Source organism: Ruegeria sp. HKCCD3925 (assembly GCF_057221175.1).
On sequence record NZ_JBWVBI010000003.1, the window covers coordinates 169,539 to 225,035 of the forward strand.

Annotated in this window: 60 protein-coding genes (2 of these 60 running past the window's edge); 11 read left to right on the forward strand and 49 right to left on the reverse strand. The window is 57.8% G+C overall.

Annotation, left to right across the window (positions count from 1 at the left end):
- The 3 genes from AC2TEM_RS08260 to AC2TEM_RS08270 all read right to left on the reverse strand — a co-directional run.
- Positions 1-405: the 5' portion of a trimethylamine methyltransferase family protein gene (locus AC2TEM_RS08260; RefSeq protein WP_170424085.1), read on the reverse strand. Its footprint begins 1,155 nt before the window's first position; only the first 405 of its 1,560 coding nucleotides appear in the window; the start codon lies at positions 403-405; the stop codon falls past the left edge of the window.
- 113 nt (positions 406-518) lie between these two features.
- Positions 519-1,214 (reverse strand): HAD family hydrolase, encoded by a 696-nt coding sequence (locus AC2TEM_RS08265; RefSeq protein ID WP_170424087.1) that lies wholly within the window; start codon positions 1,212-1,214, stop codon positions 519-521.
- A gap of 19 nt (positions 1,215-1,233) precedes the next feature.
- Positions 1,234-1,518, reverse strand: a complete 285-nt coding sequence (locus tag AC2TEM_RS08270; protein ID WP_170424089.1) for a DUF3572 domain-containing protein — start codon at positions 1,516-1,518, stop codon at positions 1,234-1,236.
- Between the two features lie 83 nt (positions 1,519-1,601).
- Here AC2TEM_RS08270 and AC2TEM_RS08275 point away from each other — a divergent pair, with 83 nt between their 5' ends.
- On the forward strand, positions 1,602-3,008 hold the full coding sequence (locus AC2TEM_RS08275) for a diguanylate cyclase (protein WP_480856133.1): 1,407 nt from the start codon (positions 1,602-1,604) through the stop codon (positions 3,006-3,008).
- Positions 3,009-3,012: 4 nt separating this feature from the next.
- On the opposite strand, the gene AC2TEM_RS08280 is transcribed toward AC2TEM_RS08275, so the two are convergent.
- From AC2TEM_RS08280 to AC2TEM_RS08295, 4 genes are read right to left on the reverse strand one after another with little or no spacing between them, the layout of a single operon-like run.
- Positions 3,013-3,486 carry a periplasmic heavy metal sensor gene (locus tag AC2TEM_RS08280; RefSeq protein ID WP_170397015.1) on the reverse strand — a complete coding sequence of 158 codons (474 nt, stop codon included), beginning with the start codon at positions 3,484-3,486 and terminating at the stop codon, positions 3,013-3,015.
- Entirely contained in the window at positions 3,483-3,827 is a 345-nt protein-coding gene (locus AC2TEM_RS08285) for a hypothetical protein (protein WP_170397018.1), read from the reverse strand. Before AC2TEM_RS08285 ends, AC2TEM_RS08280 begins: the two co-directional genes overlap by 4 nt.
- Complete coding sequence (locus AC2TEM_RS08290; protein ID WP_170403958.1) at positions 3,820-4,434, reverse strand: RNA polymerase sigma factor; 615 nt, start codon at positions 4,432-4,434, stop codon at positions 3,820-3,822. Before AC2TEM_RS08290 ends, AC2TEM_RS08285 begins: the two co-directional genes overlap by 8 nt.
- A gap of 6 nt (positions 4,435-4,440) precedes the next feature.
- Entirely contained in the window at positions 4,441-4,896 is a 456-nt protein-coding gene (locus AC2TEM_RS08295; protein WP_170403961.1) for an EF-hand domain-containing protein, read from the reverse strand.
- Positions 4,897-5,117: 221 nt separating this feature from the next.
- Here AC2TEM_RS08295 and AC2TEM_RS08300 point away from each other — a divergent pair, with 221 nt between their 5' ends.
- Both AC2TEM_RS08300 and AC2TEM_RS08305 read left to right on the forward strand, forming a co-directional pair.
- Complete coding sequence (locus tag AC2TEM_RS08300; RefSeq protein ID WP_170397024.1) at positions 5,118-5,516, forward strand: DUF983 domain-containing protein; 399 nt, start codon at positions 5,118-5,120, stop codon at positions 5,514-5,516.
- Positions 5,513-6,214, forward strand: coding sequence for an NUDIX hydrolase (locus AC2TEM_RS08305; protein ID WP_170424090.1), 702 nt, complete (start codon positions 5,513-5,515; stop codon positions 6,212-6,214). The genes AC2TEM_RS08300 and AC2TEM_RS08305 overlap by 4 nt, the downstream gene beginning before the upstream one ends.
- Here AC2TEM_RS08305 and AC2TEM_RS08310 read toward each other — a convergent pair.
- The 33 genes from AC2TEM_RS08310 to AC2TEM_RS08470 all read right to left on the reverse strand — a co-directional run bounded on the left by AC2TEM_RS08310 (position 6,211) and on the right by AC2TEM_RS08470 (position 35,094).
- Positions 6,211-7,878: a ribonuclease J gene (locus AC2TEM_RS08310; protein WP_170424091.1), complete on the reverse strand. Its 1,668-nt coding sequence runs from the start codon at positions 7,876-7,878 to the stop codon at positions 6,211-6,213. The two genes, AC2TEM_RS08305 and AC2TEM_RS08310, sit on opposite strands and share 4 nt — an antisense overlap.
- Entirely contained in the window at positions 7,875-8,654 is a 780-nt protein-coding gene (locus tag AC2TEM_RS08315) for a type III pantothenate kinase (protein WP_170397028.1), read from the reverse strand. The genes AC2TEM_RS08310 and AC2TEM_RS08315 overlap by 4 nt, the downstream gene beginning before the upstream one ends.
- A gap of 12 nt (positions 8,655-8,666) precedes the next feature.
- Positions 8,667-9,416: a biotin--[acetyl-CoA-carboxylase] ligase gene (locus tag AC2TEM_RS08320; RefSeq protein WP_170403973.1), complete on the reverse strand. Its 750-nt coding sequence runs from the start codon at positions 9,414-9,416 to the stop codon at positions 8,667-8,669.
- Positions 9,417-9,472: 56 nt separating this feature from the next.
- Entirely contained in the window at positions 9,473-10,915 is a 1,443-nt protein-coding gene (gene nuoN, locus AC2TEM_RS08325; RefSeq protein ID WP_170424093.1) for an NADH-quinone oxidoreductase subunit NuoN, read from the reverse strand.
- 15 nt (positions 10,916-10,930) lie between these two features.
- A complete protein-coding gene (locus tag AC2TEM_RS08330) occupies positions 10,931-12,475 on the reverse strand; it encodes an NADH-quinone oxidoreductase subunit M (protein ID WP_170424095.1) in 1,545 nt (514 codons plus the stop codon).
- Positions 12,475-14,604, reverse strand: coding sequence for an NADH-quinone oxidoreductase subunit L (nuoL, locus tag AC2TEM_RS08335; RefSeq protein WP_170424097.1), 2,130 nt, complete (start codon positions 14,602-14,604; stop codon positions 12,475-12,477). The genes AC2TEM_RS08330 and nuoL overlap by 1 nt, the downstream gene beginning before the upstream one ends.
- Positions 14,605-14,610: 6 nt before the next feature.
- A complete protein-coding gene (gene nuoK / locus AC2TEM_RS08340) occupies positions 14,611-14,916 on the reverse strand; it encodes an NADH-quinone oxidoreductase subunit NuoK (protein WP_005984024.1) in 306 nt (101 codons plus the stop codon).
- 4 nt (positions 14,917-14,920) lie between these two features.
- A complete protein-coding gene (locus tag AC2TEM_RS08345) occupies positions 14,921-15,523 on the reverse strand; it encodes an NADH-quinone oxidoreductase subunit J (RefSeq protein ID WP_170397038.1) in 603 nt (200 codons plus the stop codon).
- Positions 15,520-15,930 carry a carboxymuconolactone decarboxylase family protein gene (locus AC2TEM_RS08350; protein ID WP_010442761.1) on the reverse strand — a complete coding sequence of 137 codons (411 nt, stop codon included), beginning with the start codon at positions 15,928-15,930 and terminating at the stop codon, positions 15,520-15,522. The genes AC2TEM_RS08345 and AC2TEM_RS08350 overlap by 4 nt, the downstream gene beginning before the upstream one ends.
- Entirely contained in the window at positions 15,927-16,421 is a 495-nt protein-coding gene (gene nuoI / locus AC2TEM_RS08355) for an NADH-quinone oxidoreductase subunit NuoI (protein WP_170397042.1), read from the reverse strand. Before nuoI ends, AC2TEM_RS08350 begins: the two co-directional genes overlap by 4 nt.
- Position 16,422: 1 nt before the next feature.
- The gene (gene nuoH / locus AC2TEM_RS08360; RefSeq protein ID WP_039534288.1) at positions 16,423-17,460 is read right to left on the reverse strand and encodes an NADH-quinone oxidoreductase subunit NuoH; all 1,038 of its coding nucleotides are present in this window, start codon (positions 17,458-17,460) and stop codon (positions 16,423-16,425) included.
- Complete coding sequence (locus AC2TEM_RS08365) at positions 17,453-17,668, reverse strand: hypothetical protein (protein ID WP_170424099.1); 216 nt, start codon at positions 17,666-17,668, stop codon at positions 17,453-17,455. The genes nuoH and AC2TEM_RS08365 overlap by 8 nt, the downstream gene beginning before the upstream one ends.
- Positions 17,665-19,686 carry an NADH-quinone oxidoreductase subunit NuoG gene (gene nuoG, locus AC2TEM_RS08370; RefSeq protein ID WP_480856134.1) on the reverse strand — a complete coding sequence of 674 codons (2,022 nt, stop codon included), beginning with the start codon at positions 19,684-19,686 and terminating at the stop codon, positions 17,665-17,667. The genes AC2TEM_RS08365 and nuoG overlap by 4 nt, the downstream gene beginning before the upstream one ends.
- 2 nt (positions 19,687-19,688) lie before the next feature.
- Positions 19,689-20,093: a DUF5333 domain-containing protein gene (locus tag AC2TEM_RS08375; RefSeq protein WP_170424103.1), complete on the reverse strand. Its 405-nt coding sequence runs from the start codon at positions 20,091-20,093 to the stop codon at positions 19,689-19,691.
- A 97-nt stretch (positions 20,094-20,190) separates the two neighbouring features.
- Positions 20,191-20,547: a hypothetical protein gene (locus AC2TEM_RS08380; RefSeq protein WP_480438780.1), complete on the reverse strand. Its 357-nt coding sequence runs from the start codon at positions 20,545-20,547 to the stop codon at positions 20,191-20,193.
- Positions 20,548-20,626: 79 nt separating this feature from the next.
- Positions 20,627-21,130, reverse strand: coding sequence for a DUF3291 domain-containing protein (locus AC2TEM_RS08385; RefSeq protein ID WP_170403991.1), 504 nt, complete (start codon positions 21,128-21,130; stop codon positions 20,627-20,629).
- Complete coding sequence (locus AC2TEM_RS08390) at positions 21,127-21,543, reverse strand: MAPEG family protein (RefSeq protein ID WP_170424105.1); 417 nt, start codon at positions 21,541-21,543, stop codon at positions 21,127-21,129. Before AC2TEM_RS08390 ends, AC2TEM_RS08385 begins: the two co-directional genes overlap by 4 nt.
- Positions 21,544-21,548: 5 nt before the next feature.
- Positions 21,549-22,847 (reverse strand): NADH-quinone oxidoreductase subunit NuoF, encoded by a 1,299-nt coding sequence (gene nuoF / locus AC2TEM_RS08395; RefSeq protein ID WP_170424107.1) that lies wholly within the window; start codon positions 22,845-22,847, stop codon positions 21,549-21,551.
- A gap of 7 nt (positions 22,848-22,854) precedes the next feature.
- The gene (locus AC2TEM_RS08400) at positions 22,855-23,082 is read right to left on the reverse strand and encodes a DUF5337 domain-containing protein (protein ID WP_170424109.1); all 228 of its coding nucleotides are present in this window, start codon (positions 23,080-23,082) and stop codon (positions 22,855-22,857) included.
- A 30-nt stretch (positions 23,083-23,112) separates the two neighbouring features.
- On the reverse strand, positions 23,113-24,213 hold the full coding sequence (gene nuoE / locus AC2TEM_RS08405; protein WP_170424111.1) for an NADH-quinone oxidoreductase subunit NuoE: 1,101 nt from the start codon (positions 24,211-24,213) through the stop codon (positions 23,113-23,115).
- On the reverse strand, positions 24,213-25,436 hold the full coding sequence (locus AC2TEM_RS08410; RefSeq protein ID WP_010442773.1) for an NADH-quinone oxidoreductase subunit D: 1,224 nt from the start codon (positions 25,434-25,436) through the stop codon (positions 24,213-24,215). The genes nuoE and AC2TEM_RS08410 overlap by 1 nt, the downstream gene beginning before the upstream one ends.
- On the reverse strand, positions 25,436-25,561 hold the full coding sequence (locus AC2TEM_RS08415) for a hypothetical protein (protein WP_010442774.1): 126 nt from the start codon (positions 25,559-25,561) through the stop codon (positions 25,436-25,438). Before AC2TEM_RS08415 ends, AC2TEM_RS08410 begins: the two co-directional genes overlap by 1 nt.
- Positions 25,561-25,734, reverse strand: a complete 174-nt coding sequence (locus AC2TEM_RS08420) for a hypothetical protein (RefSeq protein WP_170397057.1) — start codon at positions 25,732-25,734, stop codon at positions 25,561-25,563. Before AC2TEM_RS08420 ends, AC2TEM_RS08415 begins: the two co-directional genes overlap by 1 nt.
- A 3-nt stretch (positions 25,735-25,737) precedes the next feature.
- Positions 25,738-26,340 (reverse strand): NADH-quinone oxidoreductase subunit C, encoded by a 603-nt coding sequence (locus AC2TEM_RS08425; protein ID WP_170424113.1) that lies wholly within the window; start codon positions 26,338-26,340, stop codon positions 25,738-25,740.
- Positions 26,341-26,351: 11 nt separating this feature from the next.
- On the reverse strand, positions 26,352-26,885 hold the full coding sequence (locus tag AC2TEM_RS08430) for a NuoB/complex I 20 kDa subunit family protein (protein ID WP_010442777.1): 534 nt from the start codon (positions 26,883-26,885) through the stop codon (positions 26,352-26,354).
- A complete protein-coding gene (locus tag AC2TEM_RS08435; RefSeq protein ID WP_010442778.1) occupies positions 26,876-27,241 on the reverse strand; it encodes an NADH-quinone oxidoreductase subunit A in 366 nt (121 codons plus the stop codon). Before AC2TEM_RS08435 ends, AC2TEM_RS08430 begins: the two co-directional genes overlap by 10 nt.
- Positions 27,242-27,423: 182 nt before the next feature.
- Positions 27,424-28,206, reverse strand: coding sequence for a crotonase/enoyl-CoA hydratase family protein (locus tag AC2TEM_RS08440; RefSeq protein WP_170424115.1), 783 nt, complete (start codon positions 28,204-28,206; stop codon positions 27,424-27,426).
- Between the two features lie 3 nt (positions 28,207-28,209).
- Entirely contained in the window at positions 28,210-29,064 is an 855-nt protein-coding gene (locus AC2TEM_RS08445) for a hydroxymethylglutaryl-CoA lyase (RefSeq protein WP_170424117.1), read from the reverse strand.
- Between the two features lie 79 nt (positions 29,065-29,143).
- Positions 29,144-31,072 (reverse strand): acetyl-CoA carboxylase biotin carboxylase subunit, encoded by a 1,929-nt coding sequence (locus tag AC2TEM_RS08450; RefSeq protein WP_170424119.1) that lies wholly within the window; start codon positions 31,070-31,072, stop codon positions 29,144-29,146.
- A 3-nt stretch (positions 31,073-31,075) separates the two neighbouring features.
- On the reverse strand, positions 31,076-31,501 hold the full coding sequence (locus AC2TEM_RS08455; protein WP_170424121.1) for an ASCH domain-containing protein: 426 nt from the start codon (positions 31,499-31,501) through the stop codon (positions 31,076-31,078).
- 1 nt (position 31,502) lies between these two features.
- Positions 31,503-33,110, reverse strand: coding sequence for a carboxyl transferase domain-containing protein (locus tag AC2TEM_RS08460; protein WP_170424123.1), 1,608 nt, complete (start codon positions 33,108-33,110; stop codon positions 31,503-31,505).
- Entirely contained in the window at positions 33,107-33,571 is a 465-nt protein-coding gene (locus tag AC2TEM_RS08465; RefSeq protein ID WP_170424125.1) for a lysozyme inhibitor LprI family protein, read from the reverse strand. The genes AC2TEM_RS08460 and AC2TEM_RS08465 overlap by 4 nt, the downstream gene beginning before the upstream one ends.
- The gene (locus AC2TEM_RS08470; RefSeq protein ID WP_170424127.1) at positions 33,568-35,094 is read right to left on the reverse strand and encodes an AMP-binding protein; all 1,527 of its coding nucleotides are present in this window, start codon (positions 35,092-35,094) and stop codon (positions 33,568-33,570) included. Before AC2TEM_RS08470 ends, AC2TEM_RS08465 begins: the two co-directional genes overlap by 4 nt.
- Positions 35,095-35,230: 136 nt before the next feature.
- Here AC2TEM_RS08470 and AC2TEM_RS08475 point away from each other — a divergent pair, with 136 nt between their 5' ends.
- Positions 35,231-35,836, forward strand: a complete 606-nt coding sequence (locus tag AC2TEM_RS08475; RefSeq protein ID WP_170404039.1) for an OmpW/AlkL family protein — start codon at positions 35,231-35,233, stop codon at positions 35,834-35,836.
- Positions 35,837-35,883: 47 nt separating this feature from the next.
- Here AC2TEM_RS08475 and AC2TEM_RS08480 read toward each other — a convergent pair whose 3' ends face one another.
- The 3 genes from AC2TEM_RS08480 to AC2TEM_RS08490 form a co-directional block, all read right to left on the reverse strand.
- Positions 35,884-37,047: an isovaleryl-CoA dehydrogenase gene (locus AC2TEM_RS08480; RefSeq protein ID WP_170424129.1), complete on the reverse strand. Its 1,164-nt coding sequence runs from the start codon at positions 37,045-37,047 to the stop codon at positions 35,884-35,886.
- Positions 37,048-37,210: 163 nt separating this feature from the next.
- Positions 37,211-38,401, reverse strand: a complete 1,191-nt coding sequence (locus tag AC2TEM_RS08485; RefSeq protein ID WP_170424131.1) for an aminotransferase class I/II-fold pyridoxal phosphate-dependent enzyme — start codon at positions 38,399-38,401, stop codon at positions 37,211-37,213.
- Positions 38,402-38,440: 39 nt separating this feature from the next.
- Complete coding sequence (locus AC2TEM_RS08490) at positions 38,441-39,112, reverse strand: HAD-IA family hydrolase (RefSeq protein ID WP_170424133.1); 672 nt, start codon at positions 39,110-39,112, stop codon at positions 38,441-38,443.
- 134 nt (positions 39,113-39,246) lie between these two features.
- On the opposite strand from AC2TEM_RS08490, the gene glmU reads away from it, so the two are divergent.
- From glmU to AC2TEM_RS08505, 3 genes are read left to right on the forward strand one after another with little or no spacing between them, the layout of a single operon-like run.
- A complete protein-coding gene (gene glmU / locus AC2TEM_RS08495) occupies positions 39,247-40,599 on the forward strand; it encodes a bifunctional UDP-N-acetylglucosamine diphosphorylase/glucosamine-1-phosphate N-acetyltransferase GlmU (protein WP_480856135.1) in 1,353 nt (450 codons plus the stop codon).
- A gap of 3 nt (positions 40,600-40,602) precedes the next feature.
- Positions 40,603-42,426 (forward strand): glutamine--fructose-6-phosphate transaminase (isomerizing), encoded by a 1,824-nt coding sequence (gene glmS / locus AC2TEM_RS08500; protein ID WP_170424137.1) that lies wholly within the window; start codon positions 40,603-40,605, stop codon positions 42,424-42,426.
- Positions 42,427-42,432: 6 nt separating this feature from the next.
- Positions 42,433-43,116 carry a DNA alkylation repair protein gene (locus AC2TEM_RS08505; protein WP_170397087.1) on the forward strand — a complete coding sequence of 228 codons (684 nt, stop codon included), beginning with the start codon at positions 42,433-42,435 and terminating at the stop codon, positions 43,114-43,116.
- Here the strand turns inward: AC2TEM_RS08505 and AC2TEM_RS08510 are convergent.
- Positions 43,104-43,517 carry a hypothetical protein gene (locus AC2TEM_RS08510; protein ID WP_170424139.1) on the reverse strand — a complete coding sequence of 138 codons (414 nt, stop codon included), beginning with the start codon at positions 43,515-43,517 and terminating at the stop codon, positions 43,104-43,106. The two genes, AC2TEM_RS08505 and AC2TEM_RS08510, sit on opposite strands and share 13 nt — an antisense overlap.
- Positions 43,518-43,608: 91 nt before the next feature.
- On the opposite strand from AC2TEM_RS08510, the gene moaA reads away from it, so the two are divergent.
- The gene (moaA, locus tag AC2TEM_RS08515; protein ID WP_170424141.1) at positions 43,609-44,616 is read left to right on the forward strand and encodes a GTP 3',8-cyclase MoaA; all 1,008 of its coding nucleotides are present in this window, start codon (positions 43,609-43,611) and stop codon (positions 44,614-44,616) included.
- Between the two features lies 1 nt (position 44,617).
- The gene (locus AC2TEM_RS08520) at positions 44,618-45,916 is read left to right on the forward strand and encodes a 3-deoxy-D-manno-octulosonic acid transferase (protein WP_170424143.1); all 1,299 of its coding nucleotides are present in this window, start codon (positions 44,618-44,620) and stop codon (positions 45,914-45,916) included.
- Between the two features lie 74 nt (positions 45,917-45,990).
- Here AC2TEM_RS08520 and AC2TEM_RS08525 read toward each other — a convergent pair whose 3' ends face one another.
- The 5 genes from AC2TEM_RS08525 to AC2TEM_RS08545 are packed head-to-tail and all read right to left on the reverse strand — an operon-like array spanning position 45,991 to position 52,531.
- Positions 45,991-47,154 carry a M20 aminoacylase family protein gene (locus AC2TEM_RS08525; RefSeq protein ID WP_170424145.1) on the reverse strand — a complete coding sequence of 388 codons (1,164 nt, stop codon included), beginning with the start codon at positions 47,152-47,154 and terminating at the stop codon, positions 45,991-45,993.
- A 17-nt stretch (positions 47,155-47,171) separates the two neighbouring features.
- Positions 47,172-48,335, reverse strand: coding sequence for a M20 aminoacylase family protein (locus AC2TEM_RS08530; protein WP_170424147.1), 1,164 nt, complete (start codon positions 48,333-48,335; stop codon positions 47,172-47,174).
- Positions 48,336-48,349: 14 nt separating this feature from the next.
- Complete coding sequence (locus AC2TEM_RS08535; protein ID WP_170424149.1) at positions 48,350-49,516, reverse strand: M20 aminoacylase family protein; 1,167 nt, start codon at positions 49,514-49,516, stop codon at positions 48,350-48,352.
- A gap of 22 nt (positions 49,517-49,538) precedes the next feature.
- Positions 49,539-50,705, reverse strand: coding sequence for an acetylornithine deacetylase (argE, locus tag AC2TEM_RS08540; RefSeq protein WP_170397101.1), 1,167 nt, complete (start codon positions 50,703-50,705; stop codon positions 49,539-49,541).
- Positions 50,706-50,710: 5 nt separating this feature from the next.
- Positions 50,711-52,531, reverse strand: a complete 1,821-nt coding sequence (locus tag AC2TEM_RS08545; protein WP_170397103.1) for an ABC transporter ATP-binding protein — start codon at positions 52,529-52,531, stop codon at positions 50,711-50,713.
- A gap of 285 nt (positions 52,532-52,816) precedes the next feature.
- Between AC2TEM_RS08545 and AC2TEM_RS08550 the strand changes: the two genes are divergently transcribed.
- Both AC2TEM_RS08550 and AC2TEM_RS08555 read left to right on the forward strand, forming a co-directional pair.
- Positions 52,817-54,523, forward strand: coding sequence for a peptide ABC transporter substrate-binding protein (locus AC2TEM_RS08550; RefSeq protein WP_170397105.1), 1,707 nt, complete (start codon positions 52,817-52,819; stop codon positions 54,521-54,523).
- A gap of 94 nt (positions 54,524-54,617) precedes the next feature.
- Positions 54,618-55,497: the 5' portion of an ABC transporter permease gene (locus AC2TEM_RS08555; RefSeq protein WP_170397107.1), read on the forward strand. 128 nt of this gene lie beyond the right edge of the window; 880 of the gene's 1,008 nt are visible here — the first part of the coding sequence; the start codon lies at positions 54,618-54,620; the stop codon falls past the right edge of the window.

Genomic DNA, 55,497 nt, shown 5'->3' on the forward strand with positions numbered 1-55,497 from the left:
ATAATTTGGTGGGGATGAAACATTGCCGAACAGAATGGTCTTGCCACCAATCTCGATCTGATGCTCCGGGTTGCGCGGCGTGATGGTAAATTTGCTGGGCGCCTTGCCCACCATTTCCATCACGAAATCCCGGTCCATGCGGACGTTGTCGCCGGAAATTGTACAGCCCGCCTTGCGCAGGATCCCGATGGCTTCCTGATTGTAGAACTCGATGCCGATCTCTTCGAGAATCCGCATGGCACCTTCGTGAACCGCTTCGATCCCCTCGGGTCCCAACGGCTCGATTGGCTTGTCGATGTTTGTGGGCGGGTTCCAGGGCATCTGCTCGATCACCGCCGCGCCGCGCCTTGCGGCTGCACCCGCGCGTCCACCACCGCGACGTTTGCGTGTCTTGCTCTCAGCCATCACCATCCTCCGCGCTTTCACTCCTATGAAAGCCCCGAAGATTCAGTATCGCCGTTCTGTCTGCGACAAGAGTTGTCGGTTTTATTATCCAACCCGGCGATTTGGAACCGAGATTATTCGGTTTTCGACAACCAGCCGGGAATGTGCCCGATGTTGGGCAAGACGACATCCGCCAGCGGTTCGAGTGTTTTGGCCGTCGCCATGCCGGTCAGAACCCCGATGGTGACCATCCCTGCGGCGCGTCCCGCCTCTAGATCGTGAAGACTGTCACCAACCATCGCAACACGAGATGGCGCGACCTCGACATGCTGAGCAAAGGCCAATAGCTGCCCCGGACCTGGCTTGTAACCATGTCCGCTGTCATATCCGGCTACAAAATCAAAATGGTCCCGCACACCAACGGACTGCAGGTGCTGCAGGGCCGGCATTTCAGCATCGTTCGTCGCAACGCCCAGTTTCAGCCCGGCGCGCCGCAGCTCGGCAAGGAATGGTGCCAAGGGAACGGCTTGGATCTGCTCTGCGTTCGCTGACGCCCGGTTGAGTGTTTCGATCAGGTGCCCCAGAGATACCTCAGGCAAATGCGGTGTCAGGGCTGCAGCAACTTCATCGACCGTTCCGGCGATGACTACGCTATTCGGGTCGTAGCTCTCTTGTTCAAAATCAAATCCGATGGCCTTCCCCAACTCGGTCGCGCGCTGCACATCTCCATCAGAGAGCTGCAGCATCGCGATACGCCCGAACGCACCCCAAGTGGCTGCAAAATCAAAAAGAGTACCGTCCTTGTCGAACACGAGGGCGTCGATTGCCATGAAACAAATTTCCTTTGGGTTAGGTCCAGTGCATATCCGAAACTCCGGACAACGCGGCACGGGCTTGACCCGGCTCTTCGTAGGGCACGGAATTGGCGTCACAAAAAGCGATCACCCATGAATCGTCAAGCAACAGAAAGTCCAACACAGACCCAAGAAATTCTGTCTCACCCGCACGGTCGCGCAAATCTTGTTCCGAGGCACCTGTCGCCCCCAGGAAAACGGGCAGCAACTCATCATTTCCCACCAGCCAGCCCAGCACATTCAGGGCCAGAGTTTCAGCGGAATTGGCGGAGATCGGCATAAACTGGCCTCGGACAATGTGTTGGAAAGGGTTTGTTAACCAGACTCATAAACACTTTAGCAACGCATGCAATCAAACGGTGAATGGCTATGTCTGTACAAGGCACCATACTCGTCCTCGACGGTGTTTCGACCAATCGCATAATGCTCAAGGTTCAGTTGACGGCCGCCTGGTACCATGTCGTGCAGGGTGAGAAACTGGCCGGGCTTGGTGCATTGCTGCGGCGGACACGGCCTGATCTGGTTCTTACAGCGCAAACTCTGCCCGACGGAAGCGCTGCGGATGTTAAGAAAGTGATGGCGGCAGATCCTGCTCTGATCGATGTGCCGATTGTTGCGATTGCACCGCAAAACGACAAAGCAGCGCGTTTGAAGGCACTGTCGGACGGGCTGGATGATGTGCTTGGCTATCCGTTCAAGGATACACTTCTATTGGCCCGCGTGCGCAGCTTGTTACGTACACGCGCCGAACGGCAGGAATTAAACATCGAAGGTTCGGCCCAAACCATTGGCTTTGGCGAGGCGCCACAGGTGTTGATCGCCCCGCCATCGACGGCAGAGATCGCGATCCTGACGCAAACAGTTCGAACCAGCGCGTTGTGGAGTAATGCTCTGACCCATCAAACCCGGCATCGTGTGACCGGCCATACTCTGCCTGATCTCAAAGGCATCCTGTCCGGGACGATCCCGGACGCGATTGTTGTTGAGCTTGCACCGAATAGCTCGGGGCGGAACCTACTGGCAGATCTTCGGTCGCGCGGTGCGACACGAAATACGGTGCTGATCGGTGTGTTGCCGGATGATAATCCCGCACTTGCGGCCGAGGCGCTGGACCGAGGCGCTGATGCGGTCTGCATGGGCGGGTTTCAGACAGATGAGATATGCTTGCGGCTTGAAACTTTGATCGCCCGCAAGACCCGAGACGACAGATTGCGAGCGACATTGCGCAGGGATTTGGCCGAATCCCTGATCGATCCGCTGACGGGACTGTTCAATCGCCGCTATGCGATGCGCGCGCTGGACCAGATCGCGCATCAGGCCCCAGAAACGGAACACGGATTCGCCGTGATGCTGGCCGATCTGGACCACTTCAAGGCAATCAATGACCGTTACGGTCACGCCGCGGGGGATTTGGTTCTGACCGAAACCGCGAAAAGGCTGCGAGTCGTGATAGGAAAAACCGGTTTTGTCGCGCGTATCGGCGGCGAAGAGTTCATGATCGGGCTACCGAATACCTCAACCGACCAAGCGCTGAAGCAAGCGAAACAGATTTGTGAAACAATTTGCGAAAAACCTTTTCAGCTGCCGGATCGTCCGGCCCCAGTACCCGTAACGATCAGCGTGGGGGTGAAATTATGTACCCCGCCCGAACTCTCTCATCCAGGCGAAGCAGACCCGGTCGGTCGATTGATCAGCTCGGCGGACAAAGCACTTTATGCCGCCAAAAAAGCGGGCCGCAACCAGGTACAGATTCGGCAAAGCGCAGCGTGACTAGTCAGTCCCGTTTTTTGTGTTTGCGCGGGCCGCGTTTAACCACGTCCTCCAGCCGGTCCGCGTAAGCGGCACGTTGGTCATCATTCATGGCCGAGATCTGGGCCAGCCATTGCTGATGAAGCGCAGTCTGCAGATCAGCAGTTGCCTTCGACTGCTGTGCCAAAAGACTCGCAACCGCTGCGGGATCGAAAGGCACGGCCCTAAGCACTTGACTAAGAGCAGTAAAATCCTGCTTGCGCCGATGTGATCCTTTTCCGCGCAGGTCCGACAACTCACCCCTCAGAGCCTTTCGATCCGACTTTGGCAGCGCATAATACAGCGCCGGGCCAAATCCCGGAGGCGCATCGGCATGAGCGCTTCCTTTAAAGCGCAATGCCGCACCCAAAATGACTCCGACAATCAGCAGATTCAAAGCAAGAGAGACAACCAGCAATATCGGCATCCATTTGCGTTTGGGTGCGGGATGATCGCTCATTCTGCGTCCTCCAGATAGTTTTCGTCTAAATTCAGATCGGCCATCAGATAGGTCGTCTCTTGTGAGATGAAATAATCAACAGGGTCCGGCAAGAAGGCCGGAGCGGAGAACCCGATCCAGACGCCAGCTGCGCTTGCGGCCACAAGACCGCTCAACCCTTGCCACCCCCCGATAACGCCTATCTTTTGCCGCCATGTCCGCCGCTGCGGTCTTGCAGTCCGGGCCAGACGTATGGCTTCGGCATCCGTTTCGATGCGAACCGCAAGATCGTCAGGAAACGTATCTCGCGCCGCACGCGCCCGTGCAAACAGATGGTCGAGTTCGTTATCTTGATCAGCCATGTTCGTACCCCAGTTCATCCCGACGCCCCGCCAGTATCGCGGTCAGAGATCGTTTGCCACGCGCGGTCAGGCTTTCAACCGCCTCGACCGAAATATCCATGATCCCCGCGATTTCGGGATTGGACAATTCTTCGATGTGCCGCAGAACCACAGCCTGCCGCTGCCGGTCCGGCAAATGCTCCAATGCAGCCTGCAACGCGTCCTTGCGGGCACTCTCCTGCATCTGGTCGACCACACTTGCAGTCTCATCTTCGGGTTCGGCCACATTGTCCAACGCTTGAGGCCGCTTTTTCCGGCGCAAGTCCACACATAGATTCAGTGTTACGCGATAGAGCCAGGTCGATAACTGCGCCTGCCCCGGCACCCAGTCAGGTGCCATCTTCCAAAGGCGCATCATCGCTTCTTGCGTCACGTCCTCTGCTTCTGCTGGGTTTCCCAGCATTCGCAAAGCCACGGAATAACTTCGCGGCCCCAACCGCCCGGTCAGCAGGCGGGCCGCCGTAGCATCGCCATCAGAAAACCGGCCCAGCAACTCTTCGTCGCTGGGCTCGGGCATGGCAGGTGTTCCGCCATGCTCGATGTCGGGATAAGAGGTCAGATCCTCCATCCCGTATCAGTTGTTGTCGGTGTCCGACTTCTGATGCCGCTTGTGTTTCCGGCCCATTTTGTCTTTTGCATCCGCGTATTCCTGCTCTGAGATCGAACCGTTGCCGTCGGCATCGATGCGCTCGAACATCTTGGAGGCGCGGCGCGGTTTCGGCAATTCATCTTCGCTAAGGAAACCATCCGCATTTGCGTCGTGCTTTTCGAACATCTTGGTAACACGCTCGTTGGCCTTGGTCTGCGCCGCAGCCTGCATTTCTTCGACGCTCAGTTGGCCGTCGCCATCTGTATCGGCAGCGGTGAATTTCTGGTTGCGATGTGTCTCGATCTCGGCCTGAGTCACCTGCCCGTCCCCGTCGGCATCCAGTTCCTGAAATGTCGCACGCGGGCCCTTGGCCAAAGCGGAAGTGCCGGTCACAGTAACTGCAGCTACGACGATTGCCGAAATGAAGCTTTTGGTTTTCATTACATAGTTCCCTGAATTTGGCGGCCATTTGCCGCTGTTGATACCTATTCAAACGCGGCTTGGGCGGGTTTCCGTCGCTTCCGGCACAACTTTTTTTGCTTTATTTGAAACGCCAATAGAAAATGATACGCTAAGCAGCAGCGCCACAAAGCGACGCACCCCCCTTTTCCGTTGGGTCTGATCCTGCCTATATGCCTTCAGGAAAGATGCGCGAGATACATATGATTGACCAAACAATTGACAGTTCGCTCGAAGAAGACCGCCCAACAAAACCCGCATTGATCCGAGGGTTCCGGTGCAAATGCCCGAATTGCGGTGAGGGTGCGCTGTTGCACAGCTATCTCAAGGTGAATGACACCTGTTCGGAATGCGGGCAGGAATTGTTCCATCATCGCGCTGATGACGGCCCGGCCTACCTGACGATCCTGCTGGTGGGGCACCTTCTGGCACCCGCCCTTCATGTCTCTTACGTGCAGTGGCGTCCCGATCCATGGACCATGGCGATTGCATTCTCGATCGGATGCGTCGCGCTGTCCCTGTTCCTTCTGCCCCGTCTCAAAGGGGCCGTGGTCGCCTATCAATGGGCACGGCGGATGCACGGGTTTGGCAAGGCCGGATGACGGCGGATAAAACCGCAATCCGGGATGCTGCTACCGTAATCGTATTGCGTGATCGGTTCACAGACCCGTCGATCCTGATGGGCCAACGCGGTGCCAAGGCTGCGTTCATGCCGAACAAATTCGTATTCCCGGGCGGCGCGGTTGATGCTTCCGATGCAGGCATCCCGCTTAGCGCGCCATTGCCCGATCTATGCACCGATCGCCTGTCACAACAATCAGCGCCAAACTTGCAGACCTCTCTGGCTGTCGCGGCGATCCGAGAGTTGTGGGAAGAAACCGGGCTTGTTCTGGGGCAACAAGGGGATTGGCAAGGCGCGATCCCGGCCGATTGGCAAAGCTTTGCGGCGATGGGCTACCTGCCGTCTGCAGAAGCACTGCAATTTGTCTTTCGCGCAGTCACACCACCGGGGCGACCCCGCCGGTTCGACGCCAGGTTCTTTCTGGTCGATGCGGACGCGATTCAGGGGGATCTTGACGACTTCACCCATGCCTCGGACGAGCTATCGCATTTGCAATGGGTCAAGATCAGCCAAGCGCGGGAGTACGACCTGCCCTTCATCACCGAAGTTGTTCTGGCCGAAGTCGCCGCCCGTGCAGAGGACCAGAACCCGCCTGAAACCGTTCCCTTCTTTCTCAACAACGAAGAGGCCAGCCTTTTCCTGCAGCTTCGGGGCTATCCGATGCCTTATGCAGATTAACGCATTCGGCTAACAACCACTGTTACCTCGGGTTTCTTGCCGATCTCGGCCTGCGCGGTCTGACGTGCGATCCGGCGCAACCCTTCTTCAAGTTTGTCGTCATCACGCAGCGTCTTTGCGCCCGCACGCATCAGGAACTGGTTCAGGTCCTCTTCCAGCACCTCAATCAGCCCCGCGCGGGATGATCCCATTTCGGGCAGGCCCATCGTATCGCACCACGGCTCACCCAGCGGTTCGTCTTCTTCGTCCAAAATCACGGTGATGGTGATATGGCCGTTCAGCGCCATGCGAATCCGGTCGCGTACCACGCCGTCCAAGGCGCCGATTTTGACTGTACCATCCAGATAGGTCCGGCCAGTCTCGATATAATCCGCCACTTTGGGCGCATTCCCAGTCAGATCCAGCATAGTGCCGTTAACAGCGAGAATCCCAGTACGTCCGCCCGTTTCGGCCAGTTTGGCATGCTCACGCAAGTGGCGGTGTTCGCCATGCATCGGGATGACCATCTGCGGATCGATCAGAGCGTGAACCTTCTCAAGATCAGGCCGGTTGGCGTGACCCGAGACGTGATACAGACCAGAGCTGTCATCGACTACATCCACTCCCTTCTCACTGAGCTGGTTCATGATGCGGATCACGCCACGTTCATTGCCGGGAATAGTCTTGGACGAGAACAGAAACAGATCGCCCTCTTTCGCTTCTAGTCCGCGATACTTACCGCGCGCCAGTTGGGCGCTGGCTGCGCGGCGTTCGCCTTGGCTGCCAGTCACAATCAACATCAGGTTCGCGCGCGGCACGTCGACGGCCTCTTCGGCGCTGATAACCTTTGGAAAATCGGTCAGGATGCCGGTCTCGGTCGCCGCCTCGATCATACGCCGCATCGCACGACCCAGCAGAACGACCGAACGGCCGGCTTTCTGTCCCGCCTCTGCCAGCGTTTTCACGCGTGCCACGTTCGAGGCAAACGTGGTTGCGATGACCATGCCGCTGGCCTCTTGAACCAGACGGGTGATCTCGGGGCCGACTTCGGATTCCGAACGCCCGGGATGGCTTGAGAACACATTAGTACTGTCACAGATCAACGCTTTGACGCCGGGCTTTGCCACCTCGGCCCACAGATCGGGATCGAATGGTTCGCCCACGACCGGGTTGGAATCGAGCTTGAAATCCCCCGTATGCACCACGCGTCCGGCAGGCGAGTCGATAACGAGCCCTGCACTTTCAGGGATGGAATGCGAAACCGGCAGGAAACCAACGGTAAACGGGCCAGCCTTGATCTGTTCGGGCCATGGAGACGCAGTTTGCACCGCCTCGGTCGGGTGGCCGCGTTCTTCCATCTTGCGACGCGCGATATTGGCGGTAAAAGCGCGCGCGTAGACCGGCGCGCCTAAAGCCTCATAACAGTGGGCCACCGCCCCGACATGATCTTCGTGCGCGTGAGTGACAAAAACTGCTTCCAGCTGATCGGCGCGCTCTTTCAACCAGGTGATGTCTGCAAAGATCAGATCCACGCCGGGCGAGGTGTCCATGTCCGGGAAGGCAACGCCAAGATCCACAAGGATCAACCGCTCTTGCCCCGGCTTACCGTAACCATAGACATAGGCATTCATGCCGATTTCGCCTGCACCGCCCAGCGGCAGATAGATCAGTCGTTCACTGCTCATGTTGAGCCATTTTCCTTGTTATAGCGATGTATCACGGTCAACCCGTGCATCGTCAGATCATCCTCGATAGCGTCAAAACCCACGTCAGCCTGGTCAAACAGAGGCGCCAGGCCCCCGGTACCGACGACTTTCATCGCCATTCCGTATTCAGCTTTCACGCGCGAGATCAGCCCTTCGATCAGGCCGGAATATCCCCAATACACGCCGGACTGGATACAGCCAACCGTGTTTGTTCCAATCACTTTTTCGGGCCTCGTGATGTCGATATGCGGCAACGCCGCGGCACCCTGATGCAGTGCCTCAAGGCTCAGGTTCACGCCAGGGGCGATGATACCACCGACGTAGGCGCCGTCGGCTGCGACCACGTCGAAATTCGTGGCCGTCCCAAAGTCAACCACAACCACATTGCCGCCATGGCGGTCGAACGCCGCCGCCGCGTTGGCCAACCGGTCCGGACCGGGCACGGTGCCTTCGTCCACGCGCGGATTGACCGGCAGCAGGCAATCTGGCTTGCCAACAACAATCGGCCGGCATCCAAAAAAGCGATCAGCAAAGACCCGCAGGTTGAACACCACGCGTGGCACGGTTGAGGCGATGATCACATCCGAGATATCAGCTTCGATACCGTAGTGTTTCACCAAGGTTGAATACCAGGTGAAATAGGCATCCGCTGTGCGGGCATGATGAGTTGAGGTGCGCAGGGTGCACAGAAACTTTTCGCCATCCCAGATCGAGAAAACGGTGTTGGTATTGCCGCAATCAATCGCCAGAAGCATCCCGCGCCCCTTTCAGAAGTACACATCCGCAGCCGGAATGCTGACCCGGCCCTTGGCGGTGTTTAGGACAAGGCTGCCACCCACGTCTACCGTTTCGAAGGTTCCAACCGTTTCGGACGTGGCTGTACGAGCGGTTATGACTTCGCCCAACCGCGCTGCTCGGGATAGCCAGGCGGTGCGGATCGGTTCGAACCCGTAGGTCATGAACTGGGTCTCATAATGCGCATAAGCTACCGCCAGTTCGGTCAGAAAATCCTCGGGGGTGGTGAGCGCGCCGGTTTCCGAGAGCAGAGAAACAGGTCGCACCGCTCCGGCTTCGACGCGATCAGTGCCCGGTGCCTCGGACAGGTTCACCCCAACCCCTATCGCCAGATGTGACACCCCCCGGCCCTGCCCCGTGCTTTCTAGCAGGATACCCGCTAGTTTTCCGCCGTTGAGCAGCACGTCATTGGGCCATTTCAGTGCCAAACCTACTGCGCGCCCTGTTACCGCCACACAGGCATCATACAGGGCGAGCGCTGCGACAAAACTTCGAAGGGCCGCCTGTTCCGGATCACCCGGCGGGCGCATCAGCAAAGTCGCTGCCAGATTACCTTTGGGGTTGGCCCAGGCTCGCCCGCGCCGACCACGCGCGGCGGTCTGATGATGTGCCATGATCCAGACCGGACCGGTCGCTGTTGGCGCAAGCCGCACCGCCTCATTCAGAGTACTGTCGACTTCTTTCAGTATATGCAGGCCATATCCCTGCGGCCATTCGCTCATGTCAAAAAGGCCCGGTCGCGCGAGACCGAGCCTCGGTTGTTCGAAACGCGGCAGTATCAGTTGACAAGCGTCGCCGCAGCAGCTGCAGCTGCCCCTTCCACACCGAACTGATAAAATACGCCAATCAACATCAGAGCCGCAGAGCCCATCAGCGCTGCCCACAAAACCGGGGTCGAGCGGATCTCGATCGGGTCTTCATTCTCCGCCCCGAAATACATGTAGAACACGATCCGCAGATAGTAGAACGCACCGATGACCGAGGCGATGGCCGAGACGATCACCAGCCCGAACAGGTCGGCATCGATACCCGCTTGCCAGACGCCGAACTTGGCGAAGAAGCCCAGCATCGGTGGCACGCCCGCCAGACTGAACATCAGGATCAGGACTGCCAGAGCTTTGCCCGGATCGCGCTTCGAGAACTGACGCAACGCATCGATATCGGTGACAGGTTTGCCATCACGCTCCATCATCAGGATGAATGCGAAGGTTCCGATATTCATCGTCACATAGATGGCCAGATACATCAGCATTGCCTTGATGCCCATCTCGGTCCCAGCGGCCAGTCCGATCAGAGCATATCCCATATGGGCAATCGACGAAAACGCCATCAGCCGCTTGATGTCCCGCTGCCCGATAGCCGCAACCGCGCCCAGCAGCATCGACAGGACCGAAAGCAGCACGACCACTTGCTGCCAATCCTTGATCACGCCTCCGAATGCGTCATGCATCAGGCGCGCGAACAAGGCCATCGCAGCCACTTTCGGAGCGGTGGCGAAGAACGCGGTAATCGGGGTCGGAGACCCTTCATACACATCCGGCGTCCACATGTGGAACGGCACGGCCGAGACCTTGAAGGCCAGACCCGAGATCATGAACACCAGGCCAAACAGGAGGCCAATCGAGACATCTCCATGATGCACCGTTTGGATGATGCCCGAGAACAGCGTGGTGCCGGTGAAGCCGTAAACCAGCGACGCACCATAGAGCAGCAAACCAGAACTTAACGCGCCCAGCACGAAGTATTTCAGACCGGCTTCGGTGGATTTGGCACTGTCGCGCCGCAAGGCGGCCACGACGTAAAGCGACAGCGACTGCAGCTCAAGCCCCATATAAAGCGACATCAGATCGCCTGCGCTAACCATCATCATCATGCCTACAGCCGCAAGTGCGACCAGCAGAGGATATTCAAAGCGCAGCAGATCGCGGCGCGCCATATATTCCTGGCTCATCAGCAATACCGCAGCGGCGGACAGCAGAATCGCAACCTTTGCAAATCGAGCAAAGCCGTCATCCACAAACATGCCGTTGAAGGCCACGTTGGTACCTTCGCCATTCATCGCAATCCAGATTGCCAACACCGCCATCAGACCTGAAGTGGCCCAGACCAGCATGGGAGCCAGAGCATCCTTGGTGGTGTAGACAGCCCCGATCAGCGCCGCCATCGCATAAATTGCCAGAACAATTTCCGGCAGGATGATTGTCAGATCAGCCTGGATCATGTCTCCAAAGCCCCCTTAATGCGAAGCGGCTGTCTGGGTTGCGGCTTCAGCCGCGGCCAGAGCCGTGTCATAGTTCGAGATTAGCGCTGCGGTGGATTGCCCGATCACATCGGTCACCAGCGAGGGATAAATCCCAAGCAGAATGGTCATCACGATCAGCGGCGCGAAGATCAGCCGCTCGCGCGAACTCATGTCTGTGATGGCCTTGAGGCTTTCCTTGATCAGATCTCCAAAGACTACCCGGCGATAGAGCCATAGCGCATAGCCCGCCGAGAAGATCACACCGGTTGCAGCCACAGCCGTCACCCAGGTGTTGACCTGGAATGCGCCCATCAGGGTCAGGAATTCCCCGATGAAGCCCGATGTACCAGGCAAGCCGACATTGGCCATGGTGAACAGCATGAAGACCAGAGCGTAAGCCGGCATCCGGATGACCAAACCGCCATACGCCTCGATATCGCGGGTGTGCATCCGGTCATAGATCACGCCAACACACAGGAAGAGCGCTGCGGAAATGAACCCATGACTGAGCATCTGGAAGATCGCGCCATCAATGCCCTGCTGGTTCGCTGCAAAGATACCCATGGTCACAAAGCCCATATGCGCGACCGAGGAATAGGCGATCAGCTTCTTCATATCCTCCTGCACCAGCGCGACCAGAGAGGTGTAGACAACAGCAATCGCCGACATCCACAGCACCACATCGGTCATCACCGCAGACCCCACCGGGAACATCGGCAGGCTGAAGCGCAGGAAGCCATAGCCGCCCATCTTCAACAGGATCGCCGCCAGCACGACCGAACCTGCCGTCGGCGCCTGAACGTGCGCATCCGGCAGCCAGGTATGCACCGGCCACATCGGCATCTTCACCGCGAACGACGCGAAGAAGGCCAGGAACATCAGCGTCTGCATGCCGCCGACGATATAGATGCCCAGCACGCTGAACCCTTCGGACGAGAACTGATGGCTCATCAGCGCCTCGATATCCGTGGTGCCCGCATCCGCATACATCGCAACCATCGCCACCAGCATCAGCACCGAGCCGAGGAAGGTGTATAAGAAGAACTTGAAGCTGGCATAAATGCGGTCTTTGCCGCCCCAGATACCGATGATCAGGAACATCGGGATCAGGCCCGCCTCGAAGAACAGGTAGAACAGCACGAGATCCAGCGCCATGAACACGCCCAGCATCAGCGTTTCCAGCAGCAGGAATGCGATCATGTATTCCTTGACCCGGTCCGTGACCTGCCAGCTGGCCAGAATGGTCAGCGGCATGATGAAGGTGGTCAGCAGCACGAAAAGAACGCTGATCCCATCGACACCCATCTTGTACTTCAGGCCCAGCAGCCACTCGCCCTCTTCCACCATCTGGAAGCCGGTGTTGGACGGATCAAAGCCGGTATAGATGCCGATTGAGACCAGAAAGGTCACGGTTGTGGCAACCAGCGCAACCCATTTGGCGTTGCGCTGCGCGGCTACGTCCTCGCCATGCAGAAACAGGGCCAGAATGCCTGCTGCGATGGCGGGGATGAAGGTGACAATAGATAGGATATTGTCCATTAGTTTGCGCCTCCGCCGATCGACATCCAGGTGACAAGAGCGGCGATGCCCAAAACCATCCAGAAGGCGTAAGTAAAGATGTAACCCGTCTGAGCTTTGCCTGCGAGGCGGGTAAAGAAGGGCACCACGCCCATCGAAACCCCGTTCAGGAAGCCATCAATCGTGTTGCCGTCACCGCGTTTCCACAGGAACCGACCCAGCGCAACGGTAGGTTTGACAAAGATCGCGTCGTAGATCTCGTCAAAGTACCACTTGTTCTTGAGAAACAGGTACAGCGGCCGCTGGTTCGCCGCCAGACGAGCGGGCAGCGACGTGTTCACGATGTAGAACCAATAGGCGACGACAAAACCCAGCAGCATAGCAACAAAAGGCGATACTTTGACCCATTTCGGAGCCTCATGCGCATCGTTCAGGACATTGTTGTCAGGTGCCATATACAGCGCGCCTTCACCCGGCTCACCGCCAAAGCTGGCATGCTTTTTGTCCGCCTTGTAGTCACCCTCGCCTTTATCAGCCTTCGCGTCGACTTGGTCGTCATCTGCCTTGGCCTCACCATGAGATGCGTCTGCGGCAACTTCGCCATGACCGCCGGTCTCTTCCGCCAGCGGAATACCGTAGAACTTGGCCACTTTGTCGGTGTAGCCGAAGAACTGATTGTACCACAGCATCCCCGAGAACACCGCGCCCAGAGACAGTACCCCCAACGGGATCAGCATGACCATCGGACTTTCGTGCGCGTGCTCATGCGTATGCTTGTCGCCACGCGGCTCGCCATAGAAGGTCAGGAATATCAGACGCCAGCTGTAGAATGAGGTGAACACCGCTGCGATTACCAACATCCAGAAGGCATAACCTGTGCCACCTACAAAGGCGCTTTCGATGATGGCATCCTTCGACAGGAACCCGGCGAATCCAAACGTGGTCAGCGGGATGCCCACACCGGTAATGGCCAGCGTGCCGATCATCATCGCCCAGTACGTATAGGGGATTTTCTTCCGCAGACCGCCGTACTCGGTCATCTCCTGCTCATGATGCATCGCATGGATCACTGAACCGGCACCAAGGAACAGCAGCGCCTTGAAGAACGCGTGCGTCAGCAGATGGAACATCGCGGCTGAGTACATGCCAACGCCGGCGGCGACAAACATGTAACCCAATTGCGAACAGGTCGAATACGCAATGACCCGCTTGATATCGGTCTGCACCAAGCCCACGGTTGCTGCGAAAAACGCAGTCGAAGCGCCAAGGAAGGCTATGAACCCGGTGGCCCCCGGTGCGAACTCCATCAGCGGCGACATACGGCAGACCAGGAACACACCTGCGGTAACCATGGTCGCAGCGTGGATCAGCGCGGACACAGGGGTCGGACCTTCCATCGCATCCGGCAGCCAGGTGTGTAGTATCAACTGCGCCGATTTACCCATCGCGCCAATGAACAGCAGAACACAGATCACCTCGATCGCAGTCCACTCACCCCAGAGGAAGCTCAGTTTTTCCTCCGCCAATGCTGGGGCCGACGCGAATATGTCTGAGAAATTGATGCTGTCGGTCAGGAAGAACAGCGCGAAGATCCCCAGCGCAAAGCCGAAATCGCCCACTCGGTTCACGATGAACGCTTTCATCGCCGCTGCATTGGCGCTGGGCTTGCGATAATAAAACCCGATCAGCAGGTACGAGGCGACACCCACGCCTTCCCAGCCAAAGAACATCTGAACCAGATTGTCCGCCGTCACCAGCATCAGCATGGCGAAGGTGAAGAACGACAGATAGGCAAAGAAACGCGGCTTATAGCTTTCGCCTTCACGCCATTGCGGGTCGTGATCCATGTAGCCGAACGAATACAAGTGAACCAGCGCCGAAACGGTCGTCACCACGATCAGCATGATCGCCGTCAGACGGTCCAGACGAATGGCCCAGCTTGTCGACAGCGAACCACTTTCGATCCAGCGCATGATCTCGATCTGCTGGGTGTGGCCGTCAAATGAGAGGAAGACGATCCAGCTGAGCAGGCAGGCCAGAAACAGCAGGCCCGTTGCGGTCCACATGGCGGCTTTCTCACCAATGAAGCGCCAGCCAAAACCGCAGATCAACGCACCCACGAGCGGGGCAAAGAGGATGGTGGTTTCCATATTCTCTTACCCCTTCATCATATTGACGTCTTCAACCGCGATGGTGCCACGGTTGCGGAAGAAGCAGACCAGAATGGCAAGACCAATCGCCGCCTCAGCCGCCGCAACTGTCAACACGAACAGCGTAAAGACCTGCCCGACCAGATCGCCGAGGAAACTAGAGAACGCCACGAGGTTGATATTCACCGCCAGCAGCATCAACTCGATGCTCATCAGCAGGATGATGACGTTCTTGCGGTTCAGGAAGAGACCGAAAATGCCGATGACGAACAGCGTCGCCGCGACCGTAAGATAGTGTTCAAGTCCGATCATCGTCTCAAAGTCCCTGCCCCGGTTTCACGTCCTTCAACTCCATCGCTTTGGCCGGGTCGCGCATCATCTGGCCGATGATGTCCTGACGCTTGATGTCCTGACGGTGGCGCAGTGTCAGCACAATGGCACCGATCATGGCCACCAGCAGGATCAGGCCCGCCAGTTGGAACAGAAGGAAGTATTGATCGTATAGAATGACGCCGAGCGCCTCAGTGTTGTGGCGGTCGCTCGGTACCGGCTGCGCCAGATTGGCGGCGGCACCCTGCGCGCTGTCCCATGCTCCGATGGCCATGACGAACTGCATCAGGATCACCAATCCGATCAACAGCGCCAGCGGCATGTAGCGCGCCATCTCGGCCTTCAGCTCGGCAAAGTCCACATCCAGCATCATCACCACGAAGAGGAACAGAACCGCGACCGCGCCGACGTAAACGATAATCAGCAGCATCGCCACGAACTCGGCCCCCAGCAGCACGAACAGGCCCGCCGAGGACAGAAAGGACAGGATCAGCCACAGCACCGAATGCACCGGCTGGCGGCTGATCACCGTGAACAGCCCGCCGGTGATGGCGCTGATGGCAAACAGATAGAAGGCAAAGACGGTCATTGATCCTCATCCTCGTTATCACCCATGACCTCTTGCGCCAGATCGAGCGCACGGGTCATGGCCGGGATGCCGGCAAAGACCGACATCTGACCGATCGTTTCCACGATCTCTTGTTTCTTCGCGCCAGCTTCCAGCGCGTGGCGCACGGTCTGACGCACCGCCGAGTCTGCCTGAGCGCCCTGACAGGTCAGCCCGGCCAGCGTAAGCAGCAGGCGTGTCTTGGCATCCAGCCCGTCCTTGTTGACGGTATTGCCGAACATCATCTCCATGACCTCTTTCGGCATGGTCGGCCACAACGCCTCAAACCCTTTGGGCGAGAAATTCTCCATCGCCGGGTTCATCGCCTTGGCCATGTCCTGAGCTTGCTTCATCATCAGCTCGAACGGATTTGTCGGACTGTCACTCATCTGTACGGCGCGTCCATTTCCAGATTGCGAGCAATTTCGGCTTCCCAGCGTTCGCCGTTATCCAGCAGTTTCTGCTTGTCGTAGAACAACTCTTCCCGGGTTTCGGTGGCGAATTCGAAATTCGGGCCCTCGACGATGGCATCAACCGGACATGCCTCCTGGCAGAAACCGCAATAGATGCATTTGGTCATGTCAATGTCATAGCGCGTCGTGCGGCGGCTTCCGTCTTCGCGCGGCTCGGCGTCGATGGTGATGGCTTGTGCAGGACAGATCGCTTCGCACAGTTTGCAGGCGATGCAGCGTTCCTCACCGTTCGGATAACGGCGCAGGGCATGTTCACCCCGGAACCGCGGGGACAAGGGCCCCTTTTCATGCGGGTAGTTCACGGTGGCTTTTGGGGCGAAGAAGTATTTCAAGCCCAATTTCATTCCGACCCAGAAGTCCTGCAGCAGGAAATATTTGGCGGCGCGGGTGTAGTCGATTTGAGTCATATCAGCCTCCTACGCTCCAACGGGCAAACGCGCCCCAGAACCAGTCGAATTTCGCCGCGAAGGCCACGAAGACGACCCAGACGAGGCTGAACGGCAAGAACACTTTCCAACCCAGGCGCATCAACTGGTCATAGCGGTAGCGGGGTGTGATCGCCTTGACCATCGCGAAGATGAAGAAGAAGAACGCCATCTTGGCAACCATCCACAATACGCCGTCAGGCAGGCCTGGGATCGGGGACAGCCAACCGCCAAAGAACAGCAGTGTGGTCAGAGCACACATCAGGAAGATGGCGATGTATTCACCGGCCATGAAAAGCAGGAAAGGCGTGGCCGAGTATTCGACCTGATAGCCTGCAACCAGTTCCGATTCCGCCTCGGGCAGATCGAAGGGTGGCCGGTTGGTTTCAGCCAATGCCGAGATGAAAAACAGGAACACCATCGGGAAATGCGGCAGCCAGTACCAGCTGAAGAACCCGAACGAGCCATCCTGTGCGCGCACGATATCACCGAAGTTCATCGAACCGGTCGAGATGATGATGCCGATGATGATCAGACCGATGGATACCTCGTATGAAATCATCTGCGCGGCAGAGCGCAGCGACCCAAGGAATGGATACTTTGAGTTCGACGCCCAACCACCCATAATCACGCCATAAACCTCAAGCGATGAGACTGCGAAGACATAGAGGATGGCGACGTTGATGTCCGACAGGACCCAGCCATCATTGAACGGGATCACCGCCCAGGCGATCATCGCGAGGACAAAACTGGTCAATGGTGCGAGGATAAACACTGTACGGTCGGCACCTGCGGGAATGACGACCTCTTTCACCACATATTTCAGTGCGTCCGCCACCGATTGCAGCAGGCCGTATACGCCGACAACGTTGGGGCCGCGACGCATCTGGACGGCGGCCCAGATCTTGCGGTCGCCGTAAACGAGGAACAACAGCGAGATCATCACGAACGCAACAACAGCAAGCACTTGCGCCAGAATGATGATGGCTATTCCGCCTGGGGTGTTAAAGAAGTCAGCCATTGGTCCTCACACCGTGGGTATTTTGGTTTCCGCGTGCGATGCAAAGGCCAGATGCCTGCGCAATCTGCGGCTGGGTCGGCGCGTTGGTGTAAACAGCATCTGCCGTCTGTACGCCACCCTTAATCTTCAATTTCACACGCAAATCCGGCGCGGCTATCTGCCACCCGGGCACCGCGTACGTCTGCGATATGAAACGTTTCTGGTTCATTCAGCCGCAATCTTCTCAGTCTTGCGGGTCTGCGCCTGTGCCGATAGTTCGGCCATCAATTGCGAGGCGCGGGCAATCGGGTTGGTCAGGTAGAAATCCTTGATTGCATTGCGGAAGCTGGCTTCACCCAATTTTCCGGCTTGTAGCGCCGCTGCTTCATTCTCAATCACCTCATCAATGCGCGCCAGATGCGGAACAGATTCGAGCAAGGAGGTGCGCAATTGAGCCAATGTATCGTAGGGCAGAGTAGCCCCCAGCTCAGCAGACAACGCCCTTAGGATTGCCCAGTTTTCCTTGGCCTCTCCCGGTGCAAAGCCTGCGCGCATGGCGAGTTGAGGACGCCCTTCGGTGTTCACGAACAGACCGTTTTCTTCTGTGTAAGCCGCCCCCGGCAGGATCACATCTGCGCGGTGCGCGCCACGATCGCCGTGACTACCCTGATAGATCACAAAAGCACCCTCGCCGATCTCGACCTCATCGGCACCGAGGTTATAGATCACATCGGCCGCGTTTACCGCCTCCATGCCACCTTCGTTGGTCGCATCCACATCCATCGCACCCACGCGCGATGCTGCGGTGTGCAGAACGATCAGCCCACTTTCGGTATTGCTTGCAATGGCTTGCGCGGCGGCCAGAACGGCAGAGCCATCGACCTCCTGCAGCGCGCCCTGCCCGACGATGACAAGAGAGCGCTTGCCCTTGATCTCATCATCACCACCCATATCAACGATGGTCTGCAGCGCGGCACGGTCGCTGCCTACATGGTGATACTCATAGGTCAGATCGACGGCAGGCCCGACCAGGGCCACCTCGGCGCCGTGTGCCCAGGCCTTGCGGATACGAGCATTCAAAACCGGAGCCTCGTCACGCGGGTTGGTCCCGATCAACAGGATACGTTCAGCCGCATCAATATCTTCGATTGCCGCGGTCCCGGCATATGCTGCTCGGTTACCCGCAGGCAGTTTGGCGCCGTCGGTGCGGCACTCAACGATACCGCCTTGCCCTTCGATCATCTGTTTGAGTGCGAATGTGGCCTCAACTGGAGCCAGATCACCGACAATCCCGGCTGGCTTCTCAGCCCCTTTCAGTGCCTCAGCGGCTTTGGTCAATGCCTCGGGCCAAGTGGCTGGTCGCAGCTTGCCGTTTTCCCGCACATACGGCTTGTCCAGCCGTTGGCGCCGCAACCCGTCCCAGACAAAGCGGGTCTTGTCGCTGATCCATTCCTCGTTCACACCGTCATGGTTGCGCGGCAGAAAGCGCATCACTTCACGCCCTTTGGTATCTACACGGATGCTTGAGCCCAAAGCGTCCATCACGTCGATACTCTCGGTTTTGGTCAGTTCCCAAGGGCGAGCGGTGAATGCATATGGCTTCGAGGTCAACGCCCCTACCGGGCACAGATCGATGATGTTGCCCTGCAGGTTCGAATCCAGCGTCTGGTTCAGGTACGAGGTGATCTCGGCATCTTCGCCGCGTCCGGTCTGACCCATCTGGGTGATCCCGGCGACCTCTGTGGTGAAGCGCACGCAACGAGTACAACTGATGCAGCGAGTCATCGCGGTGCCAACCAGCGGACCAAGGTCCAGATCATCCACGGCACGCTTGGCTTCTTTGAAGCGCGTCCCTGACAGACCATAGGCCATGGCCTGATCCTGCAGGTCACACTCACCGCCCTGATCGCAGATCGGGCAATCCAGCGGGTGGTTGATCAGCAGAAACTCCATCACCCCTTCGCGGGCCTTCTTGACCATGGGCGAGTTCGTCTTGACCACCGGTGCCTGCCCTTCCGGACCCGGACGCAGATCGCGCACCTGCATCGCGCAGGAGGCCGCCGGTTTCGGCGGGCCGCCCACGACCTCGACCAGACACATCCGGCAGTTCCCGGCAATCGACAGACGCTCGTGATAGCAAAAGCGCGGCACCTCGACCCCGGCCTGCTCGCAGGCCTGGATCAGTGTCATCGCGCCATCGACTTCGATTTCCTGCCCGTCGATATTGACTTTGCGGAGGTCAGACATCGCTAGTTCGCCCTCAAATACACGCCGATGGCGCTGTTTCTTTCAATCTCTTTCCGCCCCAACGTGCAGAAAGAATTGGGATTTTCATAAGACACGCCGTTTTGGGTCAGATATGCCTCACCCTTGGCACGCATCCTGTCTTTCTCGGCATCCGAGTCCACATAGGCGCGGATTTCCTTGTCCGAATATCCCAGTTTGTTCGCCTTGGACCGCAGATCCCACATCACCCCAATCGCCTTAAGTCGACGCCCGCTGATCGACGGACAGTACTCCGAAATCTCATTTGCGATCGCGATGTAGTAGAGTTCGTTGTCGATCTCTTTGACATCCCTCAAGGGTGGTTTGGCTTCGGCCATTACAGGCATCGAAATCGCGCAAATCGCGGCCAGAAGTCGTACAACAGTCATGACATTTCCTTTCGTCTTGGGATTCCCAAGACGGCGGTCAGCCGGCTGCTATGCAATAACAGCCCATGGGTTTTGCCGTGATATGCGATACGGTAGCTCATGGTCGCTGACAGCTTCCGGCATACGTCAGCTTATCGTTTTCGATCCGTAGATTTTGCGGCTCGGTCTCCGGCCCAACCTTCCATACAATTCTGGACGATCCAAAATTCTGAATGCAGAATTTTGTCGCCTCATAGCGGCCCGCTTCGCGTGCGCCTTCTAATGACTGCGAAACGCCATTCACAGTCACAGTGAAATCGGTAGGTGTCGTCTTCTTATCCACGTGTTTTGCGTTGGCGTTGAAGAAAATGCCGTCAAACGCCACGCGGGTCGCCCTCGATTTCGCTGTACCGCAGGCAGATACAAGTAAGCTTCCCACCAATACCATTGTCATTACGAATACGCGTTTCGCCATCATAACCACTCCTGTTTCGTGGCTGGCGCTTGTGGCATCCGCTGATGCGCAGGAGAAAGCGTATGAATCAACATCCCGTTCACTCCGCCGCGACCTGTACGCAACGATTGTCGCGCCACTTGCTGGCCTGTTTCAATTCTGCCCACCCAAAGGCATGCTCGCTGGGACCTTCCGAGCGCAGCTTTTCCAGACGATCCAACGCTTCGGCCAAACTGGGGCAATGCCCTTCCCGCACCCACCACATGACAAAATGTTGTTCGCCAAGGATTTCGAACCACTCTTGCCGACGTTCGTAGAACTGTTTGTGGATAGTCCCCCAAACAAATTTCTCAAGGCTGGCGACGTCTTCCCAAACCGTCAGGTTCGCGACGAATTGCGGATCATCCCCGATGCTGTTTTCGGTGTTGCCTGTTCCCGGCTCGCCCGAGCCTTCCATCATCCAGACAAAGCCAGACATCCGCTTGCCAAGCCCGTTGACGCGATCCAGGTTGGCCATGAATTCAGCCACACGCGGATCGTCTGTTGGCGCCAACAAACGGCCGACATTCAACTCGGCCAGATGATATCCTTCGGGCTGGATCAAAACGCGGCCACCAAAGCAATAAGGCCAAGAATGAACATGCAGGCCCATCCAACCACATAAGCAACAGACCGGACCCCGCTATGCGGCTTGCCGATCCCGCGCAGGTGAATCACCAACATAACAACCCGCGCCAGCAGCGCTACTGAGGCCAGCAGGTTCACCCAGAACGGGCTGGCCCCCAACAGGATCGCCGCGACTGTAACAGTCAAAAAGGCAGGCAGAGTTTCAGTGCCGTTCAGATAAGCGCGGTTCAAACGATAGGCCCTGTCCGAATAATCCTGATCCGGAGTGGCCCCCGGTGCCAGCCCCTTGCCCGCTTTTGCAAGCGCCGAGAACGGCGACATGAACAGAACGATCAGGGTAAAGATCACCAAAGCGGCGATCGCGTGGGAATATTCGGCATAGACTTCCATCGATTTTACTCCGCTGCCATCGCACCCATGCGGCCCGATTTCTGGGCCTTGATGCGGTCCTCTATTTCTTCTCGGAAATTGCGGATCAGACCTTGGATCGGCCAGGCCGCCGCATCGCCAAGGGCGCAGATCGTGTGGCCTTCAACCTGTTTGGTGACGTCAAACAGCATGTCGATCTCTTCCAGTTCGGCTTCACCGCGTACAAGACGATCCATCACGCGCATCATCCAACCAGTGCCTTCACGACATGGCGTACACTGGCCGCAACTTTCGTGCTTGTAGAACTTCGACAACCGCCAGATTGCCTTGATGATGTCGGTAGACCTGTCCATCACGATGACTGCCGCCGTGCCCAGACCCGAACCCAGTTCTCCGCGCAGATAGTCAAAATCCATGATGGCATCGCGCATGTTCTCACCACGCACACACGGTACCGAAGACCCGCCGGGGATCACCGCCAAGAGATTATCCCAACCGCCGCGAATACCGCCGCAATGGGTCTCGATCAGGTCTTCGAAGGAAATCGACATTGCCTCTTCGACAACGCAAGGGTTGTTCACATGACCCGAGATCGCAAACAGCTTGGTGCCTGCGTTGTTCTGACGACCAAAACCCGCAAACCAGTCAGCGCCACGCCGCAGGATGGTGGGCACAACGGCGATGGATTCCACGTTGTTCACCGTGGTCGGGCAGCCATAAAGCCCCGCGCCTGCCGGGAACGGAGGCTTCATGCGCGGCATGCCCTTTTTACCCTCTAGGCTTTCGATCAGGGCGGTTTCCTCACCGCAGATATAGGCCCCAGCGCCATGGTGCAGGAACAGGTCGAAATCCCAGCCCGAGCCAGCAGCGTTCTTGCCAAGAAGACCGGCGTCGTAGGCCTCGTCAATCGCGGCCTGCAGCGCTTCACGCTCGCGGATGTATTCGCCGCGCAGGTAGATGTAGCAAGTATGCGCATTCATCGCGAAGGACGCGATCAGGCACCCCTCGATCAGCGTGTGTGGATCATGACGCATAATCTCGCGGTCTTTGCAGGTGCCGGGCTCGGATTCATCCGCGTTCACCACCAGATAAGCCGGACGCCCATCGCTTTCCTTGGGCATGAACGACCATTTCAGACCGGTCGGGAAACCCGCACCACCACGGCCACGAAGCCCTGAGTCTTTCATGGTCTGAATGATCCAGTCGCGGCCTTTCTCAATCAGGCCAGCAGTGCCGTCCCAATGCCCGCGGGCCTGCGCACCTTTCAAAGTGCGCTCGTGCATCCCGTAGATGTTGGTAAAGATCCTGTCCTGATCCTTCAGCATCGCTCAGTTACCCTTGGCTATCCTGACGCATGCGCCAGAGTTGAAATATGTTGACGCCCGCATAGATGAATCCGGCCAGAGCGGCGAAATCAAACAGCAGCGCGTAGCGCCCCGGCAATCCGATTGCTGGGCCGATGAACAAGGTCATGCCAAGCCAAACCACCATCGTCACGGCGATGACGATGCCGATATGTCGGCCCTTGCGGGCTATGGCCAGTTCCTTATCCGTATCCATCTCATCCTGATGCCCCGAACGGGCACCCGTTTAGTCTTCGTATGTGCCGTCTTCCTTGGCACGTTTGGCGAAATCGGTCTCTTCACCTGCGGCCAGTTTCGCGGCTTGTTCGATCCACCCGTCCCGCTCGATCCGGCCTTTGAATTTCAGGCGCGCATCCACCCAGGCCACTTGCTCGGGTGTCCATGCAGCGATCTGGTCATAGTGGTAAAAGCCCAACTCGTTCAGGGTCTCTTCCAGCTTCGGACCCACACCCTTCAGCATCTTCAGATCATCGGGCTTGCCATCGCGCGCACTGCTCAGCGTTTCCGGTTGATCCTCTTTCGCCGCTTTCGCCTCAGCAGCCTGTTTCACCGCTGGCTTCGCCGGGGCCGGCGCTTTAGGCGGCTTCGGCGCGGCCTTGGCCGCCGTCGCTTTTCCATCCTCGCCCAGCCAAGGGGTCAGGATTGGAACCTCGGTCCCATCGATGCGCTTGACTGTATCGCCCAGATCGCTCGCAAGCTGCACGCTTGCGTTATACTGCGTTCTGCCGCTGTCATACTCCGTCAGGCTGGTCAGCCCCTTCAGAGGTTCCGCCGCATAGCGCCCGTTCTGAGGACCCGGAGTCGGCACTTTGCCCGCCACCAGATCATCGAGAATCTTGCCAAAGCTCTCGGTCGTCAGATCTTCGTAGTAATCCTTACCGATCTGCGCCATCGGGGCATTGGTGCAAGATCCGAGGCATTCCACCTCTTCCCAGCTCAGCTTACCGTCAGCAGACAGTTCATGCGGCTTGGTCGCGATCTTTTCCTTGCAGACCGCAATCAGATCCTCGGCCCCGCAGATCATGCAGGATGTCGTGCCGCACACCTGAATATGTGCCACCGATCCAACCGGCTGCAGCTGGAACATGAAGTAGAACGACGCGACCTCAAGCACGCGGATATAGGCCATACCCAGCATGTCGGCGACGGATTCAATCGCCGGACGGCTCAGCCAGCCCTCTTGTTCTTGCGCACGCCACAGCAGCGGGATCACCGCGCTGGCCTGACGGCCTTCGGGGTATTTGGTGATCTGCGCTTCGGCCCATTGCTGGTTGGCAGCGGTAAAGGCAAAGCTTTCGGGTTGTTCGGGGTGAAGACGGCGGAGCATTAGCGGTCAATCTCTCCAAATACGACGTCCATGGTGCCGATGATGGCGGCGACGTCGGCCAGTTGGTGTCCTCCGGCAACGTGGTCCATGGCTTGCAGGTGCAGGAAACCCGGCGCGCGGAGTTTGGCGCGGTAGGGCTTGTTGGTGCCGTCGGCGACCAAATAGACGCCGAACTCGCCCTTGGGGGCTTCGACAGCGGCATAGACCTCGCCTGCGGGGACGTGGAAGCCTTCGGTGTAGAGCTTGAAGTGATGGATCAGACTTTCCATCGAGGTCTTCATGTCCGAACGTTTCGGCGGGGTGATCTTTCCGCGCGCCAGAACGTCTCCGGGACAGTCGCGGATTTTGGCGATGGCCTGACGGATGATCAGCAGCGACTGGCGCATCTCTTCCATGCGCACCAGATAGCGGTCATAGCAATCGCCGTTCTTTCCGACGGGAATCTGGAACTCGAACTCGTCATAGCATTCATAGGGCTGCGCGCGGCGCAGGTCCCATGCCAGCCCCGATCCGCGCACCATTACGCCCGAGAAGCCGTATTTCTGAATGTCATCCTCGGTCACGACACCAATATCGGCGTTGCGCTGTTTGAAGATGCGGTTTTCGGTCAACAGGCCGTCAATGTCATCGAGAACGGCGGGAAACTCGTGGCTCCAAGCCTCGATATCGTCCAGCAGTTCCGGCGGCAGGTCCTGATGCACGCCTCCGGGGCGGAAATAGGCGGCGTGCAGGCGGGCACCACAGGCACGCTCATAGAACACCATCAGCTTTTCACGCTCTTCAAAACCCCACAGAGGCGGGGTCAGCGCGCCAACGTCCATGGCTTGAGTGGTCACGTTCAGCAGGTGGTTAAGAATACGACCGATCTCGGAATACAAAACGCGGATCAAAGAGCCGCGACGCGGTACTTCAACACCGGTCAGTTTTTCGATGGCCAGACACCAGGCATGTTCCTGGTTCATCGGTGCCACGTAATCAAGACGGTCGAAATACGGCAGATTCTGCAGATACGTCCGACTTTCCATCAGCTTTTCGGTACCACGGTGCAATAGGCCGATATGCGGGTCGCAACGTTCGACGATCTCGCCGTCCAGCTCAAGTACAAGTCGCAGAACTCCGTGCGCCGCAGGGTGTTGCGGGCCGAAGTTAATGTTGAAGTTGCGGATCTTCTGTTCTCCGCTCAGCGCGTCCGTGCTGCCGTCATCGTATCTTGAGCCGTCCATCAACGCCCTCGTTTCTTCTTCGCTTCGGCCCGTACCCGGACCTTTTCCGCCTCAGCTGCCTTGGCAGCGGCCCCAGCCAGCAGAACCCCAAGCGCCCCCAACGCAATCAGTTCCCCCAGACCCATCAGCGGCGCTCCATCTCTTGCAGTTTCATGGCCATGATCCAAATCAGGATCAGCGTTCCAATCGGGATGACGCAGGCTACGACCCAGTATTTCTCGATCCCGAAATGCGGTAGCAGCTTCAGCATCGGGATAATCGTGGCAACCGTGACGGCAATCCAGATCAGGAACTCCATGACTTACGACTCCTGTTTTTCATCCCCCGGAAGAATGTAGTTCGCACCTTCCCACGGGGACATGAAATCAAATTGACGGTATTCCTGAACCAATGAGACCGGTTCGTAGACCACGCGCTTTTGCGCTTCGTCATAGCGGACTTCAGTATAGCCAGTGGTCGGGAAATCCTTGCGCAGCGGATAGCCGCGGAAACCATAATCCGTAAGGATGCGTCGCAAGTCTGGATGACCTGAGAACAGGATGCCGAACATGTCGAACACCTCGCGCTCGAACCAATTGGCAGAGGGGTGCACGTCCACGATTGAAGGCACCATGTCATCTTCTCGGATCGAGACTCGTAAGCGAATGCGCTGGTTCTGATACATTGACAGGAAGTGGTAGACCACATCGAACCGCTTGGCCCGTTCGGGGTAGTCGACGCCGGTGATGTCAACCAGGGTCGAGAACTGGCAGGTCCGCTCACTTTTGAGAAACTCAATGAATTCCACCAGATTCGAAGGAGCCACATCGACGTTCAGCTCGCCATGGGTCACATCCCAGGCCAGAACGCAATCTGCACGTTTCAGCTCCAACTGAGTGCCGAGTTCTTTGAGTGCTTCGCTCATCTACCTCTCCCTCAGCGTACGATGGTGCCGGTTCGGCGGATTTTGCGTTGCAGCTGCATCAGTCCATACAACAACGCCTCAGCGGTTGGAGGGCAGCCGGGCACGTAGATGTCCACCGGAACAACCCGGTCACAGCCACGCACAACGGAATAGGAATAGTGGTAATACCCACCGCCATTCGCGCAGGACCCCATCGAGATCACATAGCGCGGCTCGGGCATCTGGTCATAAACCTTGCGCAGCGCCGGGGCCATCTTGTTGGTCAGCGTTCCAGCGACGATCATCACATCAGACTGGCGCGGAGACGCACGAGGCGCGATGCCGAACCGTTCCGCGTCATACCGTGGCATCGACGTGTGCATCATCTCTACCGCGCAGCAGGCCAGACCAAAGGTCATCCAGTGCAAGGATCCGGTCCGCGCCCAGTTGATGATGTCCTCGGTCGAGGTCAGCAGAAACCCCTTGTCCTGCAGTTCCGCGTTCAGGGCCTGGGTGGCGACTTCCTTGTCGACGCCGGCGGTGTTTGCGCCCGTCATCACTCCCATTCCAGGGCCCCTTTCTTCCATTCATAGGCAAAGCCGATGGTCAGCACCGCCAGAAACACCATCATCGACCAGAACCCAACATCGCTGATGTCTTTGAAGCCAACGGCCCAGGGGAACAGGAAGGCGATTTCCAGATCAAAGATGATGAAGAGAATCGCGACCAGATAGAATCGGACATCAAACTTCATTCGCGCATCGTCGAAGGCGTTGAAACCACATTCATAGGCGCTGACCTTTTCGGGGTCGGGATTGCGGACAGCCAGGACCACAGCAGCCAGAATCAGTACGATTCCAAGGCCTACGGCAACGGCCAGAAACACCAGAATCGGGAGGTACTCCCGCAGCAGGTCTTCCACGTATAGCTCCTTTCCTGCGCAAGTCCCGAAAGGGTGCGCCGTCAATTGGCGATTTGACTGGACATTCTCTATCCCTGTGGGGTCAGAGGGTCAACCGAACAGAAACGCGCAGGTCGGCATTGTTACAATCATCCAGCGGGCGATTGCGGAGAACACTTCTGGAACAAAGTGATCGGCTAAACCTAACTAATCCATGCAGGTTTTCGTTTGTCGAAAAAGGCGCCGATTCCCTCTTGCGCCTCATCAGTTTCCCAACGCGCGACAAGCTGTCGAATGGTGTGGTCAATCACCGCGTCATCAATTCGCGGCCCAAGTGACTGGATCAGCTGCTTGGCCGAAGACACCGCACCGGGTGCACAGGACAGATAGGGAAGCACTTCAGCTTCGACCGCCTCGGCCAACGCCACAGCGGGCACCGCGCGGGTCAACAGGCCCAGTTCGACCGCTTCCGCCGCTTCGAACAGGCGGGCAGACATAAAGACGCGCCGCGACCGTGCTTCGCCCATTCGGGCAATGACATAGGGTCCAATCGTCGCCGGGATCAGGCCAAGCCGCGTTTCGGTTAGACCCATCTTCAGGCTTTCCACACCGATCGCCACATCGCAGACCGAAGCCATCCCGACACCTCCACCAAACGCGTTTCCCTGCAACGCGCCGATCAAGGGTTTGGGCAGCGTATTTAAGGCATTCAGCATCTCAGCCAGCTTGCGCGCTTCGGCAAAACGCGTCTCGGGATCGGCAGCCATCTGCGCCTGCATCCAACCCAGATCTCCCCCGGCGCAAAAGCTCTTGCCCGCGGCGGCCAGAACCACCACCCGCACCGCATCATCATTTGCCAATTGCCCAGCGGCCTGGGTTAGCTCTGCAATCATCTGCGCCGACAGTGCGTTGTGCTTCTCGGGTCGATCCAGCGTCAGAGTAGCCACGCCACGCGCGTCTGTGTTCAGCGTAATGGTCTCGAACATATCTTATTCCGCCCGCATTGCCCGCGCCATGCGCGCCGCCTGTTCCAGAACCGGCACATCCAGACCGATCTCATATCCCAACCGTTCCAGATGTGCGGTCACGGCTTCGGTTGCGACATTACCGGCCGCACCCGGCGCATAAGGGCAACCACCCAGCCCGCCCACGGCGGTATCAAATACCCGCACACCCAAGGCAAGCGAAGCGTCTATGTTGTCGATTGCCCGCCCGTTGGTATCATGAAAATGTCCTGCAAGCCGGGTAACCGGCACTCGTTCGCGCACGGCCAGCAGCATATGAGCAATCTTGTCCGGCGTTCCCTGCCCAATCGTGTCCCCCAGCGAAATCTCATAGCAGCCATGGGCAAACAGCGCGTCCGCCACCTCGGCCACCTTCTCGGGCGGGGTCGGGCCGTCATAGGGACAGTCGGTCACGCACGAGACATAGCCCCGGACGGGCAGATCAATATGTCGTGCTGCTTCGAGAATGGGCACAAACCGTTCGATGGATTCGGCAATCGTTGCGTTTATGTTCGCTTTCGAGAACCCCTCGGACGCCGAAGTAAACACCGCGATCTCATCTGCCTTGGCTGCCAACGCGTCCTCATATCCGCGCATATTCGGCGTCAGCGCAGCGTACCGCACGCCTTCGGTCCGTGTGATTCCAGCCATAACTTCACCGCTGCCCGCCATTTGCGGGACCCATTTCGGTGAGACAAAACTGGCAACTTCGATCCGGTTGAAACCGGCCCGGCTGAGGCAATCGACCAAGGCGACCTTCTCGGCCACCGGGATCTCGCGCTGTTCGTTCTGCAGGCCGTCGCGTGGCCCGACCTCGAATATTTCGACCCGTTCTTTCATCAGCGCATCCCTTCCCGGTTTCTTATCGTTTCAATTGCGGATGGCCCGACTTTGCCACGCAATCCGCGGGCCGAACAGATCAATCCTCGGCCAACCGAACCAACGCTGCACCGGCCTCGACCTGTGCCCCCGCCTCGGCCAGCACTTCCGCGACCACCCCATCTCGGGCGGCCAACAAAGAATGCTCCATCTTCATGGCTTCCAGAATGGCCAGCCGGTCGCCCTCTTTCACCGCTTGCCCTGCTGCGGCAAAGACGGCCTTGACCAAACCGGGCATCGGCGCCTCGATCACGTTGGTGTCGCCCGCCGCACTTGCATCGCGATCCAGAGGATCGATAACGTCAAACACCTGCCCGTAATCGTCGAACACGGTGACCTGAGATCCTGCGATGGCGACGTTGGGCATTGGCTTTCCGTCAATAATCCAACCGCCATTTCGCTGCGCAATCACCTGCGCGCCGTTAACAGTCCAAACCTGCCGATGCGGGTTTTCAACCTGCACGTCCAAATCAATGACCTCTCCGTCGCGCATTAGCTGCACAGCCCGGTGCAATGCCCCCCAAAGGGTGAAGCCTGTCTCAGAGGCAGTCTCTATCAGGCCCAGCGCCGTCATCGCCGCAGCCACCGTTGACGCATGACCTGAATCAGCGACCTCTACCAGAGCCTCAAGATCCCGCCCGATCAGCCCGGTATCCACGTCGCCCGACGCAAACCCGCTGTGCCGCGTCAGAGCACCAAGGAAGGCGAGATTTGTGACAGTCCCGGCGACCTCGGTCTGGCGCAAGGTCCGGTGGAGATTTTCCAAAGCGACCGCGCGTATCGGGCCATGCACCACGACCTTGGCGATCATAGGGTCGTACCATGGGCTGATCGTATCCCCGGCGCGCACGCCACTGTCGGCACGGCAGCCTTCCGGGAACTGTAGATGAGTCAGCGTACCCGTCGCAGGCAGAAAGCCTTTGGGCACATCTTCGGCATAAAGCCTCGCCTCAAAGGAATGCCCGCGGATCGACAAATCGCCCTGCCGCTTCGGCAGGCTTTCACCCGCTGCTACGCGCAACTGCCATTCGACAAGATCGACGCCAGTAATGGCCTCGGTCACCGGGTGCTCGACTTGCAGGCGCGTGTTCATCTCCATGAACCAGAACCGATCCGGGCGCAGCCCGTCCGAGGCATCGACGATGAACTCAACCGTCCCTGCGCCCTTGTAGCCAATCGCCTCAGCCGCGCGCACGCCCGCCTGCCCCATCGCCTCACGCATCTCGGCAGTCATTCCAGGGGCTGGGGCCTCTTCGATCACTTTCTGATGCCGCCGCTGCAACGAGCAGTCGCGTTCAAACAGATGCACTGCGTGGGTGCCGTCACCGAATACCTGCACCTCGATATGGCGGGGCTTGGCGACGAATTTCTCGACAAGTACAGCATCATTACCGAACGCCGTCTTTGCCTCACCGCGCGCGCTGTCCAATGCAGCCGAGAACTCCTCGGGCGCCTCGACCAGCCGCATCCCCTTGCCACCACCACCTGCAACGGCCTTGATCAAAACGGGATACCCGATGGTATCTGCCGCGCCAGCCAGATGTTCGGGGTCCTGATTGTTGCCATGATAGCCGGGGACGACGGGAACTCCTGCGTCCTCCATCAATACCTTGGCCGCATCCTTAAGGCCCATCTTGCGGATCGCGTCCGCCGATGGCCCGATGAAGGTCAGACCTGCAGCCTCGACTGCATCCACAAAATCCGGGTTTTCGGACAAGAACCCATAACCAGGATGGATCGCCTGCGCTCCTGTATCCAGCGCCGCTTGAATGATCACATCACCCTTCAGATAGCTTTCGGCTGGGGCCGCGCCACCAATATGCACCGCTTCATCCGCCATCTGCGCATGCTTGGCCGATGCATCAGCATCCGAATACACAGCCACACAAGATACGCCCATCTTCTGAGCAGTTTCCATGACCCGGCAGGCGATCTCGCCGCGGTTGGCAATCAGGATTTTGTTAAACATAGCTTACCCCTTAACCGCCAGATCTTCGACAAGGCGGAAGCGTTCGCACAGCAATTCCATCTCGGGATAGAACCCGCCATTGCGTTCGAAATACCGGCGATGATCTTCGCGCCATCCCTCAAGCGTTTCATTCTCACCCTCGGCCAACGCAAAGTCTTCGGTCACATCGCAATATCGGCAGGTCGAGACCTCGATAGTTTCGATCACCAAAGCCGGGCGATCATCCCATTCCAGTGCAATATCCTGCCGCCCAACGACCGGAATATCAGCACTGCCTTCGGGGTAGTCTCGCAAAGCACCACATGTTGCCGTTTTTCGGCCTGATCTTACCAGCGCCAGCAGCTCGGCGCTTAGCGATGCGCTGTCTCCAAACTTGAAGGTCTGCGCGCCCGGGTAGCGGGCCATTACTTCATTCAATGAAACGCTCATCTTACATCCTGAACACGCCGAAACGTGTCTCCTCAATCGGGGCGTTCAGTGCGGCACTCAGCGACAATGCCAACACATCGCGCGATTTGCGCGGGTCGATGATGCCGTCATCCCACAACCGCGCCGACGCGTAGAGCGGGTGGGATTGTTCTTCGAACATGTCCAGCGTCGGGCGCTTGAATTCAGCTTCTTCTTCAGCCGACCATGTGCCGCCCTGTCGTTCGATCCCGTCGCGTTTGACAGTCGCTAGGACACCTGCAGCTTGCTCGCCCCCCATCACTGAGATACGCGAATTCGGCCAAGTCCACAGGAACCGAGGCTGATAGGCGCGTCCTGCCATGCCGTAGTTTCCAGCTCCGAAGGACCCTCCGACAAGCATTGTGATCTTTGGAACGCTCGTCGTCGCCACCGCCGTCACCATCTTGGCCCCGTGCCGCGCGATGCCTTCGTTTTCATATTTCCGACCAACCATGAAGCCTGTGATGTTCTGCAGGAATACCAGTGGTGTTTTGCGCTTCGAGCACAGTTCGACAAAATGCGCGCCCTTCTGCGCGGCCTCGGAGAACAGCACGCCATTGTTGGCAATGATCCCGACCGGGCAGCCTTTGACATGGGCAAAACCGGTCACTAGAGTTTCTCCAAAACGCGGCTTGAACTCATCGAAGCGCGAGCCATCGACCAGCCGCGCAATCACCTCGCGGATGTCATAGGGCGTCCGCAGATCGGCCGGAACTACGCCCAAAATTTCCTCGGGATTATAGGCAGGCTCTTCCGGTGTTTCGAACTGTAGGCCAGGCTTCAGCCCGGCACCCCCCAACGACCCGACGGCCCGCCGAGCCAAGGCCAACGCATGCGCATCATCCTCGGCCAGATAATCCGCCACACCGGACAGGCGCGTATGCACATCGCCGCCACCCAGATCTTCCGCTGTCACAACCTCCCCCGTCGCAGCCTTGACCAAAGGCGGTCCGGCCAGAAAGATCGTGCCCTGTTCTTTTACGATGATCGTGACATCGGACATCGCAGGCACATAGGCCCCGCCCGCCGTACACGACCCCATTACAACGGCGATCTGAGCAATCCCCTTCGCGCTCATCCGCGCCTGATTATAGAAGATGCGGCCAAAATGATCGCGGTCGGGGAAAACCTCATCCTGATTAGGCAGGTTCGCGCCGCCGCTATCGACCAGATAGATGCAGGGTAGATGGTTTTCCTCGGCAATCTCCTGCGCGCGGAGGTGTTTCTTGACCGTCAGCGGATAATATGTGCCGCCTTTCACAGTGGCGTCGTTGCACACCACCATGACCTCGCGCCCCTGCACCCGGCCAATCCCCGCGATCACCCCGGCACAGGGCGCGGCATCTCCATACATCCCATGTGCCGCCGTCGCGCCGATTTCCAAGAACGGAGAACCCGGATCGAGCAGGTTCGCCACCCGACGACGCGGCAGCATCTTGCCCCGCGATTCATGCCGCGCCCGCGATTTTTCACCGCCACCCATGCGGGCCGCTTCGGCGGCATCCGCAATATGTGCCAGCGCATCCAGATGTGCGGCTCGGTTCGCCTTAAACCCCTCAGAGGTCGGTATGGCTTTGGATTTTATTTTCATTCCATCTTCCCCAAGTCGCGCAATTCCACAGCGCGTTCAGCGGTTTCGGTCAGCAGGCAATTTGCGGCAACAATCGAGCGTATCGTTCCATCAGACCATATGCCGTAGGCCAGAGCACATTCAGCATCCCGAAACCCGATCCATGCGCGTTGAGCATCTCGCAACTGGTCCGAAAGTTCGGGACTTTGTTCAGCCAGTTCTGCTCTACGCAGTTTATACTGTTCGTTTAGATATGAATCCCAAATTTGGGTTTCGGCTTGAATACACTCGGTGATGCCAAGGGTTGTTTCATTTCCCGGTATCGTTTGGCAGGCATTGGCAGCTGCGCCGAGACATGATGACATGCTATCGCCCTGCTGCGTCTGAGAAAAACATTGTTGAATATACGACTGGTCTACCCAAGCGCCCTGAGCGGAAACAAGCGATGGTACTAGCATCGCAGCAAGTGCAATTCGCATCATGTAATTGCCTCCCCTGCAGCCCGCGCCTTCAATTCCTTCCGGATCACCTTTCCCGTCACCGTCATCGGCAACTCTTCCAGAAACGACACCTCACGCGGATAGGAATACTGCGCCAAACGGTCCTTAACCCAATTCTGCAACTCAGCGCCCGACGCCTCAGCCCCCGGCTTCAATACCACATAGGCCTTCACGATCTCGGTCCGCAGCTCATCGGGCTTGCCGACCACGCCCACAGTTGCCACTGACGGATGGGTCAGCAGGCAATCCTCGATCTCAGCCGGGCCAATCCGGTATCCTGCCGAGGTAATCACGTCATCATCACGACCGACAAAGCGCAGATAATCGCCCTCCCACACGCCACGGTCACCGGTGATCAGCCAATCACCTCGGAATTTCTCAGCCGTTGCTTGCGGATTATTCCAGTATTCCAGCAGCATTGAGGCCGAACCGCGCCGGATGGCAACATCGCCTTCCTCCGTCGTCGGTTGGCCATGATCGTCAATTACCGCCACCTCATGACCCGGCACCGGTTTACCGATACAGCCGGGGCGAACGGGGAAGTCCTCGGCGCAGGAGGATACGACCATGTTACACTCGGTCTGGCCATAAAACTCGTTGATCGTCAGACCAAAGGCCTGCTGGCCCCAAGCCAACATCTCAGCGCCCAAAGGCTCGCCCCCGGACGCCACCGACCGCAATCCCGGTATCGACTGATCCGCAGCTTTGAGCATCCGTAAAGCCGTCGGCGGAAAGAAGACGTTCCGCACCCCCGCCCGCGCGATCACCTCGGCGCAGGCCTTTGGGGTGAATTTGTCCAAACGCGTGGCAACCACCGGAACACCCAGCGCAAGCCCGGGCATCAGAACGTCGAACAAACCGCCGATCCACGCCCAGTCTGCTGGCGTCCACAGGCAATCCCCATCACGCAAGTGGTTGTGGCTGATCGAGACGCCCGGCAGGTGGCCCAGCAGCACACGATGACCATGCAGCGCACCCTTGGGACTGCCAGTGGTGCCGGACGTGTAGATCAGGACCGCCGGATCTTCGGGGCCGGTATCGGCAAAGGGCACCGGTTCCCCCTCCTGCCCGATCTCGTCAACCAAAAGTGGCTGGGCCAGATCCCCCGGCAACGCGGCCCCTTCTGCATCCGTCAAAACGATCCGCGCACCTGCATCTCTGACGCGCGATGCCAGCGCATCGTGTTTGAACAGCTTGAACAACGGCACCGAAATCGCACCGATCTTCCAGATCGCCAGATGCGCGGCGGCACACCACGGCGACTGGCTGAGCAAGACGCCAACCCGGTCCCCTGGCTGGACCAGAGCTATCAACGCGCGAGCGATGCCATCAACCATAAGCTCCAGTTCGCCAAATGTTACCACGCTCGGATCGCCCCGGGTCAGATCCAGCAAAGCAACCCGATCGGATTGTTGCGACAGGCATTGCTGCGCCATGTTCAGCCGATCAGGCATCGCCCAGCTTTGGTCGCCGCGCAAACCCGGTATGCGCTCAGCGGGATGCATGCTGATTTTCCCTTATTTCATTAGCGGTTGCAGCTAGCCTCCCCGATTCAGCAATTTCCGGAGTTTGATGCAGATCAGAGCGTCTCTGCGCCGCGGCATCCAAAACATCGGCATCAACGCAAGCAAAGGCACGAATATGACAAAGAAACTCGCCGCTTTGACCCTTTCTACCGCACTTGTCGCTCTGGCTGCCCCAGCCTTCGCCCAATCCCAAGGCGATTGGACAGTCGGTGTTGGTGTCGGCTATCTGGACCCCAAATCCGACAATGGGACTCTGGCCGGGTTCGACGCCGAAATCGACTCGGACACCCGTCCGATTTTCACCGTCGAATATTTCGTTCAGGACAATCTCGGGATCGAGCTCTTGGCCTCGACCCCCTACAAGCATGACGTCACTCTCGGTGGCAGCGTTGACGCGGGCAGCGTCAAGCATCTTCCGCCTACTCTGTCGCTGAACTATCACTTCCCGACCAATAGCGCGTGGAAGCCCTATGTCGGCGCTGGTCTGAACTACACCATCTTCTTCGAGGAAGACTCGCCTTTGGGCGATCTCGATCTGGACAACTCCTTCGGCGTTTCTCTGCAGGCCGGTCTGGATTACATGGTCACGGAAAAAGGCGCGGTGCGTCTGAACGTGCGCTGGTTCGACATCGACTCGGACGTCAAACTTGACGGCAACGACATCGGCACCGCCGAAATCGACCCGTTCCTGATTGGCCTGTCCTACGTTCATCGTTTCTGATCCAATCGCAAAAAGCCCCGTGGTTCAATGAACTGCGGGGTTTTCCGTCACAACATCTCGTTCATCATTTCGCGCCCAATCAGCATGCGGCGGATTTCGCTGGTGCCCGCGCCGATCTCCATCAGCTTTGCATCTCGGAAAATCCGGCTGACCGGCGAATCCGACAGGAATCCGGCACCACCCAACGCCTGAACGGCTTGATGCGCCTGCACCATCGCCTGTTCCGAGGCATATAGGCAGCACGCCGCAGCATCCTGACGGGTTACATCCCCGCGGTCGCAAGCCTTGGCAACTTCGTAGACATAGGCCCGCGCCGAATTCATTGCTGTGTACATATCCGCGATCTTGCCTTGCATGAGCTGGAAGCTCCCGATCGGTTTTCCGAACTGCTTACGCTCGGCCAGATAGGGCATCACTTCATCCAAGCAGGCGGCCATGATCCCGGTTCCAATACCCGCAAGAACCACACGCTCATAGTCCAGACCGGACATCAGAACGGCTACACCCCGCCCTTCTTCGCCCAGAACATTCTCGAACGGCACTTCAACATCTTCAAAGATCAACTCAGCGGTGTTCGAGCCGCGCATGCCAAGCTTGTCGAAATGAGGCGAAGTCGAAAACCCGATCATCTCTTTCTCGATCAGAAAGGCCGTGATCCCCTTTGACCCGGCGTCCGGATCGGTCTTGGCATAGACGACCAGAGTGTCTGCATCCGGCCCGTTGGTGATCCAGTATTTGTTGCCATTCAGCCGATAGTGATCGTTTCGCTTTTCTGCACGTAGCTTCATGGAAACCACATCCGACCCAGCCGAGGACTCGGACATAGCCAACGCCCCGACGTGTTCACCCGAAATCAGACGGGGCAGATATTTTTTCTTCTGCTCTTCTGTTCCGTTCAACTTGATCTGGTTCACGCACAAGTTCGAATGCGCGCCATAGGACAAAGATACCGAGGCCGAGGCGCGCGCCACTTCCTCAACTGCCACCGTATGCGCCAGATAGGACATACCGGCCCCGCCATATTCTTCAGGGACTGTGACGCCCAACAAACCAAGCTCACCCATCTCTTTCCACAGCTCATTCGGAAAGGCATTGGACGCGTCGATCTCGGCCGCCATCGGCTTGACCCGTTCCTGAGCCCAGCGGTGCACCATCTCACGCAAGGCGTTCACGTCCTCGCCCAGATCGAATTGCATTGTGGCCATAAACATGCAGGGCTCCTCCGATTGTATTAATGAACAAGCGTTCAATAATCAGATAGCAGCGTTTCCTCCTCGGGTCAATGACGACACGCAGGCCAACGCAAAACGCCGCCCGGCAAGGGGCGGCGTTTTCAGATAAATCGAGCGTGCGCTGAAAGCGCACTCCGCTGGACTATGACTGATAGACAGCGCTGACTTCAGCCCGGATAATGCGTGCAATTTGGGCACAATCTTCCAGCGAAAAGGTCAGTGGAACGCGCATATCCATGATCCCTGCCAATATCCGATCACTGACCGGCATCGGGGCGCTGTCGGCATAACGCCAACTGTCATAGCGTGAGGTAAAGCCCGACGGTTCAGTCCCCCCGAACCACTTCAGTTCGACCCCGCGCGCGGCGCAACGCTGGATTACCTCAGCAATGCGCTCGGGTGTCCAGTCCAGCAACAGGAATTGTATCGATGAACCGACATAGGTCTCAGCATCAGGCCGCTCCACCATCGTCAAACCCGGCGTTTCACGCAGGCCACGCTCAATCTCAACATAGCGTTCGTTCCAGCGCTGCACCTGCCGGTCCAGATCGCGCAACTGCGGGCGCAGGATCGCCGCACGCAGATTATCCATCCGGCCCGAGACATTGGGGGTGGTGTATTTGATCTGCTCGAACACCTCCGGCCCAGGCGCGGCCAGATGGCGTTCATAAAGCATATAAGACCCGGACAACATCGTAGCCTTGGCGGCCAGTTCCGGATCATCCGTGATCAGCAACCCGCCCTCACCCGAATTGACATGTTTATAGGTCTGGCACGAGTAACATCCAATGGCCCCCTGCCGCCCAGACAGTTGTCCGCGCCACGCCGCACCCATGGTATGCGCGCAATCCTCGATCACGATCACGCCGGCGGCGTCGCACATCTGCATCAGCCGATCCATATCGCACAGATGCCCTCGCATGTGGCTAAGCATTAGTACTTTCGCCTGATCCAGCTTGGCCTCAAGATCATCCAGATCGATGGTCAGGGCTTCGGTCACACCAACAAAGACCGGCTTTGCCCCAACCGACGCGATCGCCCCGGGCACCGGGGCCAGAGTGAACGCGTTGGTCAAAACCGGATCGCCCGGCTTAACCCCCACCGCCCGCAGAGCTGTGGCCAAAGCATACCCCCCAGATGAGACTGCCAGACAGTATTTCGCACCCATTTGGGCGGCGAATTCCTGCTCCAACAAAGCCGTCTCGCTCAATTCGCCAGGGGCAACATTGTAGCGGTGCAAACGACCATGGCGCAAAACGGCCATGGCGGCCTCGATCGCCTCTTCGGGAATGGGTTCTTGCTGGGTGAAATTACCTGTGAATGTCTCAGTCATGAATCCGTTTTTATGCTGAGTGTTAAGCGGGTCAAGGGATCAGGCCGCCGCTCCGATCAAATCGGAGACCAGTTTCGGTAAATCATCAAAATGATGCAACAACGCCTCGGGCTCCAGCGCAGCCATCTCATCGCCCGACGGGCCGAATGTCACCAGTACCGACGGCACTCCCGCAGCCCGCGCCGTATTTCGGTCGGTATCTGAGTCGCCGATCAATACGCAGTGGTCAGGGTGCCCTCCGGCGCGGCGCGCTGCTTCGCGTAACGGTTCAGGGTCGGGTTTCCGCACCGGTAATGTGTCTGCACCGATCAGTGAAGCAAAGTGATCACGGACACCCATCCGGGTCAGCAGCAAATCAGCCAGGCCTTCGGGCTTGTTGGTGCAAATCCCCACGCCATATCCTGCATCTTTCAGTGCTTCGACGGCTTCAAGCGCACCGGGATAGAAATAGGTATGCGTATCGATCGCCTGCCCATAGACGTCCAAAAAGACCGGATAATAGGCTTCGACAACATCCGCATCATAGGCGCCGACCCGCTTCAATCCATGGGACAACATCAAGCGTGCACCGCGTACCGATACCGCCGCATCAAGCTCGGGCGACAGAACATCCCCATGACCCATCTCGCGAAAACAATGGTTTGCAGCGGCCAGCAAATCACCAGATGTATCCGCCAAAGTTCCATCCAGATCAAAGATTACCGTTCGCATGCTCACCTCCTGAACCGGCGGGATTCCGCCATGTCGTGTTGCAAACGGCAATCTTCTTTGATGGCTGAACCGCTTGCGCCTTTGCCCACAGCGGATAAAACGGGCGGCGACAAAACAAAAGAGAAAACGATTTCATGAGCACTGCCCTTGTCATTCTTGCCGCCGGAAAAGGCACAAGGATGAACTCTGATATTCCCAAAGTCCTGCATCCGATCGCTCAGGCCCCAATGCTGGTTCACGCCATGCGCGCCGGTGCTGTCCTGTCGCCCGAGCGCACGGTGATTGTTACCGGCCACGGTGCGGAAGCAGTCGCGCGTGTGGCTGAAGCCGAAGATGAAAACGGCAGCATTGCGGTGCAGGAAGAACAACTTGGCACCGCCCACGCGGTTGCGCAGGCGCGTGCAGCGCTGGAGGGCTTTCAGGGGGATGTGGTCGTCCTCTATGGTGACACCCCGTTTCTACAGCCCGACACCCTGCAGCGGATGATCGAAGCGCGCGCAAAAAACGATCTGGTCATTCTTGGATTCGAAGCTGCAGACCCCGCCCGTTATGGCCGCCTTGTGATGAACGGGGACGCCCTAGAGCGGATCGTCGAATTCAAGGATGCCACAGATGAAGAGCGCACTATAACCTTCTGTAACTCAGGACTTTTGGCATGCGATTCCGAAACCTTGTTCTCGCTGATCGATGCCGTTGGAAATGACAATGCCTCAGGTGAATACTACCTGACCGACGTAGTCGAGATCGCCCGCAGCCAAGGGCTGTCCGTAACTGCGGTTGCCTGCGACGAAGCTCAGACGCTGGGCATCAATTCGCGCACTGACCTGGCGGCGGCTGATGCGGTGTTTCAGGTGCAAGCACGGTCTGCATTGCTGGATCTGGGGGTCACTCTGATGGCCCCTGAAACCGTGTATCTGGCCGCAGATACCGTAATTGGCCGCGACACTGTCATTGAACCCAATGTGGTTTTCGGCCCCGGAGTGACCGTGGAAAGCGGCGCAACGATCCGGGCGTTTTCACATCTCGAAGGCTGCCATGTCAGCCGAGGTTCGGTGGTCGGACCCTATGCCCGGCTGCGTCCGGGTACAGAGCTGGCTGAAAACGCCAAAATTGGCAACTTTGTCGAGATCAAGAACGCCGAAATCGCCGAAGGCGCTAAGGTGAATCACCTCAGCTATATCGGCGATGCCTCAGTCGGGGCGGCGACAAATATTGGTGCGGGAACCATCACCTGCAACTATGACGGCGTGATGAAGCATAAAACGACCATCGGGGAAAACGTGTTCATCGGATCGAACACGATGCTGGTGGCCCCGGTCACTCTGGGTGATGGCGCAATGACCGCCACGGGGACCGTAGTGACCAAGGATATTGAGCCAGACGCATTGGCCGTAGCGCGTTCCAAGCAGGAAAACAAACCCGGCTATGCGCGTAAATTGTTTGAAATGTTGAAGGCGAAGAAGGCTCGCCGCGACAAAGGAGCCTGAGTTATGTGTGGAATTGTTGGTGTTCTGGGCAGTCACGAAGCTGCCCCTATCCTGGTCGAAGCACTGAAGCGGCTTGAATATCGCGGTTATGACAGCGCCGGTATTGCGACCGTGAACGATGGCGCTTTGGGCCGCCGACGGGCCGTCGGCAAGTTGGTGAACCTAAGCGACCTTCTGGTTCACAACCCCCTTCCGGGTAAATCCGGTATCGGTCATACCCGCTGGGCCACCCATGGTGCCCCATCGGTTAACAATGCACATCCGCACAAGGCCGGGCCTGTCGCCGTAGTGCACAACGGCATCGTTGAAAACTATCGTGAATTGCGGGCTGAACTGGCCGATAATGGGGTCGGTTTCGTGACGGATACCGACACTGAAACCGTTGCCCTGATGACGGAAAGGTACATGTCCGAAGGTCTCTCTCCGGTCGACGCCGCGTTTAAAACCATTGATCGGCTTAAGGGCGCCTTTGCGCTCGCCTTTCTGTTCGACGGTCAAGAAGACCTGATTGTTGCGGCGCGCAAGGGCTCGCCCCTTGCAATTGGTCACGGCGATGGTGAGATGTTTGTTGGGTCTGATGCGATCGCGCTGGCCCCCCTGACGGATCGCATCACCTATCTTGAGGAAGGCGATCGGGCGGTTCTGACCCGCACTTCGCTTGAGATTCGAACCGAATCGGGAGAGCTTGCCAACCGCGAAATTCGGCAAATTCAAATCGATCAGACCCGTGCCGACAAAGGCGGCCACAAGCATTATATGGCCAAGGAAATTGCCGAGCAGCCTGTTGTGGTGGCCGAAGCCATCCGCTCGTATCTTCCGACCGGAGGCGATCAGGTTGTATTGCCCGGTGACGGTCTGGATTTCACCAAGCTGGACCGTCTGACCATGGTGGCTTGCGGCACGGCATTCTACGCTTGCCTGACGGCAAAATACTGGTTCGAACAGCTGGCCAAGATGCCGGTTGAAATCGATATCGCCAGCGAGTTCCGCTATCGCGAACCTCCGATCTCGGACCGGACGTTGGCGCTGTTTGTAAGCCAGTCGGGCGAAACCGCCGACACGCTTGCTGCCCTGCGCTATTGCGAGGGCAAGGCGGACAAGATTGTCTCGGTCGTGAATGTCGCGGAAAGCTCGATTGCGCGCGAAAGCGATGTGGCGTTGCCGATCCATGCGGGCGTCGAGATCGGTGTTGCCTCGACCAAGGCGTTCACCTGTCAGCTTAGCGTGTTGCTGATGCTTGCCCTCAAGGCCGCTGCAGATCGAGGCACGCTTAGCGATGAAGAGATCGCCGATCACGCGGCCGCCCTTCGCGGTTTGCCGACTGTTCTGAATGCTGCGCTGGATCAGAACGACGCTATTCGCCAATCCGCCCAACGCCTGTCCGAAGCGCGCGACGTGCTGTTCCTGGGCCGTGGCCTCATGTACCCGCTGGCGATGGAAGGCGCTCTGAAACTCAAGGAAATCAGCTATATCCACGCCGAAGGCTATGCCTCGGGTGAGTTGAAGCACGGCCCCATCGCCCTGATCGACAAGCATATGCCGGTTGTCGTCATGGCACCACGCGACGCAGTTTTCGACAAGACAGTTTCGAACATGCAGGAGGTGATGGCGCGCAAAGGCAAGGTTATCCTTGTCTCGGATGATGACGGTATCGCTGAGGCAGAAGATGGAGTTTGGAGTACGATCCGTATGCCACATGTGCACGCCAGCCTTGCCCCGATTCTCTATTCGGTGCCCGCGCAATTGCTGGCCTACCACACGGCGGTGGCCAAAGGCACAGATGTGGATCAGCCCCGCAATCTGGCAAAATCCGTCACGGTCGAGTGACGGCAGATGCAGGCCTATCTGGATCAGATCAAAGCCCATGCCGATCCTGAACGCGCAGAACAGGTGGCGGCCTATCACAAGGTAGACCGCCCCTATCTGGGTGTTCCGAACCCGGTTCTGAACGATCTGACCAAGGCTTGGCGGCGCGAACTTGAAGTCATCGACCGCATCGCTGTCGCCGATGGCTTATGGCAGACCAACATTCATGAAGCGCGGGTCGCGGCAGCAAAGCTGCTGACCCAAGCCCGTATCCGACCGGATGACGCGGTGTGGGACCTGCTGCAAAGCTGGCTACCGGATTTTGACGCCTGGGCCGTGGCCGATCATGCCTGTATGGCGATGCAAAAGCGTCTTTCGGCTGATCCAACCCGGCTGGATCAGGTCGAACGTTGGACCACGTCGGGCCACATGTGGACCAAACGCGCCGCGCTGGTCGCCACCTTGCCCTGGACCAAACAGAACCATCCCAAACCGAAAGACCTGGCATGCCGCGACCGTATACTCGGCTGGGCTGCCACGTATGTCTCCGATCGGGAATGGTTCATCCAGAAGGCCATCGCATGGTGGCTGCGCGAATTGTCAAAGCATGATCCAGGGCGCGTAGTCGCGTTTCTGGAAACGCACGGCGCAAACATGAAACCCTTTGCCCGCAAAGAGGCTGGGAAATACCTGCGCGCTCAGTCGGAATAGACTTCCAGTTCCACCAACTCGTCATATGGCACCAACAACGCGCGCATGGCTTCAAGCGACAGCCGTCCGCCACCGCCTTCGGGGCCTGGTGCGGGAACAAGCGTGACATAGGCCTGCGCACCCGTGCGCGGCACAACCACGCGGCCGTTGATTTCAGTTTGCACCAGAGGCGTCTGCAACCAGCGCCCCGGTGTGTTGGGATCGCCCAGCCCGGCAACGGTCGTTTTGGCGCCAGACCACCCTGCGGCAGCCACAGGCTCAGGAGTTACCTCCGTCGCCTCTGCTTTAACGGGTTCAGCCGCCGTCTCGTTGGATGAACTTCCGAACACCCGATCCGTCGTGGACCGAACGGCATCGCAACCGGCAACGAGGCTAAAAGCTAAAACCAAAGCATATTTCATAACACAAAACCTAGAGCGCTGCACCTAACTGTACCAGTCCAAAACGCAGATGGCACTTGCCGCGAACATGCCTCCGCTTTACCTATGAGCCATGACAGCTCCGCTTATAGACCCGTTTGCCCGCGCCATCACCTATCTTCGTGTCTCCGTTACGGATCGCTGCGATTTCCGCTGCGTCTACTGCATGTCCGAAGATATGAAGTTTCTTCCCAAGAAAGACCTTCTGACTCTGGAAGAGTTGGATCGTATGTGCACGACTTTCGTCAATTTGGGCGTCGAGAAATTGCGCATCACCGGGGGCGAACCTCTGGTTAGGCGAAACATCATGTCATTCTTCAACAGCATGACCCGACATCTGGACAGCGGCGCCCTGAAGGAGTTGACGCTGACAACCAACGGATCACAATTGCACCGATTTGCGGAAGATCTTTACGCAGCGGGCGTGCGGCGCGTGAATGTATCGCTCGATACGCTGGATGAAGACAAATTTGCCAAGGTCACCCGATGGGGCCGCCTGAAACAGGTGCTGAACGGCATTGACGCAGCACAAAAGGCTGGCCTGCGGATCAAGATCAACGCTGTCGCTCTGAAAGGGTTCAACGAGCCCGAGCTACCCAAGATCACCGAATGGTGTGCGGAACGTGATATGGATCTGACCTGGATCGAGGTGATGCCCATGGGCGACATAGGCAACGAAGACCGGCTGGATCAGTATTGGTCGCTCAAGGACGTCCGCAAGGAATACCAGAACCACTATACGGTCACTGATCTGGCCGAACGGACAGGTGGCCCGGCGCGGTATGTCCGGCTTGAAGAGACCGGTCAAAAGATCGGTTTCATAACGCCACTCAGCCATAACTTCTGCGAAAGCTGCAACCGCGTGCGCCTGACCTGCACTGGTGAGATCTACATGTGCCTTGGCCAGGAAGATATGGCTGATCTGCGCGCGCCCTTGCGCGATCATCCCGATACCGAGAAACCGTTGGAAGACGCGATCCGCGCAGCCATCAATCTCAAGCCCAAGGGCCATGATTTCGACTATTCCCGGCAAGCCGTCGACGGTCAGATGAGCCGCCACATGAGTCATACGGGCGGCTGAGATGCCCGATAGATCCGCGCAGCCGACGCTGCTGTACAAACTGTACTGCGGTCTCATATCTATTGCCGAACCCCTGATTTGGCGGAAAGTACGCAACAAACTGCACGCTGCGGGTGTTCCCGAAAGCCGCCAGCAAGAACGGCTTGGCCATGCCAGTTTGCCGCGCCCAGATGGGCAGCTGATCTGGTTTCACGCGGCCAGTGTGGGTGAAAGCCTATCGGTTCTAAGCCTGATCAACCGTCTGGGGCAGCGCCTGCCGAATGCTGAGTTTCTCATCACCTCAGGCACCCCGACCTCGGCGACGTTGATTGCTAAGCGCTTGCCTGCCCGGACGCGCCACCAGTATCCGCCATTGGACAGCGCCGCTCCGGTGCGCGAGTTTCTGGACCACTGGAAACCCGATGCAGGCATCTTTGTAGAAAGTGAAATCTGGCCTCGCCTGATCGTAGAGGCCGCAAAACGCGGCACGCCACTGGCGCTCTTGAATGCCCGGCTATCTGACAAATCAGTGGACAGTTGGAACAAGCGCCCGAACACTGCGCGCTTCATTCTGGATCATTTCAAGGTATTCCTAACGCAAAACTCCAAAACAGCCGATAACCTGATCACCATGGGCGCTGATGCTGAGCGCGTCCAACCCGGCACCAACCTCAAGGCCATGTCTGACCCGCTGCCTGTGGATCAGAAGCTCCTGACTAATATACAGGTTCAGATAAATGATCGCCCTCTGTGGATTGCCAGTTCGACCCATGCAGGGGAAGAAGAAACAGTTCTGGCAGCCCACAAAGCGTTGCTACAGCGCTGGCCCGACCTGCTATTGCTGCTGATCCCTCGCCATCCGGAGCGTGGAGACGACGTTGCTAAATTGGTGAGTGATGCTGGTCTTTCGCATGCACGACGCAACGCTGACCAACAGATAGCATCAGACATACAGGTCTATGTCGCGGATACATTGGGTGAAACCGGAACCTGGTACGCCCTCTGCCCCATCGTTTTCCTAGGGGGATCGCTGAAAGAGATCGGCGGCCATAACCCGTTTGAACCGGTTCAGGCGGGGGCTGCGGTGATCACCGGCCCTGGTTATTTCAATTTTGCCGAGACATTTGAGCCGCTCATCAAAACGGGCGGCGCCGTCCGGATCAACTCGGCCAACGCATTGTCAGATGCTGTCACCCTCTGGCTGTCGGACAAAGCCGAACTGCACACCGCTCGAATGGCGGCCGATGCCTGCGTGAAAACACAGAGTTCGGCGTTGGATGCGGTGATCGAAACGCTCTGCTCCCGCCTGTCTCTCGGCTGACAAAACAAACCGATCCCACTTCATCTGGCTTAAAATACCTCGGGGGTGTGGGGGCAGAGCCCCCACCCTTCCCATCAAGCAGCAGGCATCCGCTGCTCAACAATCTCGGCCCACCAACTACACCCGGCAGGAATGGCCTCGTCGTTGAAATTATACTCGGGATGATGAACCATGGCCGTATCTCCATTGCCCACCAGAATATAAGCCCCCGGACGCTCTTCGAGCATAAAGGCAAAATCCTCCCCCCCCATGACAAGGGGCGCCTCGTCACAGCTGCCCGAGACCGATTTCGCCACCTCGGCCGCGAAATCGGTCTGCTCGTCACTGTTCACCATCACCGGATAGCCACGAATATAGGTCACATCCGCCGTGCCACCAAAGGTCGCTGCAACTCCTGCGCAAATCTCTTTGATCCGTTTCTCGGCAAGATCGCGCATCTCTTTGCTCATGGTGCGTACGGTGCCTTTGATCTGCACCGTCTGCGGGATCACGTTAAACGCCTTCGAGGATGTCTCGAACGATGTCACAGACACCACGACCTGATCGATCGGGTCGGCATTGCGCGAGGCAATCGTCTGCAACGCCAACACGGCCTGCGCGGTCATCACGGTCGTATCCACGGTCTCCTGCGGTTTCGCGGCGTGGCCACCGCGACCTTCAAAGGTGATGTCGAACTGATCGGTCGCGGCAAAGAACGAACCCGGACGGATAGAGAAACTGCCGACCGGACGGCCCGGCCAGTTGTGCATGCCGTAGACTTCCTGAATGTTCCAGCGCGCCATCATGCCGTCTTCGCACATTTCGCGACCACCGCCGCCACCTTCTTCAGCGGGCTGGAAGATCACCACTACAGTGCCGTCAAAATTACGCGTTTCCGAAAGGTATTTCGCCGCCCCAAGCAGCATCGCCGTATGTCCATCATGGCCACAAGCATGCATCGCCCCATCGGTTTTCGAGGCGTAATCCAACCCCGTCGCCTCGTGAATCGGCAGCGCATCCATATCAGCACGCAGACCGATGACTTTGCCACTCGAGTCTGATTTGCCCTTGATCACACCGACAACCCCGGTGCGACCGATCCCGGTAACGACCTCGTCGCAGCCGAACTCTTTCAGTTTGTCCGCGACCAAAGCACTGGTGCGGTGGGTTTCAAACAGAATCTCGGGGTTTTCATGAATATCCCGTCGCCATTCGGTGATTTCGGCCTGCAATTCGGCAAAGCGGTTCTTAACTGGCATGTCTTCTCTCTCCTAATTCAAGCCGCCGGCATCCGGCGCTCGACCATTTCGGCAAACCATGAGCATCCCATCGGGATGATCTCATCATTGAAATTGTATTCAGGGTGGTGCAGCCCGGCGCTGTCGCCATTGCCCAGCACGATGAAGGCCCCGGGGCGTTCTTCCAGCATGAACGAGAAATCTTCGCCCCCCATCACCATGGGCGCTTCATCACAGCTGCCACCTACGGAAATGGCGGCCTCAGCGGCAAATTCCGTCTGTTCTTCGGCGTTGATCGTCACCGGAACTCCACGCGTGTAGGAGACTTTGACCGTGCCACCGAAGGTTTCAGCAATACCCTCAGCCACCTCGCTTAGCCGTGTCTCGATCAGGTCGCGCATTTCGTTCGAATGCGTCCGCACTGTACCGCGCACCTGCGCCGATTGAGGGATCACGTTGAACGCTTTGGATGAGGTCTCGACCGAAGTCACAGACAGAACCGCCTGTAAAATAGGGTCCGCGTTACGCGACACGATGGTCTGAAGTGCCACGATCAGTTGCGACAACATTACTGTAGTATCAATTGTTTCATGCGGTTTCGCCGCGTGGCCGCCTCGACCTTCCAGATGGATGTCGAACTCATCCGCAGCCGCCAGCAGCGGGCCAGACCGGATCGCGAACTGCCCCGTCGGCACACCTGGCACATTGTGCATGGCATAGACTTCCTGAATGCCGAACCGATCCATCAGACCGTCTTTGCACATCGCTTCGGCCCCATTGCCGCCTTCTTCCGCTGGTTGGAAAATCACAATGGCCGTGCCGTCGAAGTTCCGCGTCTCAGACAAGTATTTCGCCGCGCCCAACACCATCGCCGTATGGCCATCGTGGCCACAGGCATGCATGGCGCCATCGGTTTTCGAGGCATAATCAAGGCCCGTCTGCTCCTGCATCGGCAGCGCGTCCATATCGGCACGCAGGCCGATCACACGACCCTGCGTGTCGGTCTTGCCCTTGATGACGCCAACAACTCCGTTGCGGCCAATGCCCGTCACAACCTCATCGCAACCGAACTCTTTCAGCTTTTCAGCCACCAAGGCGCTGGTGCGGTGGGTGTCATAGAGGATCTCAGGGTGTTGATGAATATCCCGCCGCCAACCGGTGATTTCCTCGTGCATTTCGGCAAGTCGGTTCTTGATTGGCATCTGATCCTCCCAAATCAGGCGACGGGTAATCGTCGTTCCACCAGCTCGGCAAACCAGCTGCAACCGGCGGGAATGGCGTCGTCGTCGAAGTTGTATTCCGGGTGATGGCACATGGCCGTGTCCCCGTTTCCGATAAAGATGTAGGCTCCGGGCCGTTCTTCAAGCATGTAAGCAAAATCTTCTGACGGCATAATTGGATCGGTGCTGTCATTGACCTTGCCTGCCACGGCCTGCGCGGCCTCAGCAGCATAGATGGTTTCATCGTCCGAATTCACCGTCACCGGATAGCCCGGTGTCCACGTCATCTTAGCCGAAGCTCCAAAGGCCGAGGCAGTGTCTTCGGCGATCCGGCGCACGCGTTCTTCAGCGACCTTTCGATATTCTGGGTCAAGTGTACGAACAGTTCCCCGCAACCGCACCGTATGGGCAATCACATTCGAAGCCACACTATCGGTTTCAAAAGTCCCGACGGTCAGCACCACCCTTTTGATAGGGTCCACGGTACGCGACACCACTGATTGCAAAGCTACAACAATGTGCGACGCAATCAGCGTTGTATCTACCGCCTCATGCGGGGCGGCAGCATGACCGCCTTTGCCCGTTACAACAATTTCGAATTCATCCGAAGAAGCCAGCAATGCGCCTGGTCGAATGGCAAACTCACCAACCGGCATTCCCGGCATGTTGTGCATGCCATAGACTTCCTGAATACCCCAGCGCTCCATCAGCCCGTCCTGACACATGGCCAGACCACCCGCCCCGCCTTCTTCGGCAGGCTGGAAAATCAACACAACGGTACCGTCAAAATTCCTCGTCTCGGCCAGATACTGCGCCGCGCCCAACAGCATCGAGGTATGACCGTCATGACCACAGGCATGCATCTTACCAGAAACCGTCGAAGCATAGTCCAGCCCCGTCGCCTCTTCTATGGGCAGCGCATCCATGTCGGCACGCAACCCGATAACACGGCCTAGCGTATCCTGACGTCCCTTGATCACGGCAACCACGCCAGTCTTGCCGATGCCGGGCGTGATCTCATCCACACCGAACTCCTTCAGTCGGTCGACCACAAACCCTGCCGTTTCTTCCACATCATACATCAGCTCGGGATGCATATGCAGGTGACGGCGCCATTTGGTGATCTCGCCATGCATTTCGGCGAGCCGGTTCTTGACGGGCATCTTTAACCTCTCCTTTGAGATGTTATTCGCAGAGCCTCTTTACCAGACGCTCCATAAATTTTTGACCTGCGTTGAATTGAGAAATCGTAATGAACTCATTCGGCTGATGGGCCTGCGCGATATCACCTGGGCCGCAGATAACAGCGGAATAACCAGCTTCCTGAAACTGCCCCGCCTCGGTGCCATAGCTTACCACATGTGTCGCATTGTCACCGGTGAGCGCGCGCACCAGCGTCTCAGCCTCGCCATCTTCTTCAGGCACAAGACCTGGGATCGAAAAATGCTCGGACAGCTCGATCCGGGCGTCGGGATGAACCGCTTGCATCCGCGCCTCGACTTCACGAACCTTATCGAAATAGGCCTTCTGCCAGACCGATTTTTCATCGTCCGGAACGGTGCGGAAATCCATCATGAAGCGACAGTCTTTGGCAGTGATATTATGCGCGGTTCCGCCTTCGATCATACCAACATGGCAGGTAGTCCAAGGCGGATCGAACACTGACGCAATGTCTGAAGGTTGCGCCGCCATATTCTCGGCGTTCCGATCATTGGCCCAATTGATCAGCGGCGCGGCCTCCATGATCGCATTGACGCCTGTGTGCATGATTGAGCTGTGAACTTCGAACCCCACCACATGCGTGTCAAAGCCAAACCCGCCCTTATGGCCGGTGACGGCCTGCATCATCGACGGCTCGCCCACAATCACGGCTGATCCTTTGGGCAGAACCTCCTGCATGTGGGCGATCATCGGCGGCGCGCCGGTGCAGCCAACCTCTTCATCAAAGCTCAACGCCAGTTGCAGGGGGCGTTTGGTGTCAGCGTGATGCGCCTCGACCAAGGCCCAGATCGCCAGCGCGTCAAAGCCCTTCATGTCGCAGGTGCCACGCCCGAAATACTTGCCATCTTTCTCGGTCACGACAAATGGATCGGTGTCCCAAGGCTGGCCATCGATGGGAACAACATCAGTGTGACCTGATAGGACAATCGCGCCCTCTTCCCACGGGCCGACATGCGCGAACAGAGCCGCCTTATGCGGCTGATCCGGATCAGGCCAACGATGCGGTTCGATCCCGTGGCTTTGCAGATACGCCTCGACCCAATCCACCAGCGGTAAATTCGTATCGCGACTGACAGTCGGGAATGAGATCAGCTTAGTCATGATCTCTAGCGGAGACAGGCGCTCAGCCATGAGGGTCAATATCCGCTGTCAGTGGTCAAAACAAAATGGCCCGGTTCAACCTCGTTGTATTGCGAGGGTTCGGGCGCGTATCCAATCGGATGAATTGGCGACGGGATCGGTTTGAAGTTCAAGTCTTTTTCCGACTTGCGCTTGTTCGGGTCGGCAATTGGTACCGCCTTCATCAGTGCCTGCGTATAAGGGTGCTGTGGGTTCTCAAAAACCCGAGCACGCGGGCCCAGTTCGACAATGCGGCCCAGATACATCACACCGACATGGTGACTGACCCTCTCGACCACCGCCATGTCATGGCTGATGAACAGATAGCTGAGGCCAAGCTCGGACTGCAGCTCCATCATCAGGTTCAGCACCTGCGCCTGAACCGAGACGTCCAGCGCCGAAACGGCCTCATCCGCGATGATTAGCTTGGGATTCAGCGCCAGTGCTCGCGCAATCGCAATCCGTTGCCGCTGACCACCCGACATCTCATGTGGGAAGCGGCGCATGAAGCTGCGCGGCAGTTGCACTTTGTCGAACAGTTGCGCCACGCGGTCCTGCAGTTCTGACCCCGACGCAACCCCATAGTTCCGCATCGGTTCGGCGACCTGATCAACCAACTGCATCTGAGGGTTCAGCGAGGCGAACGGATCCTGAAAGATCATCTGCATGTCCAGCCGCGCTTTGCGCAGGCCGGCCTGGTCCAGCTTCATGATGTCGACACCGTCCAGATCAACCTCACCCGCCATCGGCTCCACCAATCGCAGGATCGAGCGCCCTGCCGACGACTTGCCACACCCAGATTCGCCAACGAGGCTGAGAGTCTGCCCCCGGTTCAGCGTGAACGAGACATCTTCGACTGCATGCACGTTCGAGATGGTCCGACGCAGCAATCCGCCTTTCACCGCAAATCGCGTGGTCAGGTTCTTGACCGTCAGCAACACTTCGTTCGTACCCGGGATCGGAGCGATCTTCTGGCCTTCCTCACCCAGCAGTTTCATTGGCTCGGGCGCGGCTTTACCCTGCATCTCGCCCAATTTCGGAACCGCCGCCAGCAACGCCTTGGTGTAATCGTGCTGCGGGTTTTCGAAGATTTCTTTGACGGTGCCTTCCTCGACCTTGTTGCCGCGGAACATGACCACCACCCGGTCCGCCATCTGCGCGACGACAGCCATGTCATGGGTGATAAACATTACTGCCGTACCGGTCTCGCGCTTCAGGCGGTCCATCAGCGCCAGAATCTCGGCCTGGATGGTCACATCCAATGCAGTAGTGGGTTCATCCGCAATCAACAGGCGTGGCTCACACGCCATGGCCATGGCGATCACCACACGCTGGCGCATGCCACCGGACAGTTCATGCGGATATTGCTTCAAACGTCGCTCGGGCTCAGGGATGCGCACCTGACGCAATAGTTCCAGCGCTCGCTCTTCGGCCTGCGCTTTGTTCATGTCCTTGTGGATTCGCAATCCTTCGGTGAGCTGCCGTCCGACGGTGAAAACCGGGTTCAAGGCCGTCATCGGCTCCTGAAAGATCATTCCGATCTCATTTCCGCGAATCTGCTTCATCAGATCTTGATCGGCGTGGGACAGATCCATTTCCTCGCCGCCGCGGCGATCGAAAAGCAGTTGCCCGCCAGCAATTTCACCGCCGCCGAACTCGACCAAGCGCATCAGCGATAGAGATGAGACTGATTTGCCCGACCCCGATTCGCCCACGATACAGACGGTTTCGCCTGGGTTGACCTCGAACGAGACGTCCTCGACGCCCACCACTGGGCCATCTTTAGTTTGAAATTCGACCCGCAGTTTTTTGATCTGGGCAATTGGCTGATCCAGCACGCGCGCTCTCCCCTTGGCGGCTTTTCGGATTGGGTGCCAAACGCTAAGGCGGGCAGATGTGAAAAGTCAAACCGATAGGTCAAATTTCGCAAGGCAAGGCTTGCAATTTTCCAAAACTCTGTTTCGATACGCCGCGTAACCGTTCTGGGGAGAGGTCTGAATACACGAAGGCGATACAATCGTTTCCGTTTGATTCCAAATCCTTATCCCTTTTGACGGCCACGCCTAACCCGCGGGCATCGCGGAGATAATCGAGACACGTATGTGTCCAACATGGAGTGTATGATGAAAATCAAAACCCTTTTGCTTGGTGCGATTGCAAGCACGGCAATGGCCCCGATGGCCATGGCCGAGCGTGGATCGGACGGCAATGTCAGCATCATTTACTGGCAAGCCCCATCGATCCTGAACCCGTTCCTTTCGGGTGGCACCAAGGATGTGGAATCCGCGTCGCTAGTGATTGAGCCGCTCGCCCGGTACAATCAAGATGGCGAAATGGTTCCGTTCCTGGCATCCGAAATTCCGACAGTTGCAAATGGTGGCGTCAGCGAAGACCTGACCTCGATCACTTGGAAAATCGCGCCGGGAATCACCTGGTCAGACGGCACACCTTTCACCTCCGCTGATGTAGTGTTCACTGCAAACTATTGCATGGACCCAGAAGGCGGTTGTGCGCAGGTGACCAAATTTGAAGGTGTCACCAATGTCGAAGCTGTCGATGATCTGACCGTCAAAGTCACATTCGATGCGCCGACCCCGTTCCCTTACGGCCCGTTCGTGGGTGGTGAGAGCCCGATCATCCAGGCGGCACAGTTCGCGGATTGCATGGGAGCCAAAGCGCCCGAATGCACCGAGCAGAACTTTAACCCGATCGGCACAGGCCCGTTTGTTGTCACCGAGTTCAAGCCAAATGACGTGATCACTTTCAAGGCCAATGATAACTACCGTGACCCGGCAAAGCCTGCGTTCGCAACGGTGACATTCAAAGGCGGTGGCGATGCAACTGCTGCTGGTCGTGCGGTCATGGAAACCGGCGAATTTGACTATGCCTGGAACTTGCAGCTTGCGCCTGAAGTGATCGCGCAGATGCAGGAAGGCGGCAAAGGTACTCCGGTCGCAGGCTTCGGCCCGCTGGTGGAACGCATCATGCTGAACCAGACCAACCCGTCGCCAGATCTGCCGGAGGGCGAGCGTTCGACTGCAACGCATCCGCACCCGTTCCTGCAGGACCCTGCTGTTTACAAGGCCATGTCGCTGGCCATCGACCGGCCGCTGCTGGTTGAAATCGGCTACGGTCAGGCCGGTAAGGTTACCTGCAACTGGGTACCTGCGCCTGCCGCGGTGAATTCCGACACATTCAGCTGCGATACTCAAGATATCGAAGGTGCCAAGAAGCTTCTGGATGACGCGGGTATCGTTGATTCCGATGGCGATGGCATCCGTGAAAAAGACGGTGTACCGCTGAAGATTGTCTACCAGACTTCTACCAACGCAGTTCGCCAGGACTTCCAGGCGCTGATCAAAGAATGGTGGAGCCAAATCGGTATCGAAACTGAGCTGCGCAACATCAATGCTTCGGTCTTCTTTGGTGGTGATCCGGGTTCGCCTGACACCTTCCAGAAGTTCTATGCCGACGTTGAAATGTATGCCAACACCTTCAACGGCACTGACCCGCAGTCCTATCTGGGCAACGGCCTGTGCGACAAGGCACCCAAGCCTGAAAGCCAGTGGCAGGGCGAGAACATCAGCCGTTTCTGCAACGAAGAGTTCGACAAGCTGCATGGCAAGCTGGCCGAAACCGCAGGTGCGGATGAGCGCGCGCAGATCGCGCGTCAGCTGAACGACATCATGGTTGAAAATGGCGGAATGATCCCGCTGGTGCACCGTGGTCGTCTGTCGGCACACGCCAATACGCTGGGTGGCGTTGTCCTGAACGTTTGGGACAGCGAGCTGTGGAACATTGCGGACTGGTACCGCAAGACCGGTTCCTAAGCGTTAATCTTGCAAAACCGCGCCCCGACCCATATCGGGGCGCGGTCATTTGCAGACCACTCCAACAAGAAGACGCATATAAAGGCGCCTCTTAATGCTCAACTTTACCATCAGACGACTGGTGCTGGCCGTTCCCACGCTACTGTTCATCAGCCTCGTCATCTTCCTGCTCCTCGAACTCGCACCCGGCGATCCGATGGCGCAGGTTCCACTTACCGTCCCCCCCGAAGTCAAAGAGAAGATGCGCGAGGCACTGGGCCTCGGTCAGCCGATGCATATCCGGTTCTGGAAATGGATCGTGCAGTTCTTCTGGATCGAACCGCAGGTTCTGGTCGACTCGATCTTTGGTACAACCTTCTCCGAAGGTGACCTGCGCGTGATTTCGTGGCAGACCCGCTCACCCGTCATGGACATCGTCGTTCAGCGCATCCCGCAGACCCTGTGGGTTGTTGGCACCGCTTATGTGGTCGCCATCCTGATCGCCCTGCCCATCGGTATCTATTCGGCTTACCGGCAGTATTCCTGGTTCGACCAAATGGGCACATTCGTGTCGATGGTCGGCTTCTCGGTACCGCCGTTCTTCTCGGGCGTATTGGTGATCGTGATCTTCTCAGTCCAGCTTGGATGGTTCCCGTCGATCTATGACACCACCCATGTGGTCAATAGCTGGGACAGCTTTGTTGTACAGCTGAAACAGATGATCATGCCGGTCATGGTTCTGGCTCTGCAGATCACCGCGCAGCTCAGCCGATTCATGCGCGCCTCGATGCTGGACAACCTTAATCAGGATTATGTCCGCACCGCCCGCGCCAAGGGCCTCAGCGAATATACGGTCGTCATGGTCCACGTCCTGCGCAACTCGATGATCCCTGTGGTCACCGTTATCGCGCTGGGTATTCCAGCCATCTTCGGCGGAGCGATCATTACCGAGCAGGTGTTCAAAGTGAACGGCATCGGCCAGTTGCTGATCGGGG

What these genes read in the sequence shown, in the direction of transcription:
- AC2TEM_RS08265 (WP_170424087.1), bottom strand. Translation starts at nt 1,214, where the DNA reads ATGGCAATCGACGCCCTCGTGTTCGACAAGGACGGTACTCTTTTTGAT.
- AC2TEM_RS08270 (WP_170424089.1), bottom strand. Translation starts at nt 1,518, where the DNA reads ATGCCGATCTCCGCCAATTCCGCTGAAACTCTGGCCCTGAATGTGCTG.
- AC2TEM_RS08275 (WP_480856133.1), top strand. Translation starts at nt 1,602, where the DNA reads ATGGCTATGTCTGTACAAGGCACCATACTCGTCCTCGACGGTGTTTCG.
- AC2TEM_RS08280 (WP_170397015.1), bottom strand. Translation starts at nt 3,486, where the DNA reads ATGAGCGATCATCCCGCACCCAAACGCAAATGGATGCCGATATTGCTG.
- AC2TEM_RS08285 (WP_170397018.1), bottom strand. Translation starts at nt 3,827, where the DNA reads ATGGCTGATCAAGATAACGAACTCGACCATCTGTTTGCACGGGCGCGT.
- AC2TEM_RS08290 (WP_170403958.1), bottom strand. Translation starts at nt 4,434, where the DNA reads ATGGAGGATCTGACCTCTTATCCCGACATCGAGCATGGCGGAACACCT.
- AC2TEM_RS08295 (WP_170403961.1), bottom strand. Translation starts at nt 4,896, where the DNA reads ATGAAAACCAAAAGCTTCATTTCGGCAATCGTCGTAGCTGCAGTTACT.
- AC2TEM_RS08300 (WP_170397024.1), top strand. Translation starts at nt 5,118, where the DNA reads ATGATTGACCAAACAATTGACAGTTCGCTCGAAGAAGACCGCCCAACA.
- AC2TEM_RS08305 (WP_170424090.1), top strand. Translation starts at nt 5,513, where the DNA reads ATGACGGCGGATAAAACCGCAATCCGGGATGCTGCTACCGTAATCGTA.
- AC2TEM_RS08310 (WP_170424091.1), bottom strand. Translation starts at nt 7,878, where the DNA reads ATGAGCAGTGAACGACTGATCTATCTGCCGCTGGGCGGTGCAGGCGAA.
- AC2TEM_RS08315 (WP_170397028.1), bottom strand. Translation starts at nt 8,654, where the DNA reads ATGCTTCTGGCGATTGATTGCGGCAATACCAACACCGTTTTCTCGATC.
- AC2TEM_RS08320 (WP_170403973.1), bottom strand. Translation starts at nt 9,416, where the DNA reads ATGAGCGAATGGCCGCAGGGATATGGCCTGCATATACTGAAAGAAGTC.
- nuoN (WP_170424093.1), bottom strand. Translation starts at nt 10,915, where the DNA reads ATGATCCAGGCTGATCTGACAATCATCCTGCCGGAAATTGTTCTGGCA.
- AC2TEM_RS08330 (WP_170424095.1), bottom strand. Translation starts at nt 12,475, where the DNA reads ATGGACAATATCCTATCTATTGTCACCTTCATCCCCGCCATCGCAGCA.
- nuoL (WP_170424097.1), bottom strand. Translation starts at nt 14,604, where the DNA reads ATGGAAACCACCATCCTCTTTGCCCCGCTCGTGGGTGCGTTGATCTGC.
- nuoK (WP_005984024.1), bottom strand. Translation starts at nt 14,916, where the DNA reads ATGATCGGACTTGAACACTATCTTACGGTCGCGGCGACGCTGTTCGTC.
- AC2TEM_RS08345 (WP_170397038.1), bottom strand. Translation starts at nt 15,523, where the DNA reads ATGACCGTCTTTGCCTTCTATCTGTTTGCCATCAGCGCCATCACCGGC.
- AC2TEM_RS08350 (WP_010442761.1), bottom strand. Translation starts at nt 15,930, where the DNA reads ATGAGTGACAGTCCGACAAATCCGTTCGAGCTGATGATGAAGCAAGCT.
- nuoI (WP_170397042.1), bottom strand. Translation starts at nt 16,421, where the DNA reads ATGACTCAAATCGACTACACCCGCGCCGCCAAATATTTCCTGCTGCAG.
- nuoH (WP_039534288.1), bottom strand. Translation starts at nt 17,460, where the DNA reads ATGGCTGACTTCTTTAACACCCCAGGCGGAATAGCCATCATCATTCTG.
- AC2TEM_RS08365 (WP_170424099.1), bottom strand. Translation starts at nt 17,668, where the DNA reads ATGAACCAGAAACGTTTCATATCGCAGACGTACGCGGTGCCCGGGTGG.
- nuoG (WP_480856134.1), bottom strand. Translation starts at nt 19,686, where the DNA reads ATGTCTGACCTCCGCAAAGTCAATATCGACGGGCAGGAAATCGAAGTC.
- AC2TEM_RS08375 (WP_170424103.1), bottom strand. Translation starts at nt 20,093, where the DNA reads ATGACTGTTGTACGACTTCTGGCCGCGATTTGCGCGATTTCGATGCCT.
- AC2TEM_RS08380 (WP_480438780.1), bottom strand. Translation starts at nt 20,547, where the DNA reads ATGGCGAAACGCGTATTCGTAATGACAATGGTATTGGTGGGAAGCTTA.
- AC2TEM_RS08390 (WP_170424105.1), bottom strand. Translation starts at nt 21,543, where the DNA reads ATGGAAGTCTATGCCGAATATTCCCACGCGATCGCCGCTTTGGTGATC.
- nuoF (WP_170424107.1), bottom strand. Translation starts at nt 22,847, where the DNA reads ATGCTGAAGGATCAGGACAGGATCTTTACCAACATCTACGGGATGCAC.
- AC2TEM_RS08400 (WP_170424109.1), bottom strand. Translation starts at nt 23,082, where the DNA reads ATGGATACGGATAAGGAACTGGCCATAGCCCGCAAGGGCCGACATATC.
- nuoE (WP_170424111.1), bottom strand. Translation starts at nt 24,213, where the DNA reads ATGCTCCGCCGTCTTCACCCCGAACAACCCGAAAGCTTTGCCTTTACC.
- AC2TEM_RS08410 (WP_010442773.1), bottom strand. Translation starts at nt 25,436, where the DNA reads ATGGACGGCTCAAGATACGATGACGGCAGCACGGACGCGCTGAGCGGA.
- AC2TEM_RS08415 (WP_010442774.1), bottom strand. Translation starts at nt 25,561, where the DNA reads ATGGGTCTGGGGGAACTGATTGCGTTGGGGGCGCTTGGGGTTCTGCTG.
- AC2TEM_RS08420 (WP_170397057.1), bottom strand. Translation starts at nt 25,734, where the DNA reads ATGGAGTTCCTGATCTGGATTGCCGTCACGGTTGCCACGATTATCCCG.
- AC2TEM_RS08425 (WP_170424113.1), bottom strand. Translation starts at nt 26,340, where the DNA reads ATGAGCGAAGCACTCAAAGAACTCGGCACTCAGTTGGAGCTGAAACGT.
- AC2TEM_RS08430 (WP_010442777.1), bottom strand. Translation starts at nt 26,885, where the DNA reads ATGGGAGTGATGACGGGCGCAAACACCGCCGGCGTCGACAAGGAAGTC.
- AC2TEM_RS08440 (WP_170424115.1), bottom strand. Translation starts at nt 28,206, where the DNA reads ATGTTCGAGACCATTACGCTGAACACAGACGCGCGTGGCGTGGCTACT.
- AC2TEM_RS08445 (WP_170424117.1), bottom strand. Translation starts at nt 29,064, where the DNA reads ATGAAAGAACGGGTCGAAATATTCGAGGTCGGGCCACGCGACGGCCTG.
- AC2TEM_RS08450 (WP_170424119.1), bottom strand. Translation starts at nt 31,072, where the DNA reads ATGTTTAACAAAATCCTGATTGCCAACCGCGGCGAGATCGCCTGCCGG.
- AC2TEM_RS08455 (WP_170424121.1), bottom strand. Translation starts at nt 31,501, where the DNA reads ATGAGCGTTTCATTGAATGAAGTAATGGCCCGCTACCCGGGCGCGCAG.
- AC2TEM_RS08460 (WP_170424123.1), bottom strand. Translation starts at nt 33,110, where the DNA reads ATGAAAATAAAATCCAAAGCCATACCGACCTCTGAGGGGTTTAAGGCG.
- AC2TEM_RS08465 (WP_170424125.1), bottom strand. Translation starts at nt 33,571, where the DNA reads ATGATGCGAATTGCACTTGCTGCGATGCTAGTACCATCGCTTGTTTCC.
- AC2TEM_RS08470 (WP_170424127.1), bottom strand. Translation starts at nt 35,094, where the DNA reads ATGCATCCCGCTGAGCGCATACCGGGTTTGCGCGGCGACCAAAGCTGG.
- AC2TEM_RS08475 (WP_170404039.1), top strand. Translation starts at nt 35,231, where the DNA reads ATGACAAAGAAACTCGCCGCTTTGACCCTTTCTACCGCACTTGTCGCT.
- AC2TEM_RS08480 (WP_170424129.1), bottom strand. Translation starts at nt 37,047, where the DNA reads ATGTTTATGGCCACAATGCAATTCGATCTGGGCGAGGACGTGAACGCC.
- AC2TEM_RS08485 (WP_170424131.1), bottom strand. Translation starts at nt 38,401, where the DNA reads ATGACTGAGACATTCACAGGTAATTTCACCCAGCAAGAACCCATTCCC.
- AC2TEM_RS08490 (WP_170424133.1), bottom strand. Translation starts at nt 39,112, where the DNA reads ATGCGAACGGTAATCTTTGATCTGGATGGAACTTTGGCGGATACATCT.
- glmU (WP_480856135.1), top strand. Translation starts at nt 39,247, where the DNA reads ATGAGCACTGCCCTTGTCATTCTTGCCGCCGGAAAAGGCACAAGGATG.
- glmS (WP_170424137.1), top strand. Translation starts at nt 40,603, where the DNA reads ATGTGTGGAATTGTTGGTGTTCTGGGCAGTCACGAAGCTGCCCCTATC.
- AC2TEM_RS08505 (WP_170397087.1), top strand. Translation starts at nt 42,433, where the DNA reads ATGCAGGCCTATCTGGATCAGATCAAAGCCCATGCCGATCCTGAACGC.
- AC2TEM_RS08510 (WP_170424139.1), bottom strand. Translation starts at nt 43,517, where the DNA reads ATGAAATATGCTTTGGTTTTAGCTTTTAGCCTCGTTGCCGGTTGCGAT.
- moaA (WP_170424141.1), top strand. Translation starts at nt 43,609, where the DNA reads ATGACAGCTCCGCTTATAGACCCGTTTGCCCGCGCCATCACCTATCTT.
- AC2TEM_RS08520 (WP_170424143.1), top strand. Translation starts at nt 44,618, where the DNA reads ATGCCCGATAGATCCGCGCAGCCGACGCTGCTGTACAAACTGTACTGC.
- AC2TEM_RS08525 (WP_170424145.1), bottom strand. Translation starts at nt 47,154, where the DNA reads ATGCCAGTTAAGAACCGCTTTGCCGAATTGCAGGCCGAAATCACCGAA.
- AC2TEM_RS08530 (WP_170424147.1), bottom strand. Translation starts at nt 48,335, where the DNA reads ATGCCAATCAAGAACCGACTTGCCGAAATGCACGAGGAAATCACCGGT.
- AC2TEM_RS08535 (WP_170424149.1), bottom strand. Translation starts at nt 49,516, where the DNA reads ATGCCCGTCAAGAACCGGCTCGCCGAAATGCATGGCGAGATCACCAAA.
- argE (WP_170397101.1), bottom strand. Translation starts at nt 50,705, where the DNA reads ATGGCTGAGCGCCTGTCTCCGCTAGAGATCATGACTAAGCTGATCTCA.
- AC2TEM_RS08550 (WP_170397105.1), top strand. Translation starts at nt 52,817, where the DNA reads ATGAAAATCAAAACCCTTTTGCTTGGTGCGATTGCAAGCACGGCAATG.